The 57,163-nt window shown below is 71.8% G+C and carries 51 protein-coding genes (1 of these 51 cut by a window edge); 25 read left to right on the top strand and 26 right to left on the bottom strand.

Features of this window, described 5'->3' with window-relative positions:
* Positions 1-8, top strand: the final stretch of a protein-coding gene (hisG, locus tag E1292_RS07160) for an ATP phosphoribosyltransferase (RefSeq protein ID WP_132593278.1). The gene continues 838 nt to the left of window position 1, outside the view; only the last 8 of its 846 coding nucleotides appear in the window; the start codon falls outside the window, past its left edge; it ends in the stop codon at positions 6-8.
* A gap of 268 nt (positions 9-276) precedes the next feature.
* Here hisG and E1292_RS07155 read toward each other — a convergent pair whose 3' ends face one another.
* Complete coding sequence (locus tag E1292_RS07155; protein WP_246089972.1) at positions 277-1,302, bottom strand: EAL domain-containing protein; 1,026 nt, start codon at positions 1,300-1,302, stop codon at positions 277-279.
* A 282-nt stretch (positions 1,303-1,584) separates the two neighbouring features.
* Between E1292_RS07155 and E1292_RS07150 the strand changes: the two genes are divergently transcribed.
* Positions 1,585-2,241 (top strand): acVLRF1 family peptidyl-tRNA hydrolase, encoded by a 657-nt coding sequence (locus E1292_RS07150; protein ID WP_132593274.1) that lies wholly within the window; start codon positions 1,585-1,587, stop codon positions 2,239-2,241.
* Between the two features lie 301 nt (positions 2,242-2,542).
* On the opposite strand, the gene E1292_RS07145 is transcribed toward E1292_RS07150, so the two are convergent.
* A complete protein-coding gene (locus E1292_RS07145) occupies positions 2,543-3,400 on the bottom strand; it encodes an NAD(P)H-binding protein (protein ID WP_246089971.1) in 858 nt (285 codons plus the stop codon).
* Between the two features lie 63 nt (positions 3,401-3,463).
* Here E1292_RS07145 and E1292_RS07140 point away from each other — a divergent pair, with 63 nt between their 5' ends.
* The 12 genes from E1292_RS07140 to E1292_RS07080 all read left to right on the top strand — a co-directional run bounded on the left by E1292_RS07140 (position 3,464) and on the right by E1292_RS07080 (position 17,951).
* Entirely contained in the window at positions 3,464-4,045 is a 582-nt protein-coding gene (locus tag E1292_RS07140) for a TetR/AcrR family transcriptional regulator (RefSeq protein WP_132593272.1), read from the top strand.
* 165 nt (positions 4,046-4,210) lie between these two features.
* The gene (locus E1292_RS07135) at positions 4,211-5,233 is read left to right on the top strand and encodes a LacI family DNA-binding transcriptional regulator (RefSeq protein ID WP_132593270.1); all 1,023 of its coding nucleotides are present in this window, start codon (positions 4,211-4,213) and stop codon (positions 5,231-5,233) included.
* Between the two features lie 99 nt (positions 5,234-5,332).
* Positions 5,333-5,989 (top strand): DUF1961 family protein, encoded by a 657-nt coding sequence (locus E1292_RS07130; RefSeq protein WP_132593268.1) that lies wholly within the window; start codon positions 5,333-5,335, stop codon positions 5,987-5,989.
* A gap of 125 nt (positions 5,990-6,114) precedes the next feature.
* A complete protein-coding gene (locus E1292_RS07125) occupies positions 6,115-6,741 on the top strand; it encodes a YesL family protein (protein ID WP_246089970.1) in 627 nt (208 codons plus the stop codon).
* Positions 6,742-6,857: 116 nt separating this feature from the next.
* Positions 6,858-8,291: an extracellular solute-binding protein gene (locus tag E1292_RS07120; protein ID WP_220446710.1), complete on the top strand. Its 1,434-nt coding sequence runs from the start codon at positions 6,858-6,860 to the stop codon at positions 8,289-8,291.
* Between the two features lie 62 nt (positions 8,292-8,353).
* Positions 8,354-9,331, top strand: a complete 978-nt coding sequence (locus E1292_RS07115) for an ABC transporter permease (RefSeq protein WP_132593264.1) — start codon at positions 8,354-8,356, stop codon at positions 9,329-9,331.
* A gap of 11 nt (positions 9,332-9,342) precedes the next feature.
* Positions 9,343-10,251 carry a carbohydrate ABC transporter permease gene (locus E1292_RS07110; protein ID WP_132593262.1) on the top strand — a complete coding sequence of 303 codons (909 nt, stop codon included), beginning with the start codon at positions 9,343-9,345 and terminating at the stop codon, positions 10,249-10,251.
* A 103-nt stretch (positions 10,252-10,354) separates the two neighbouring features.
* Positions 10,355-12,934: an exo-rhamnogalacturonan lyase family protein gene (locus E1292_RS07100; protein WP_132593260.1), complete on the top strand. Its 2,580-nt coding sequence runs from the start codon at positions 10,355-10,357 to the stop codon at positions 12,932-12,934.
* A gap of 111 nt (positions 12,935-13,045) precedes the next feature.
* Positions 13,046-14,644 carry an ABC-F family ATP-binding cassette domain-containing protein gene (locus tag E1292_RS07095; RefSeq protein ID WP_132593258.1) on the top strand — a complete coding sequence of 533 codons (1,599 nt, stop codon included), beginning with the start codon at positions 13,046-13,048 and terminating at the stop codon, positions 14,642-14,644.
* 113 nt (positions 14,645-14,757) lie between these two features.
* Positions 14,758-14,973, top strand: coding sequence for a helix-turn-helix domain-containing protein (locus E1292_RS07090; RefSeq protein ID WP_125642298.1), 216 nt, complete (start codon positions 14,758-14,760; stop codon positions 14,971-14,973).
* 147 nt (positions 14,974-15,120) lie between these two features.
* Entirely contained in the window at positions 15,121-15,942 is an 822-nt protein-coding gene (locus E1292_RS07085; RefSeq protein ID WP_132593256.1) for an enoyl-CoA hydratase/isomerase family protein, read from the top strand.
* A 119-nt stretch (positions 15,943-16,061) separates the two neighbouring features.
* Positions 16,062-17,951, top strand: coding sequence for an ABC transporter ATP-binding protein (locus E1292_RS07080; protein ID WP_132593254.1), 1,890 nt, complete (start codon positions 16,062-16,064; stop codon positions 17,949-17,951).
* Here the strand turns inward: E1292_RS07080 and E1292_RS07075 are convergent.
* Positions 17,920-18,807 carry a sulfotransferase family protein gene (locus E1292_RS07075; protein WP_132593252.1) on the bottom strand — a complete coding sequence of 296 codons (888 nt, stop codon included), beginning with the start codon at positions 18,805-18,807 and terminating at the stop codon, positions 17,920-17,922. The genes E1292_RS07080 and E1292_RS07075 overlap by 32 nt on opposite strands.
* 88 nt (positions 18,808-18,895) lie before the next feature.
* Between E1292_RS07075 and E1292_RS07070 the strand changes: the two genes are divergently transcribed.
* On the top strand, positions 18,896-19,804 hold the full coding sequence (locus tag E1292_RS07070) for a S66 peptidase family protein (RefSeq protein ID WP_132593250.1): 909 nt from the start codon (positions 18,896-18,898) through the stop codon (positions 19,802-19,804).
* A 31-nt stretch (positions 19,805-19,835) separates the two neighbouring features.
* Positions 19,836-20,729 (top strand): hypothetical protein, encoded by an 894-nt coding sequence (locus tag E1292_RS07065; RefSeq protein WP_132593248.1) that lies wholly within the window; start codon positions 19,836-19,838, stop codon positions 20,727-20,729.
* Positions 20,730-20,841: 112 nt separating this feature from the next.
* Here E1292_RS07065 and E1292_RS07060 read toward each other — a convergent pair whose 3' ends face one another.
* The 4 genes from E1292_RS07060 to E1292_RS07045 form a co-directional block, all read right to left on the bottom strand.
* A complete protein-coding gene (locus E1292_RS07060; protein ID WP_132593246.1) occupies positions 20,842-21,507 on the bottom strand; it encodes a hypothetical protein in 666 nt (221 codons plus the stop codon).
* 39 nt (positions 21,508-21,546) lie between these two features.
* Positions 21,547-23,850: an ATP-binding cassette domain-containing protein gene (locus tag E1292_RS07055; protein ID WP_132593244.1), complete on the bottom strand. Its 2,304-nt coding sequence runs from the start codon at positions 23,848-23,850 to the stop codon at positions 21,547-21,549.
* Positions 23,851-23,962: 112 nt separating this feature from the next.
* Positions 23,963-25,126, bottom strand: coding sequence for a pyridoxal phosphate-dependent aminotransferase (locus E1292_RS07050; RefSeq protein WP_220446709.1), 1,164 nt, complete (start codon positions 25,124-25,126; stop codon positions 23,963-23,965).
* Positions 25,127-25,185: 59 nt separating this feature from the next.
* On the bottom strand, positions 25,186-26,358 hold the full coding sequence (locus E1292_RS07045) for a PP2C family protein-serine/threonine phosphatase (RefSeq protein ID WP_246089969.1): 1,173 nt from the start codon (positions 26,356-26,358) through the stop codon (positions 25,186-25,188).
* 279 nt (positions 26,359-26,637) lie between these two features.
* Here E1292_RS07045 and E1292_RS07040 point away from each other — a divergent pair, with 279 nt between their 5' ends.
* The 3 genes from E1292_RS07040 to E1292_RS07030 all read left to right on the top strand — a co-directional run bounded on the left by E1292_RS07040 (position 26,638) and on the right by E1292_RS07030 (position 28,500).
* Positions 26,638-27,501, top strand: a complete 864-nt coding sequence (locus E1292_RS07040) for an NAD-dependent protein deacetylase (RefSeq protein ID WP_132593240.1) — start codon at positions 26,638-26,640, stop codon at positions 27,499-27,501.
* An 82-nt stretch (positions 27,502-27,583) separates the two neighbouring features.
* Entirely contained in the window at positions 27,584-27,961 is a 378-nt protein-coding gene (locus tag E1292_RS07035) for a YchJ family protein (protein WP_132593238.1), read from the top strand.
* A 167-nt stretch (positions 27,962-28,128) separates the two neighbouring features.
* The gene (locus E1292_RS07030; protein ID WP_132593236.1) at positions 28,129-28,500 is read left to right on the top strand and encodes an NUDIX hydrolase; all 372 of its coding nucleotides are present in this window, start codon (positions 28,129-28,131) and stop codon (positions 28,498-28,500) included.
* Positions 28,501-28,522: 22 nt separating this feature from the next.
* Here E1292_RS07030 and E1292_RS07025 read toward each other — a convergent pair whose 3' ends face one another.
* The 5 genes from E1292_RS07025 to E1292_RS07005 all read right to left on the bottom strand — a co-directional run bounded on the left by E1292_RS07025 (position 28,523) and on the right by E1292_RS07005 (position 33,514).
* Positions 28,523-29,353 (bottom strand): SAM-dependent methyltransferase, encoded by an 831-nt coding sequence (locus E1292_RS07025; RefSeq protein WP_132593234.1) that lies wholly within the window; start codon positions 29,351-29,353, stop codon positions 28,523-28,525.
* Between the two features lie 129 nt (positions 29,354-29,482).
* The gene (locus E1292_RS07020; RefSeq protein WP_220446708.1) at positions 29,483-30,478 is read right to left on the bottom strand and encodes a LacI family DNA-binding transcriptional regulator; all 996 of its coding nucleotides are present in this window, start codon (positions 30,476-30,478) and stop codon (positions 29,483-29,485) included.
* Positions 30,475-31,359: a carbohydrate ABC transporter permease gene (locus E1292_RS07015; RefSeq protein WP_132593232.1), complete on the bottom strand. Its 885-nt coding sequence runs from the start codon at positions 31,357-31,359 to the stop codon at positions 30,475-30,477. Before E1292_RS07015 ends, E1292_RS07020 begins: the two co-directional genes overlap by 4 nt.
* Positions 31,359-32,243, bottom strand: coding sequence for a carbohydrate ABC transporter permease (locus tag E1292_RS07010; RefSeq protein WP_132593230.1), 885 nt, complete (start codon positions 32,241-32,243; stop codon positions 31,359-31,361). Before E1292_RS07010 ends, E1292_RS07015 begins: the two co-directional genes overlap by 1 nt.
* Positions 32,240-33,514, bottom strand: a complete 1,275-nt coding sequence (locus tag E1292_RS07005; protein ID WP_246089967.1) for an ABC transporter substrate-binding protein — start codon at positions 33,512-33,514, stop codon at positions 32,240-32,242. Before E1292_RS07005 ends, E1292_RS07010 begins: the two co-directional genes overlap by 4 nt.
* A 244-nt stretch (positions 33,515-33,758) precedes the next feature.
* Between E1292_RS07005 and E1292_RS07000 the strand changes: the two genes are divergently transcribed.
* From E1292_RS07000 to E1292_RS06975, 6 genes are all read left to right on the top strand, one after another.
* On the top strand, positions 33,759-35,798 hold the full coding sequence (locus E1292_RS07000) for a beta-galactosidase (RefSeq protein ID WP_132593226.1): 2,040 nt from the start codon (positions 33,759-33,761) through the stop codon (positions 35,796-35,798).
* An 8-nt stretch (positions 35,799-35,806) separates the two neighbouring features.
* Positions 35,807-36,928, top strand: coding sequence for a glycoside hydrolase family 53 protein (locus tag E1292_RS06995; protein WP_132593224.1), 1,122 nt, complete (start codon positions 35,807-35,809; stop codon positions 36,926-36,928).
* 83 nt (positions 36,929-37,011) lie between these two features.
* A complete protein-coding gene (locus E1292_RS06990) occupies positions 37,012-37,659 on the top strand; it encodes a nitroreductase family protein (protein WP_132593222.1) in 648 nt (215 codons plus the stop codon).
* Positions 37,660-37,713: 54 nt separating this feature from the next.
* Complete coding sequence (locus E1292_RS06985) at positions 37,714-38,754, top strand: uroporphyrinogen decarboxylase family protein (RefSeq protein WP_132593220.1); 1,041 nt, start codon at positions 37,714-37,716, stop codon at positions 38,752-38,754.
* A 43-nt stretch (positions 38,755-38,797) separates the two neighbouring features.
* On the top strand, positions 38,798-39,784 hold the full coding sequence (locus tag E1292_RS06980) for an acetylxylan esterase (RefSeq protein ID WP_132593218.1): 987 nt from the start codon (positions 38,798-38,800) through the stop codon (positions 39,782-39,784).
* 73 nt (positions 39,785-39,857) lie between these two features.
* On the top strand, positions 39,858-40,688 hold the full coding sequence (locus E1292_RS06975) for an SAM-dependent methyltransferase (protein ID WP_132593216.1): 831 nt from the start codon (positions 39,858-39,860) through the stop codon (positions 40,686-40,688).
* A gap of 51 nt (positions 40,689-40,739) precedes the next feature.
* Here the strand turns inward: E1292_RS06975 and E1292_RS06970 are convergent, their stop codons facing one another.
* From E1292_RS06970 to E1292_RS06905, 14 genes are all read right to left on the bottom strand, one after another.
* A complete protein-coding gene (locus E1292_RS06970) occupies positions 40,740-42,131 on the bottom strand; it encodes a GH1 family beta-glucosidase (RefSeq protein WP_132593214.1) in 1,392 nt (463 codons plus the stop codon).
* 8 nt (positions 42,132-42,139) lie between these two features.
* Positions 42,140-44,476: an alpha-xylosidase gene (gene yicI, locus E1292_RS06965; protein ID WP_132593206.1), complete on the bottom strand. Its 2,337-nt coding sequence runs from the start codon at positions 44,474-44,476 to the stop codon at positions 42,140-42,142.
* 91 nt (positions 44,477-44,567) lie between these two features.
* A complete protein-coding gene (locus E1292_RS06960; RefSeq protein WP_132593204.1) occupies positions 44,568-46,577 on the bottom strand; it encodes a beta-galactosidase in 2,010 nt (669 codons plus the stop codon).
* On the bottom strand, positions 46,574-47,614 hold the full coding sequence (locus E1292_RS06955) for a LacI family DNA-binding transcriptional regulator (protein WP_132593202.1): 1,041 nt from the start codon (positions 47,612-47,614) through the stop codon (positions 46,574-46,576). Before E1292_RS06955 ends, E1292_RS06960 begins: the two co-directional genes overlap by 4 nt.
* A gap of 168 nt (positions 47,615-47,782) precedes the next feature.
* A complete protein-coding gene (locus E1292_RS06950; RefSeq protein WP_132593200.1) occupies positions 47,783-48,745 on the bottom strand; it encodes an arabinan endo-1,5-alpha-L-arabinosidase in 963 nt (320 codons plus the stop codon).
* Positions 48,746-49,014: 269 nt separating this feature from the next.
* Positions 49,015-50,019 carry a LacI family DNA-binding transcriptional regulator gene (locus tag E1292_RS06945; protein ID WP_132593198.1) on the bottom strand — a complete coding sequence of 335 codons (1,005 nt, stop codon included), beginning with the start codon at positions 50,017-50,019 and terminating at the stop codon, positions 49,015-49,017.
* Positions 50,016-51,104, bottom strand: coding sequence for a Gfo/Idh/MocA family protein (locus E1292_RS06940; RefSeq protein WP_132593196.1), 1,089 nt, complete (start codon positions 51,102-51,104; stop codon positions 50,016-50,018). Before E1292_RS06940 ends, E1292_RS06945 begins: the two co-directional genes overlap by 4 nt.
* On the bottom strand, positions 51,101-51,949 hold the full coding sequence (locus tag E1292_RS06935) for an amidohydrolase family protein (protein ID WP_132593194.1): 849 nt from the start codon (positions 51,947-51,949) through the stop codon (positions 51,101-51,103). Before E1292_RS06935 ends, E1292_RS06940 begins: the two co-directional genes overlap by 4 nt.
* 64 nt (positions 51,950-52,013) lie before the next feature.
* Positions 52,014-52,475 carry a VOC family protein gene (locus E1292_RS06930; protein ID WP_132593192.1) on the bottom strand — a complete coding sequence of 154 codons (462 nt, stop codon included), beginning with the start codon at positions 52,473-52,475 and terminating at the stop codon, positions 52,014-52,016.
* Positions 52,472-53,464 (bottom strand): alpha-ketoacid dehydrogenase subunit beta, encoded by a 993-nt coding sequence (locus tag E1292_RS06925; RefSeq protein WP_132593190.1) that lies wholly within the window; start codon positions 53,462-53,464, stop codon positions 52,472-52,474. Before E1292_RS06925 ends, E1292_RS06930 begins: the two co-directional genes overlap by 4 nt.
* Positions 53,457-54,404, bottom strand: coding sequence for a thiamine pyrophosphate-dependent dehydrogenase E1 component subunit alpha (locus E1292_RS06920; protein WP_132593188.1), 948 nt, complete (start codon positions 54,402-54,404; stop codon positions 53,457-53,459). The genes E1292_RS06925 and E1292_RS06920 overlap by 8 nt, the downstream gene beginning before the upstream one ends.
* Complete coding sequence (locus E1292_RS06915) at positions 54,397-55,752, bottom strand: class-II fumarase/aspartase family protein (protein ID WP_220446707.1); 1,356 nt, start codon at positions 55,750-55,752, stop codon at positions 54,397-54,399. The genes E1292_RS06920 and E1292_RS06915 overlap by 8 nt, the downstream gene beginning before the upstream one ends.
* A gap of 2 nt (positions 55,753-55,754) precedes the next feature.
* Positions 55,755-56,513: an SDR family NAD(P)-dependent oxidoreductase gene (locus E1292_RS06910; RefSeq protein WP_132593186.1), complete on the bottom strand. Its 759-nt coding sequence runs from the start codon at positions 56,511-56,513 to the stop codon at positions 55,755-55,757.
* An 87-nt stretch (positions 56,514-56,600) separates the two neighbouring features.
* Positions 56,601-57,163: aldehyde ferredoxin oxidoreductase C-terminal domain-containing protein (locus tag E1292_RS06905; RefSeq protein ID WP_132593184.1), on the bottom strand; the 563-nt coding region annotated here is incomplete at its 5' end.

Raw genomic sequence — 57,163 nt, 5'->3', positions numbered from 1 at the left:
GCCTCTGACACTTCTGGCATGGCACGTGCCGCACGCCTGCCGCCTCTGACACTCCCCGGCACGGGACGTGCCGGGGAGACCCTGTCGTGCCCGCTCGGATCCCCAGGAAGGGGACGGCGGGGTTCTGTCGGGGTACGGCGCCCTGGTCGTCGCGGACCGCGAACATCGGTCGGCGGCGAAAGGCCGGCACCGACGTATGATGGCCGGGCGCGGCGTCCGGGAGGGCCGGGGTGCCGCCGGTGAAGGCCGCGTACCAGCCCGACCCGCGGGAGGTCGTCAGCTTCTGGCCGACGTGACCTGCCTGATCAGGTCGGAGACGCGGACGATGCCCAGGCAGCGGTTGAGCTCGTCGGTCACCACCAGGTCGTCGTAGACGCGGGCCGCGTCCCTGCCCGCCGCCTGCATGGCCGCGACCGCAGGGGTCGTCCGCGGGACCGTGCGCGGCGGGTCGGCCAGCCGCCGCGCCGGCTTCGCGCCGTGCAGGGCGTGCCCGTAGCGGGCGGCGAACGACAGCAGGAACCGGCTGCGGTCCAGGCTGCCCATGGGCCGCTGGAACTCGTCCACCAGGATCACGCTGGTGATCGTCGGCTCGTGCCCGAACGCAGCCACCGCCTCCTCCGCCCTCGCCGCCTCCGGCAGCGTCACGGCCGGGATCAGCAGTTCCTGCACGCGCGGGCCGAGCATCACCGTGGCGGGCGACTCGTCGGCGACGGGCAGCGGCACTCGCACCTCGCCGTCGGGGCCGGGGGCGAGCAGGGGCCCGTGCGCGAGGCGCACGCCGAGGCCGCGGACCACCGCCACCTGCGGCTCGCGCTCGACGCCCGGGGCCAGGACGTGCGCGCCGATGCCACGGGCCAGCGACACCACCGCCCGCGCCACCGCGATCGCCCGGTGGTCGGCGGGGATGCGCGCCACCAGCTCGGGACTGAGGGCCAGCAGGTACGGCGACGACTCCGAGACCAGGTCGAGCGCCGCGCCGCCGGTGCCGACGTCCGCGAAGCCGAGCAGGTAACCGATCGTGCGCGTGCCGTCCAGCCCTGCCCTGAGCAGCGGCCGGTCCTGCTCGTGGACCGCTCCGGTGAGCAGCAGGATCGCCTCGCGCGGGTGTCTGCCCGCGCTCCTGAGCGCCTCGTGCAGGGGAGCCAGCGCGCCCGCGCCCGACAGCACCACCCGGATGGGCAGTTCGAGCACCATGGGCAGCGGGGCCGCGCGGAGGACGCCGGCGGAGTCGACGACGGCCGGGTGCGCGATGACGGCCCCGGTGTCGAGATCCACCATGGGGCTGGTGAGCAGGGAGGACACGTACAGATGGTGCTGGAGGCACATCCGCCGCAGAAGTCCCGCGATGCAAAGTTAACCGACATTTCCGCTTGGGTTCTCACCCGTCCTGATCACGATGCCGTCGGCCGGCCTTCCGGCCCCGTGGGCGTGTGTCCGGTGGCGTGGGCTGGCCTTGGGTCCGTGGGCGTGTGTCCGGTGGCGTGGGCTGGCCTTGGGTCCGTGGGCGTGTGTCCGGTGGCGTGGGGTGGCTTTCGGAGCGTGGGCGTGTGTCCCGTCGCGATCGCGTGGGCTAGCCTTCCGACCATGAGCGCGCGTCCGGCCGGTGGCGGCGGCCGGTGGGTGACCGTGCCGCCGGAGCGCCTGCACCCGTGGATCGACGGGTTCGCCGGCCGCCACGGACCCTTCTCCCCCTCGGGGGACGGCCGGGTGGTCCGGCTGCTCGCCGCCGACGGCGCGCTGGCCGAGCTGCACGTGCCCTTCCCGCCCATGTCGCCACCGGGGCCGCCGCACGTCACCCGGCTGGTCGCCCACGCGTCGGCGGAGCGGCGGGTGGGAGTGTTCCTGGTGCGGCTCGGCGGGTACGCCGCCGGTGTCTTCCACGGCTCCGCCCTGGTCGCCTCGAAGGTGGGGTCACGGCTGGTGCAGGGGCGCACGGCGGCAGGGGGATGGTCCCAGCAGCGCTACGCCCGCAGGCGGCGTAAGCAGGCGGCCGAGGCGTTCGACGATGCGGTGGCCACGGCGGTGCGGGTGCTCTCGCCGCACCTGCCGGAGCTGGACGCGGTGGTGCTCGGAGGGGACCGGCGGGCGGGCGGCGCCCTGCGGCACGACCGGCGGCTCGCGCCCCTGCTGGCCCTGGAGACCGAGCCGTTCCTGGTGGTGCCCGACCCCAAGCTGGCGGTGCTGAAGGACACTCCGCCCACGTTCCGCGCGGTCCGTGTCCGCGTGGTCGACCCGCCCTGAGCCGCCACGCTCGACCGTGCGGGTCCGCCGTTCCGGTCCGTGTCCGCGTGGTCGACCCGCCCTGATCCGTCGTGCTCGACCGTGCGGGTCCGCCGTTCCCCGCGGGTGGGCGTCCGCGGGTTCTGCCCGCTCTGACCCACGGCGCGTCCAACCGTGCGGGTACGCCGCTCGGTACGAGGGCGGCGGGGTGTGGTTCGTCGCACCGGCGTCGGGAAGGCGCCGAGCGCAGCGATGCGGCACCGGCGCTGACCGGGTGGTGGGAAGGGGAGGGCGCTGACCGGGTGGTGGGAAGGGGAGGAGGTCAGGCCGTGTCGAAGGCGTGGGCGTGCTCGGAGAGGAAGGTGGACAGGGTGCGGGGCGGGCGGCCGGCGAGGTCCTCGACGGTCGTCGTTGTCGTCGCCCAGCGGCCGTCGCCCGTCTCGGCCATCAGGGCGGCCAGGTCGCCGGCCAGCGGCTGGGTGAGGCCCTGACGCTCCAGATGCGCGGTCATCTCCGGGACCGGCAGATCCACGTAGCGGACCGGGCGCCCGAGGACGGCGCTGATCAGCTCGGCGATCCGGTGGTGCGACAGCGACTCCGGGCCGGTGAGGACGTGGTCGCCGTCCGCCCCCACCGGGCGGGTCAGCAGGGCGGCCGCCACCTCGGCGATGTCCCTCGTGTCGATGTAGTTGACCGGACCGGGTCCGTACGAGCCGTAGAAGCGGCCGTCCCGGACCTCGCGCGGCAGGTTCTGCATGAAGCCGGTCGGCTGGAGGATGGACCAGGGCACGCCCGAGGCCCTCAGGTGGGCGTCGACCTCCCCGTGCATGCCGCCGCCCAGCTTCGCGCCGGGTGCGGCGCCCCGTACGGACACGGTCACCACCTGCGCCACGCCCGCGCGGGCGGCCAGGTCGATCACCGCTCGGTGGGCGCCGGTGAAGCCCGGCCAGAGCGAGCTGTTGAGGAACAGGCGGTCGCCCGGCGAGAGCAGCCGGCCGATCGTCCCCGGCTCGTCGAAGTCGCCGAGCGCGTGGTCGCAGCCCAGGTGGGCGGCGGGCCGCCGGACCACGGCGCGCACGTCGTGCCCGCCCGAGCTCGTCAGCCGCTGGATGAGCGCCCGTCCGATGGAGCCGGTGGCCCCGGTCACCACGATCACCATGTCCTCCGCTAAGTGGAACAAGATATTCCGGTTACGGGGACGGTACACTATGCGGAATCGCATCGTCCACTTAAGGGAGTGCGTGTGCGCGCGGACGCCAGGCGGAACCTGGACAAGCTCGTCGCTGCGGCGGCCGAGGTCATGGCCGAGCGCGGCGTCGGTGTCCCCATGGAGGCCGTGGCCAGGCGCGCGGGGGTCGGCGTCGGCACGCTCTACCGCCGTTTCCCCGATCGCAACGCCCTGATCGTGGCCGTGGGCGATCACTACGTGCACACGATGGCGCAGGCGCTGGACGAGGCCGGGCGGCGCGCACCGGACGCGTGGAGCGCGGTCCGCGCGTTCGTCTCCTGGGCGGCGGAGCCCGGCCGGGCCGCGCTGGCCACGGCGCTGGCCGAGCTGCCTCAGGAGGCGATCGCGGACCGTGCGGAGTTCGCGCGGGCGCGCGAGCAGTGGGTACGGCAACTCGGTGACCTCGTGAGCAGGGCGCAGGCCGAGGGCTCGATGCGTACGGACGTCGGCGTCGACGACCTGATCCAGCTGCTCAACGTCTTCACCTGCCATCCCGGCACGCTGCCGGAGCCGGTCGCCGCCGACCCCGGGAGATACCTGCGCCTGATGCTCGACGGCATGACGGCCGCCGCGGCCACGCATGCCCTGCCCGGTTGAGACGATTCAATTCAATCTTGATTGCCGCTATGATGGCCGGGTTCACGGTGGGCGGCATCTGGCCGTCCCGCCGACAGGCAGCGGTTTCTGCACGGTGGCCGCGTCCGCGGACCACCTCCGAGTAGCGGCTCATGCTCTTACAGCGGCACGGCCTCGTGAGGATCGATGGCGACCAGGAACATCAAGGAGGTCGCGCAGCTGGCGCGCGTCTCGGTGGGCACGGTGAGCAATGTGCTCAACCGCCCGGAGATCGTGTCGCCCGCCACCCGCGAACGCGTCTTCGAAGCGATCAAGAAACTGGGGTTCGTCCGCAACGAGGTGGCCCGCCACCTGCGGGTGGGCCGCAGCCGCACGGTCGGGCTCGTCGTGCTCGACGTGGCCAACCCGTTCTTCGTGGACGTGGCCCAGGGCGCCGAGTCGGTGGCCGACGACCACGACACGATGGTGGTGCTGTGCAACAGCGCCGGTGACGCCGGTCGCGAGCGCCGCCACCTCGACCAGCTCGAACAGCAGCGGGTGATGGGCATCCTGATCACCCCCGTCGAGGCGGAGACGCCCTGGCTGGAGGAGCTGGCCGCCCGGGGCACTCCCGTGGTGCTGGTCGACAGCCCGGCCACCGGGCTGCAGTGCTCGGTGGCGGTCGACGACCGGCTGGGCGGGCAGATCGCCGGCGCGCACCTCATCGAGCGCGGGCACCGGCGCATCATGTTCGTCGGCGGGCCGATGTCGGTCAAACAGGTCGCCGACCGGCACGCGGGCGTGGCCGGGGCGGTGGCCGCCGCCGGCGGCGGCGCCGAGCTGCTCACCGCCACCGCCCCCACGCTGACCGTCGCCGAGGGGCGGGCCATCGGCGAGCGCATGGCGGAGCTGCCGGCCGCCGAGCGGCCCACGGCGGCCTTCTGCGCCAACGACATGATGGCACTCGGCCTGCTCCAGGCGATGGCCACGCACGGCCTGCGCGTGCCCGACGACCTGGCCATCATCGGTTATGACGACATCGATTTCGCCGCCGCGGCCGCGGTGCCGCTGTCCTCGGTGCGGCAGCCGCGCGAGCTGCTGGGGCGCACGGCCATCGACTTACTGCTCGAAGAGGTGGCCGAGCCGGAGCAGCACCGGCACCGGCAGGTCATCTTCCAGCCCGACCTGGTGATCCGCGAGTCCAGCGCGCCCTGTCGCCCTCAGCCCTGAACCGTTTCATCCTGCGGCTGGGCCCTGGCGCCCGCCGCCGCACGGCCCGTACGTCCCGGCACCCGGTACGCGGCGCCGCGACCTCGGAAGGAGCCCTCCTTGACCGAGCTCTACCGTAATGCCCTGGCCTGCCAGGAAGACCTGGCGGGCTTCCGCATGGAGGGTGACGGGGTCACCTCCTTCCCCCGGGGCCGGATGCGTCTGGAGAGCCGCAGGCCGCCGTCCGACGGCCAGGCGGCCAACGTCGTGCTGTGGTGCCCCGCGGACCTGCCCGCCGACGTGCGGATCGAGTGGGACTTCCTGCCGATCAGGGAGCCGGGCCTGGCCATCATGTTCTTCCACGCCAGGGGCAGGAACGGCGCCGACCTCTTCGACCCAGACCTGGCCGCCCGCACCGGACCCTACGAGCAGTACCACCACGGCGACATCGACGCCTATCACGTCTCCTACTTCCGCCGCATGTGGGCGTCGGAGCGCGCCCTGCACACCTGCAACCTGCGGAAGAGCCACGGGTTCCACCTGGTCGCGCAGGGGCCCGACCCGCTGCCCCCGGTGCTCGACGCCGACGGCCCGTACGCGATGCGCATCGACGTGCGCGGCGGCGAGGTCACGTTCTCGGTCAACGATTTGGTCTCGTTCCGCTGGGCGGACGACGGTGCCGTGGGCGGGCCTGCCCTGGCAGGAGGCAAAATCGGGTTCCGGCAGATGGCACCGCTCATCGGCGAGTACGGAAATCTCCGGATTTCGCGTCATTGACTTTGAGTCGATTCAACACTAATTTCGCAACACCACCGGGGTTCACCCTCCCGTAACGGCGGGGGAACCACGGCGCAACACTCCGCCCCCGTGTCCGCGCACACGCCGTCAGAAGGTGCTGCGGGATGAGCCATCCAGCCATGTCAATGAAGGTTCAAGCGGTCTGCTCAGAGATCTTCTGGGCGGCCAGGATCAACCTGATGTGGATCGCCTTCACCCTGCTCGGCGGCGTGGTCCTCGGACTCGGGCCCGCCACCGTGGCCGCTTACACCGTGGCACGTCGCCATGCTCGGGGTGAATCGATTCATTGGGGGGACTTCTGGAACGTCTACCGGCGGGAGTTCGTCCGCGCCTCGTTGCTGATCCTCCCCGTCGCGGTGCTCGCCACCGTGCTGATCGGCAACTACCTGTACCTGTCCGCCGCCGGGCCGAGTATGGGGACGTTGCGGATCGCGACCTTCGTGGCGCTCATCGCGCTGGCCGGTGTGGGGGCTTACGTCGGGCCGCTCTACGTGCACTACGACCTTCCGCTGTGGGCGTACTGGCCCAAAGCGACACAGCTAGCGCTCATGCGTCCGGCTTCGTCCGTGCTGTTGCTGCTAGTGCTCTCGTCCATCGCCTACGCGACCGCGGTGCTGCCCGTCCTGGCGCCGGTGGTCGCCTTCGGCGCGTGGATCTACCTCAACACGTGGCTCTGCCAGCGCTTCTTCGAGGAGAACGAGGCGCGACTGCATTCGAAAGGGAACTCATGAGCGCATCCCGTCGCCGGCGGCTCCTTGCCGGTGTGTTAACGCTAACGGTCGCTCTCACCGCCTCCGCCTGCTCCGGCGGTGACGCGCCCCAGACGGACCCCAACACGATCACCTTCATGTCGAAGCTGTTCGGCACCGCGCCGGATCCCAAGGGCGAGATGCAGCAGGCGATCGAGAAGTTCCTCGGCAAGAAGCTCCAGATCACCTGGGTGCCCAACGCCGAGTACACCGAGAAGCTGAACGTCACGCTCGCCTCGGACGACATCCCGCAGGTCATGGTCGTGGACCCGCACCTGCCGGCGTTCGTCAAGGCCGCCCAGGCCGGAGCGTTCTGGGATCTGACCGACAAGCTGGACAAGTACCCGAACCTCAAGCCCGCCGACGCGCAGACGGCGCTCAACTCCTCCATCAACGGCAAGATCTACGGCCTCTACCGGATGCGGCCGCTGCTGCGCTCCGCGGTCATCATCCGCAAGGACTGGCTGAAGAAGGTCGGCCTCGACGAGCCCGAGACGGTCGACGAGCTCTACGAGATCGCCAAGGCGTTCACCGAGAAGGACCCCGACGGCAACGGCAAGAAGGACACCTACGGCCTCGTCATCCCGAAATGGCCCGGCAACTACGCCAGCGCCAGCCCGTACGACGTGATCGAGACCTGGTTCGGCGCCCCGAACGGCTGGGGCGAGCGCGACGGCAAGATCGTGCCGGGCTTCGACACCCCCGAGTTCATCGAGGCCAACCGGTGGCTGAAGAAGATGGTCGACGGCGGCATGGTCAACCCCGACTTCGCCACCCTCGACGCCGCCAAGTGGAACGACCCGGTCCACCAGAACAGGGGCGGCATCATCATCGACGTCAACATCCGCTCCAGGCAGTGGCTCGACCTGTTCTACGAGGACGACAAGGAGACCTACGGCGACAAGGTCACCATGGTCGGCAACCTCAAGCGCTCCGACGGGAAGAAGTTCTCCTACCCGTTCACCGGCTACGCCGACTCCCTGGCCGTCTCCAAGCAGAGCGTGCGGACCGAGGCGGAGCTCGACAACGTGCTGAAGACCCTCGACAAGCTGGCGACCAAGGAGGGGCAGGTCCTGCTCTCCAACGGCATCGAGGGCCGCAACTTCAAGGTCGAGAACGGCGACACCGCCGCGCTGATCAACGAGGACGACCCCGCGGTCAAGAGGATCCAGAACGACGTGGACGACGCCTTCATCCAGCTCAGCACCAAGGGTGACGTGTCCATCGGCGGGATCGCCTACCAGCGTGTGCCGTCGGGGGAGCCGTACCAGGAGATGCTCAAGCTCCAGAAGGAGCTGGTGGAGGAGGATCTCAAGACGGCCGTGCACAACGTGGCGCTGCCCGTGGTCTCGCCCACCGCCGTCGCGAAGGGCGCGCAGATCGACACGATCATCTCGGACGCCCGGATCAAGTACCTGTCGGGCACCTTCACCGAGGAGCAGCTGAAGGCCGAGATCAAGCGCTGGTACGACAGCGGCGGCACGCAGGTGGCCGCCGAGATCAACGACCTGGTGTCCAAGCTCGGGCAGTAGACGTCGCGCTGAGAGGCCCGGGGCCGGCGCGTCCCGGGCCTCTTACATGAAAGGAGGCCGCTGTGGCCACCGACCTGGCGCCGCCTCCCCCGAAGGCGGCCACCAAGGCGAAGAAGCGGAGGGCCGGCAAGGTGCCGCTCCGCGCGGCGCTGGCGCGCTATCGCTGGCTCTACCTGATGCTCCTCCCGGGTGTCGCCTATTTCGCGATCTTCAAGTATCTGCCGATGTACGGCGTGACGATCGCGTTCCAGGACTTCCTGCCCTTCCTCGGTTACTCGGGCAGCCCCTGGGTCGGCTTCAAGCACTTCGAGGACCTCTTCTCCGGCCCCGACTTCGGCCGACTGATGTTCAACACGCTGTTCCTGGCGTTGCTGCACATCGTCATCGTCTTCCCTGCGCCGATCATCGTCGCGCTGATGCTGAACGAGCTGCGTGTCAGCTTCGTCAAGCGGTCGGTCCAGTCGCTGATCTACATCCCGCACTTCCTGTCCTGGACGATCGTGGCTTCGCTGACGTACCTGCTGTTCGCGGCGGACTTCGGCGTGATCTCGGGATGGATCCGCGACCTGCTGGGCGACACCGCGAAGGTCGACTACATGGCGCAGGAGGAGTGGTTCCGGCCGCTGATCATCCTGCAGCAGCTGTGGAAGCAGACCGGCTGGGGCACGATCATCTACCTCGCCGCGCTGGCGGGCGTTGACCCCAACCTGTACGAAGCCGCCCGCATGGACGGCGCGGGACGCTTCCGCCAGCTCTGGCACGTCACCCTGCCCGCGATCCGCCCGACGGTCGTCGTGATGGCGATCCTCGCGTCGGGCAACCTGCTCGACTCCGGTTTCGAGCAGATCTGGCTCATGACCACCTCGCTGAACCGCTCGGTGGCCGACGTGTTCGACACCTACGTCTACTACGCCGGCATCACCCAGGGCGCCATCAGCTACTCCACCGCCGTCGGCCTGTTCAAGGGCGTGGCAGGCGTCATCCTGATCTTCGGCTCGAACTGGCTGGCCAAGCGCCTCGGCCAGCGTGGACTGTTCTAAGGAGCCCCGGCATGTCGACCATGACCGAGACCAAGGCCACGCAGCCGGTCAACAACAACAGCTCGCTCGGCAGCCGCGCGTTCGACACCCTCAACGTCGTCGTGCTCGTCGGACTGGCGCTGATCACGGTGCTGCCGCTGCTCTACGTGCTGGCCGGATCGTTCGCGGGCGAGGCGGAGATCTCCTCGCGCCCGTTCTTCCTGTGGCCGGAGAAGTTCGTCACCGAGTCGTATGCGTACATCTTCGCCACCGACACGTTCATCCGCGCCCTGCTCACGACCGTCGTCGTGACGGCGGTCGGCACGGTGGTCCAGCTGCTGCTGACCTTCACCATGGCCTACCCGCTGGCCAAGCGGTACCTCCCGGGCAGGACGCTGGTCCTGAACCTGGTCATCTTCACCATGGTCTTCTCCGGCGGCATGATCCCCACCTACCTGGTGGTGCGTGACCTGGGGCTGCTCGACAGCTACTGGGCGCTGATCCTGCCGCTGGCGATCAACCCGTTCTACCTGATCATCGTCAAGAGCTTCTTCCAGGAGCTGCCCCAGGCGCTGGAGGAGGCGGCGCGCATCGACGGCTGCAACGAGATGGGCGTGTTCTTCAAGATCGTCCTGCCGTTGTCCAAGCCGGTCATCGCCACGTTCTCGCTGTTCTACGCGGTGGCCATCTGGAACGACTACATGTCGCCGTTGTTGTACATCACCGATCCGGGCAAGTGGACGCTGCAGATCCTCGTACGCCAGCTGACCAGCACCGACGCCGCCACCGCCCTGTCGCAGATGGACCGGACCTGGGTGCCGCCCGAGCAGGGCCTCAAGTTCGCCGTCGTCGTCATCGCGACCCTGCCGATCCTGTTCTTCTACCCGTTCCTGCAGAAGCACTTCGCCAAGGGCGTGCTGATCGGGTCGGTCAAGGAATGAGCCGCCCGCTCCACCAGCACGGAGCGGCCGACGACGGCCACGTCTGTTTCCGCGGCGCCGACGAGGTGGCCGCGATCGTCGCCGAGCGACCGAAGGAGATCACATGACCGAGCTCCGCTGGCTGGACCGGCCGGGTGAGGAGGGAACGACCTGGGGGGTCCCGTGGCCGCGCGGCACGGTGGCGCGGGACGCGCCGTTCGCCCTGGCCGACGACGCGGGCCGCGAGGTGCCCGTGCAGAGCTGGGTGACCGCCACCTGGCCCGACGGCTCGGTCAAGTGGTCGGCCCACGCCATCGGGGCGCAGCAGGACGTCGCGCGGGCGTACCGGCTCGAACCGGGCCGTGAGCCCGCCGTGCCCGGGACGGCCGTCACGGTCGCCCGCGAGCGCGGCGGGCTGGTCGTGAGCACGGGCGTGGTCACCTGGGAGCTCGGCGGCGGGACGGTCGCCCGCTCGATCTCGCGCGGGAGCCGCGAGATCGCCAGGAACGTCCGCCTGGTCAGCCTCCGGCAGGGTGAGCCCACCCCCGACGAGGACGGCGCCGTGGCCCGCGAGCCGGGCGAGGGCGTCGTGGAGAGCGTCACCGTCGAGCAGGACGGCCCCCTGCGCGCCGTCGTGCGGCTGGAGGGCCGGCACGGCGACTGGCTGCCGTTCACCGTGCGCCTGTACTTCCACGCCGGCGCCGAGCAGGTGCGGATCATGCACACGTTCGTCTACGACGGCGACCCGGAGCGGGACTTCCTGGCCGGGCTCGGCCTGCGCGCCGACGTGGTCATGCGCGATCAGCCGCACGACAGGCACGTACGGCTGGCCGGTGCGGAAGGGTTCCTCACCGAGGCGGTACGCGGCCTGACCGGCCTGCGCCGCGATCCCGGCGAGCACGTACGCCGGGCGCAGGTGGAGGGCAGGCCCGTCGGGGAGATCGCCCCCGAGGTGGCGAGCCGACTGCACCTGATCCCCGCCTGGAACGACTACACCCTCGACCAGACCTCGGCCGACGGCTACACGCTGCGCAAGCGCACCGCGCAGGGCCACGCGTGGGTGACGATCCCCTCGGGGACGCGCTCGGGCGGCTACGGCTACGTCGGCGGCGTCAGCGGCGGCCTCGGGTTCGGCCTGCGCGACTTCTGGCGCCTGCACCCCACCCGCCTCGACGTCGGGAACGCCGCCACCGGCCTGGCCACCGCCACCGTCTGGTTGTGGTCGCCGTCCGCGCCGGCCATGGACCTGCGCTTCTACCACGACGGCATGGGCCAGGACACGTTCGCCGAGCAGCTCGAGGGCCTGGAGATCACGTACGAGGACTACGAGCCGGGCTTCGGCGACGCCCACGGCGTGGCGCGTACGCACGAGCTGACCCTGCGCGCTTACGACGCCACCCCCTCCGCCGCCGACCTGGCCGCGCACGCGGCCGCGATGAACCGGCCTGGCCTGCTGGCCGTGACGCCGGAGCGGGCGCGCGAGGCGGGCGTGTTCGGCGTCTGGGAGCTGCCCGACCGCTCCACGCCCGCGCGCGCCCGGATCGAGGACCGCCTGGACTTCCTGTTCGACCTGTACGTGCGCGAGCGCGAGCAGCGCAGGTGGTACGGGTTCTGGGACTACGGCGACGTCATGCACACCTACGACCCCGACCGGCACACCTGGCGGTACGACGTGGGCGGGTACGCCTGGGACAACTCCGAGCTGTCGCCCGACCTGTGGTTGTGGCTGCAGTATCTGCGCACGGGACGCGCCGACGTCTTCCGCTTCGCCGAGGCCATGACCCGCCACACCGGCGAGGTCGACGTCTACCATCTCGGCAGGTGGAAGGGCCTGGGCAGCCGGCACAACGTGCAGCACTGGGGCTGCAGCTGCAAGCAGTTGCGCATCTCCAACGCCGCCTACCGCCGCTTCTATTACTACCTGACCGCCGACGAGCGCACCGGCGACCTCATGGACGAGCTGAGCACGCCGGAGGAGACGTTCCTGGCGATCGACCCCACGCGCAAGGTCCGCGAGGACGTCTACACCCCCGACCCGGCCGGGTTGTCGGTCGGCCTGGGCACGGACTGGGGGTCGCTGGCGGCGGCGTGGCTGACCCGGTGGGAGCGGCACGGCGACGAGCGGGCCAGGGACCGGCTGCTGGGCACGATGGCCGACATCGGGGCGATGCCGCGCCGGTTCCTGACGGGCGAGGGCCGGCTGAACCTGGAGACGGGCCGCTTCGACACCTCGCGGGACCAGATCTCCGTCTCGCACCTGTCGTCGCTGTTCGGGTTGCCGGAGATGTGCGCGGAGCTCATCGCGCTCGACCTCGGCGTGCCGGGCTTCGAGGAGGCGTGGCTGGAGTACTGCCGCCTCTATCTCGCCACTCCCGAGCAGCAGGAGGCCGAGGTGGGCCGGCGGCTGAGCGGGATCTCGCTGATCCAGGCGCACAGCAGGCTCACCGCGTACGCGGCGGCGCGCACCGGCGACGCCGGGCTGGCCGCGTGGGCGTGGCGCAAGTTCCGCCTCGGCGAGGGTGATCAGCTCAACCGCAACCCGCTGCAGCACCAGGAGAACTGGGAGCTGACGCTGGTCGACGGTCCCGGGGTGCCGTCGCCGGTGCGCGAGGCGCCGTTCGTGTCCACCAACAGCGCGGCGCAGTACGGCCTGGCCGCGATCGGCAACCTGGCCCTGATCGGAGAGCACCTGGCAGAGGGTTAACCAGGGGTGGGGCCCCTGCGGGGGCCCTACACTGATCCGTATGCATACTCCCGATTGATCGGCGTCGCACGCCCCAACCCTCGTTTCCTAGCTCGGGAGTGTTCCGCCATCATGATCATCGCCAGTGATATCGAGCTGCGCGCGGGCGCGCGGCTGCTCATCGAGAAAGCCACGTTCCGGGTCAATCCCGGCGACAAGATCGGGCTCGTCGGCCGCAACGGCGCGGGCAAGACGACCCTGACCAAGGTGCTGGCGGGCGAGGGGTTGCCCGCGTCCGGCGCCGTCACCAGGTCCGGGAGCGTCGGCTACCTCCCTCAGGACCCGCGCACCGGCGATCTGCAGGTGCTGGCCCGCGACCGCATCCTGTCGGCGCGCGGGCTCGACGAGGTGTTCCGCAAGCTGCGTGAGGCCGAGCTCGGCATGTCCTCCGCCGACGACCGCACGCGCGAGCGGGCGGTGAAGCGGTACGGCCGCCTCGAAGATCAGATGCACGTGCTCGGCGGCTACGCGGCCGAGTCGGAGGCCGCCTCCATCGCCTCCAGTCTCGGCCTGCCCGACAGAGTGCTCACGCAGCCTCTGCAAACGCTTTCCGGCGGCCAGCGCAGGCGCGTTGAATTGGCGAGAATTCTTTTCAGCGGAGCGGAAACTCTCCTTCTCGACGAGCCGACAAACCACCTAGATGCTGACTCAATCGGGTGGCTTCGTGATTTTTTGCGATCTCATCAAGGCGGCTTGGTGATCATCAGCCACGACGTCGGGCTTCTTGAAGCCACGGTCAACAAGGTCCTGCACCTCGACGCCAACCGCTCGGTGATCGACCACTACAACGTGGGCTGGACGGCCTACCTCGCCCAGCGCGAGACCGACGAGAAGCGCAGGAAGCGGGAGCGGGCCAACGCGGAGAAGCAGGCGGGCGCGCTGCTGGCGCAGGCCGACAAGATGCGCGCCAAGGCCACCAAGGCCAAGGCCGCCCAGGACATGATGCGGCGCGCGCACCGGCTGCTGGCGGGCACGGAGGAGGAGCGCCAGAGCGACAAGGTGGCCAGGCTGCGCTTCCCCGAGCCGCAGCCGTGCGGGCGCACCCCGCTCACGGCCGAAGGGCTGTCCAAGTCGTACGGCTCGCTCGAGGTCTTCACCGACGTCAACGTGGCCATCGACCGAGGTCACAGGGTCGTCATTCTGGGTCTCAACGGCGCGGGCAAGACCACGCTGCTCCGCCTGCTCGGCGGCATAGAAACGCCCGACACCGGCGAGATCAGGCCCGGTCACGGCCTCAAGATCGGTTATTACGCCCAGGAGCACGAAACCCTCGACAACGACCGCACGCTCCTGGAGAACATGCGCTCGGCCGGTGGCCAGTTCACCGACACCGAGCTGCGCAAGGTGCTCGGCTCGTTCCTGTTCTCGGGAGACGACGCCGACAAGCCGGCCGGGGTGCTCTCCGGCGGCGAGAAGACCCGGCTCGCCCTGGCCATCCTGGTGCTTTCGAGCGCCAATGTGCTGCTTCTCGACGAGCCGACGAACAACCTCGACCCGGTCAGCCGCGAGCAGGTTCTCAACGCTCTAAGGTCATATTCAGGGGCAATCGTCCTAGTCACACATGACGAGGGTGCCGTTGACGCCCTGTCACCGGATAGGGTGATCTTGCTACCTGACGGAACTGAAGACGCATGGAGCGACGAATTTTCCGATCTTGTGGCACTTGCCTGATCTTAATTTGAGTGGGTACGGATCTTTTCCCGTGGAGTAGGTAGCCGATCCCGCTGAAATGACTGATCATGGCGGAGTAACGCTGCGGAAGTCCGGCACTACAGGAGGTACTCGTGGCCGAGACACTGAAGAAGGGCACCCGGGTCACCGGGGCCGACCGGGAAAAACTGGCCGGCGATCTCAAGAAGCGCTACGCCCAGGGCGAGAGCATCCGCGCCCTGGCCGCTTCTACCGGCCGGTCCTACGGGTTCATCCACCGCATCCTTAGCGAGTCCGGCGTGACTCTGCGCGGGCGCGGCGGGGCGACCCGGGGCAAGTCCAAGCGCTGACGGCCGCCTCGGAACGTGCGACCGCAGCCGCTCGTCCCTTGACAGCCGACGTCGCGCCCGGGCCAGAACGACATTCTGTAGGCTCGGGCGCGACGGTCAGCACTCTGCGGCGCACCCTGTGCGCGGCCGGGACACGAGGAGCGGGCGATGGCGGAAGCGCGGGCGCAACAGCGCGGGGGGTATGCGGAGGACGCCTCGGCCGGGAATCCGGCGGACGGCGGGCTCCGATTCGAGGTGGACGGTGAGATAGCGACGATCACGCTGGACCGGCCGGAAAAGCGCAACGCCATGACGTTCGCGACATGGTCGGCGCTGGCTCGCATCGGCGAGAGCCTGCCGGAGCAGGTGCGCGTCGTCGTCGTGAAAGGTGAGGGACCGTCCTTCTCGGCAGGAATCGACCTGCGAATGTTCACACCAGAGGGGGTGCCCGGACAGGGCTCGTTCAGCTCGGCGGCCGCTGCTGACGCCGCCACCTTCGAGCAGCGCTTGCAGCAGGCTCAGGCGGGATACCTGTGGCTGCGCCGCCCGGAGATCGTTTCCATCGCCGCCGTGCGGGGGCACGCGATCGGCGCTGGGTTCCAACTGGCGCTCGCCTGTGATCTGCGGATCGTCGCCGACGACGCCGCGTTCTGCATGAAGGAGGCCGCGCTGGGTCTCGTGCCCGACCTGACCGGCACCAAGCCGCTGGTCGAGCTGGTGGGCCTGGCCAAGGCGAAAGACCTGTGCCTGACGGCCAGGGTGGTGCGCGCGGACGAGGCCGTGCGGATCGGCCTCGCGGAAAAGGTGGTCACGGGGAGCGACCTCGACCAGGCCGTACAGGACAAGATCGCGGAGCTGCTCGCCGTCAACCGGGACGCGGCCGCCGCGACCAAGCGACTCCTCCAGGGGGCGCAGGGCCGTTCCCTGGAGGAGCAGTGCGCGGCCGAGGGGGCCGAGCAGGCGGCCCGGATCAAAGCCCTCTTCGGCTGAGGCGAGGCCACCAGGGCAGGGGTGCCGGACGGACCCTGCGAAGCCCCCGGATTACGCGGTGAGCTGACTCGGGAATCCTCATGCGCCATGGTGGCGCTGTGCCGGGGGGAGGACCCCGAATGGCGATGATGGGCGGGGGCTTCGGCCCCGGTGTGATGGCGTCCCTGCGGCGCGACGACTCGGTGACCAGGCAGCGGCTGCGGCCCGGCACCGTGCGGCGCATCGCGCGCTACGCCGGGCCTTACACCAGGCAGTTCGTGGCGTTCCTCGTGCTCGTCGTGCTGGGCGCGGTGATCGTGATCGCCAACCCGCTGCTGATGAAGGCGATCATCGACGACGGCATCCTGCCCAAGCGGACCGACGTCGTGGTCGGGCTGGCCGTGGCGATCGCCGTGCTGGCGGTGGTCGACGCCGGTCTGACACTGGTGCAACGGTGGTTCTCGGCGCGCATCGGCGAGGGCCTGATCTTCGACCTGCGCACCGAGGTCTTCGACCACGTGCAGCGCATGCCGGTGGCGTTCTTCATGAGGGCCCAGACCGGCGCGCTGGTCAGCAGGCTCAACACCGACGTGATCGGCGCCCAGCGGGCGCTGACGAGCACGTTGTCGTCCGTGGTCTCCAACGTCGTCAGCCTGGTCCTGGTGCTGGGCGCGATGCTGGCCCTGTCGTGGCAGGTCACCCTCGTCGCGCTGGTGCTGCTGCCGATCTTCATCGTCCCCGCCAAGTTCGTGGGCCGCCGCATGTCCGCGCTGACCCGGGAGCAGATGCAGCTCGACGCCGAGATGAGCTCGGTCACCACCGAGCGGTTCAACGTGGCGGGCGCGACGGTCGCCAAGCTCTACGGCCGGCCGGAGGACGACGCCGAGGTGTTCGGCAGCCGGGCCGCCAGGGTCCGCGACGTGGGCGTGACCGTCGGCATGTACGGCACCGTGTTCAGGGTCGCCCTCGGGCTCGTGGCCGCGCTGGCCACCGCCCTCGTCTACGGCATCGGCGGCGTGCTGTCCGTCTCGGATGTGTTCGAGCTGGGCACGCTGGTGGCCCTGGCCGCCCTGCTGATGCGCCTGTACGGCCCCCTGACGTCGCTGTCCAACGTGCACGTGGACGTGATGACGGCCCTCGTGAGCTTCGACCGGGTCTTCGAGATCCTCGACCTCGAGCCCATGGTGGCGCAGCGCCCCGGCGCCGTGCCGGTGCCCGAGGGGCCGGTGACGATCGAGTTCGACGACGTGCGCTTCCGCTATCCGGCCGCCGAGGAGGTCTCGCTGGCCTCGCTGGAGTCGGTGGCCCGGCAGGACACCGGCCCGTCCCACCCGGTGCTGAAGGGCGTCTCGTTCCGGGCCGAGCCGGGGCAGCTGATCGCCCTCGTCGGCCACTCGGGGGCCGGCAAGACGACGATGACCTCGCTGGTCTCCCGCCTCTACGACGTCGACGAGGGCGCGGTCAGGATCAACGGGCTCGACGTGCGCGACGCCACGCTCGACTCCTTGCGCGACACCGTGGGGGTGGTCATGCAGGACGCTCATCTCTTCCATGACACGATCGCGGCCAACCTCCGCTATGCCAGGCCGGGGGCGGGCGACGAGGAGATCTGGGAGGCTCTCAGGGCCGCGCAGATAGGAGACCTCGTGGAGGGCCTGCCCGAAGGGCTGGAGACGGTCGTGGGCGATCGCGGCTACCGGCTGTCCGGCGGCGAGAAGCAGCGCCTCGCGCTGGCCAGGCTGCTGCTCAAGGCGCCGCGCGTGGTCGTGCTCGACGAGGCCACCGCCCACCTCGACTCCGAGTCGGAGGCGGCGGTGCAGGTGGCGCTGAAGACCGCGCTGGAGGGCCGCACCTCGCTGGTCATCGCGCACCGGCTGTCGACGATCAGGGAGGCCGACGAGATCCTCGTCATTCATGACGGCCGCATCGCCGAGCGCGGCCGGCACGACGAGCTGCTGGGGCGCGACGGGTTCTACGCCGAGCTCTACCGCACCCAGTTCACCTCTTCTTCAGGTAGCCCAGCCGCTTGAGCTCCTCGCGGGCGACCTTCTCCACCAGCTTGACGTCGTCGCGTCCGAGCCGGGAGGTGTGGGCGCCCGGCTTGGGGACGCCGGGGTCGTACAGCACGACCTTGGACACCCGCGTCTCCAGGAACTCCGTGAGCGTGGCCACCGACTGCGGCGGCCTGAGCACGAGGTCCTCGTAGCGCAGCGTCAGGAGCTGCTCCTCGGGCAGTGTCCTGCGCAGCTCGGCGCTGACCCGCACGGCGCTGCGCCAGCGCAGCGCGCTCTTGCCCGCGTCCGGCATGTCGCGCCACCGGTCGAGGTGCTCGTCCTTGCTGACGCCGAAGAACGCGTTGGGGAACTCGGTCTGGCCCGTCAGCATCGCCGGCTTGAACCAGGCCAGGCACGCCGGATCGGCCAGCATGCCGGCCACGGCGTCCCTGCCGTCGCGGATGAGCTGCACGAACCGGGCGTCGGGGAACGCCTGGAGCAGCACGGGGACGCTGTAGAGCAGGTCGGGGCTGCCGTCGCCGAACCGGTTGACGTCGCCGGTGCTCACGCAGGGGCCGGTGCCGATGACGCCGCCCGCCTCCCTGCACGGCTCGGCGCACTGGCCGCACGAGCGGGGCAGCACCTGCCACGACTCAGCGAGGGCGTCACGCATGACGCGCACGGCGCCGGACGTGGCGGCGAGCGACGGTTTGCGGGCGAAGGCGTACACCACGTGCGCCACGCTCGCGCGGCCCATCGTCACGTGGAAGCCAGGGGATCGTTTCAGGGCGCGGGCGAGCAGATCCGTACCGGAATGCGGGGCTCCGAGCAGGAAGACCGGCCGGCGGACCTTGATGCCGTTGACCACGAGGATGTGGGGCGGAAGTCGCATACGACAGGTAAGTGTGGCACCGTTTGGCACGTGAACGAGCCAGTGCCGCATCGGTGCTCACCGGAGCAGGCATGTAAGGAGTTGGTCGATGCAGCCAGGTGACACCGTCGCGATCGTCTCGCCGTCAGGCCCGCCCAACGCCGTGATGCTCAGGCGCGGCGTCGAGCGCCTGGAAGCGCTCGGGCTGAAGGTGGTGGTCGGCGCCCACGCGCTCGACCGCCAGGAGCTCGACTACCTCGCGGGCAGCGACGCGGCCAGGGCCGCCGACCTGCAGGCGGCCTGGTGCGACCCGGCCGTCTCCGCGGTGTTCTGCTGCCGGGGCGGCTACGGCGCCGCGCGGCTGCTCGACCGGCTCGACTGGAACGCCATGCGGGCGGCGGGCCGCAAGGTCCTCGTCGGGTCCAGCGACATCACGGCGCTGCACAACGCGTTCGCCGTCGAGCTGGGCGTGCCGACCCTGCACGGGCCGATGCCCGCCTCCCAGATCATGGCCGACGAGAAGCGGCCGGAGCCGCAGAGCTGGGAGAGCCTGCGGGCGGCGCTGTTCGGCGCGGGCGGCCCTGCGCACGACTACCGGGTGCACGGCGACCGGGTGCTGGTGCCGGGGCGGGCCGAGGGCGTGCTGTCCGGCGGTAACCTGTCGCTGCTGGCCTCCATGTGCGGCACCCGGTGGCAGCCGTCGTTCCAGGGCAGAATCGCCTTCCTGGAGGACGTGACCGAGGAGCCCTACCGGATCGACCGCATGCTGACGCAGTTGTCGCAGGCGGGCGTGTTCGAGGGTGTGCGGGGCATCGCGCTCGGCTCGTGGGTCGACTGCGGCGATCCCTATCCGGTGCTGCGCGAACGCCTGGCGCCGCTGGGGGTGCCGGTGGTGGCGGGGTTGCCCGTGGGTCACGGGTCGCCACAGATGAGCGTGTGGCTGGGAGCGCTTGGTGTTATCGATACCGAATCGTGCTCCCTGGCTGGTCGGATCGGCGAGAAGGAGCAGGCAAGGTAGAGGGACGAAACCGACAGAAGGGACACGGCGCGTGAATTTGTTCGGGCGCGACCGCGAACCCTCGCGCCGGCCGGTCGAGGACGTCGACCTCGATTCCCTGCTCGCACTCGTCGCGGAGTCCCTCGGATACTCCTTCGAGTTCGCCCGCGACGGAGGCTCCGTGAGGCTGGCGAGCGCCGCGGGCCCGGGCGCCGGGGGGAGCGGGCAACTGGTCGTCCGGCTCACCGGGCTGCGGCGCGAGGCCGCGCGCAGAGCCAGGGAAGACTGGCCGATGCTGGTCTCCGAGCACCTCGCGCACGCCGTCGCCACCGCCGGCGACCGGCTCGACGTCTGCGACCTGGAGCAGGCCAAGCCGCTGATGCGCACCCGGGTGGAGTCCGTCGACGAGGTGAGCGACCTGACCCGCGTGGTGGGCCGCCACCTCAACGCCGACCTCGTGGAACTGCTCACCATCGGCACGCGGGCCGTGCGCCCCGAGGAGGCGGGCTGCTGGCCAGTCCCGCCGGCGCGGGCCCTCGACCTGGCCGTGGCCAACGTGCGGCGCGAGGAGCGGCTGCTGGTCGAGAGGATCGAGTTGTCGGGCACGCCGGTGACCCGCCTGACCGCGGCCACCCCCGCCGCGGCCACGCATCTGCGGTGGCTGGGCTCCTACCTGCCCGTGCCCGCCGACGGGGCGCTCGTGGTGCTGCCCGACCCGTACACCCTGCTCGTCCATCCGGTCGACGGGATCGGGGTGGTGCGGGCCATCGAGCGGCTGCGGGTGCACGCGGCCCGCACCGACGGGCTCAGCGCGCAGGTCTACTGGTGGCACCGGGGAGCGCTGACGCTCATCAAGGCCGACATCGTGCTGCAGAGCGGCCACGCTCGCCTCGTCGTGGCGCCGCCGCCGGAGTTCGCCGAGGTCCTGGCCCGCCTGGCGGTCTGACCCCTGCTCCGATGCCCTTGGCCGGGCCACCCGCCGCTGAGCCCGAACGCGATCGGAGTCTGGTCGCGCGCCGTTGAGAGCCCGAACGCGAGCGAAGTCTGGTCGCGCGCGTTCAGAGCCCGAACGCCGCCGTCACCCGATCGGCCAGGGCGTCCTCGGTCATCGTGCCGTCGACCTCGACGACGGCCAGCCCCAACCTGTGTGCCTCCCCGGCGAGGCGTTCCGTGAACATCCGGTCGCGTTCGAGCAGGTTGCGCAGCGCCCTTTCCGGATCGCCCGTCCTCCCGGCGGTCTGCCAGAGCGAGCCGCGGCTGTGGAACGCGGCCCGGCGGAACTCCGGCGCCGGGAGCAGCCAGACGGCGTGACGCGCCACGGCCAGCAGGGGCTGCACCAGGTGCGGCAGCAGCCGGAAGCCCTCGGCGACCACGGGAGCTCCGGCGGGCAGCCGCAGGAGGTCCTCGACGATCAGGTCGAAGCCCTCACCCCGGAACCAGTGGAACGTCTCCAGCATGGTCTCGGGTGACCGGTTGACCCACCGCTCGTCCATGTCCATGGCCATGAACGCGTGCAGGTGCGGGCACTCCCCGGGCGTGCTCCTGGCGGCGTGATCCGGCATCACGTCGTCGGTGGCGTACAGGCGCAGGCCGTGCCGGTCCGCGAGGCGGCGGGCGACGGTCGACTTGCCCGCGCCGCTCCCGCCGCCGATCCAGTAGACGTGACGGAGCCGGGCGCGCAGCGCCGCCACGCGGGCGGCGCCGCCGGGCCGTTCAGGTCGCATGCATCCCCCTCCGGGACCGTCCCGTGCAGGCCGGGCGCGCTACGGACGGTCCACGTACTCGCGCAGGTGCAGCGCGGTGAGCGAGGAGCCGGTGGCGACCAGCTCGCCGGGGGTGCCGGAGAACACGACCTGGCCGCCGTCGTGACCGGCTCCCGGGCCCAGGTCGATGATCCAGTCGGCGTGGGCCATGACGGCCTGGTGGTGCTCGATCACGATGACCGTGTTGCCGTCGTCCACCAGGCGGTCGAGCAGGGCGAGCAGCTGGTCCACGTCCGCCAGGTGCAGCCCCGTGGTGGGCTCGTCCAGCACGTACGTGGTGCCGTTCCGCGCCATGTTGATGGCCAGCTTGAGCCGCTGCCGCTCGCCGCCCGACAGCGTGGTCAGCGGCTGCCCGAGCCCGATGTAGCCGAGGCCGACCGAGGCCAGCCGGTCGAGGATCGTGCGGGCCTGGCCGGTGGTGAAGAAGTCGCGGGCCTCGGCCACCGGCATGGCGAGCACCTCGCTGATGTTCTTGCCCCGCAGCGTGTACGTCAGCACCTCCGGCGTGAACCGCCTGCCCTCGCACTCCTCGCACACCGACGCCACCTCGGCCATCATCGCCAGGTCGGTGTAGATGAGCCCGATGCCCTTGCACTTCGGGCAGGCGCCCGCGGAGTTGGCGCTGAACAGGCCCGGCTTGACGCCGTTGGCCTTGGCGAACGCCGCGCGGACGGGGTCGAGCACCCCCGTGTACGTGGCCGGGTTGCTCCTGCGCGAGCCGCGGATCGGTGACTGGTCGGCCACCACCACGCCGTCGCGGCCCGCGACGTAGCCGTGGATCAGCGAGCTCTTGCCCGACCCGGCCACGCCGGTGACCACCGTCAGCACGCCCAGCGGCACGTCCACGCTCACGTCGCGCAGGTTGTGCAGGGTGGCGTTCCTGATCGGCAACTGCCCGGACGGCCTGCGGACCTCCTCGCGCAGGCCGACCCGGTGGCCGAGGTAGCGGCCGGTCAGCGTGCCGGAGGCGCGCAGCCCGTCGAGGTCGCCGTCGTAGCAGAGTTGCCCGCCGGTCGCGCCGGCGCCCGGGCCGAGGTCGACGACGTGGTCGGCGATGGCGATGGTCTCCGGCTTGTGCTCGACGACGAGCACCGTGTTGCCCTTGTCGCGCAGCTGGAGCAGCAGGTTGTTCATCCGCTGGATGTCGTGCGGGTGCAGGCCGGCCGTCGGCTCGTCGAAGACGTAGGTGACGTCGGTCAGGCTGGAGTTGAGGTGGCGCACCATCTTGACCCGCTGCGCCTCGCCGCCCGACAGCGTGGACGACTCGCGGTCGAGGCTGAGATAGCCGAGACCGATCTCGACCAGCGAGTCGAGTGTGGACAGCAGCCCGTCCAGAACCGGGCCGACGGCCTGGTCGCCGATGCCGCGGACGAAGGCGGCCAGGTCGTTGATCTGCATGGCCGAGCACTCGGCGATGTTCCTGCCGTCGATCCGGCAGGAGAGGGCGGCCTCGTTCAGCCGGGAGCCCGCGCAGGACGGGCAGCGGATCAGCTTGACCGCCCGGTCGGCGAACGCCCGCGCCGACGGCTGCATCGACTCGCGGTCCTTGGCGAGATAGGCGCGCCTGACCCGGGTGACGAGACCCTCGTAGGTGAAGTTGCTGGAGCCGTACCTGAGCTTGGTCGGCGGCTTGTGGAGGAGGTCCTCCCACTGCTCGGGGGTGAAGTCTCCCAGCTTGACGGCGGGGTCGAACAGGCCGGATCCGGCCACGACCTGCCACGGCCAGCTGTCGACCGCGTAGCCGGGGACCTTGATGGCGCCGTCGTTCAGCGACAGCTCCCTGTCGACCAGTTCGTCCACGTCGATGTCGGAGGCCTTGCCCAGCCCCTCGCACTCGGGGCACATGCCCTCGGCCATGTTGAAGCTGAAGGCGCTGGCCGAGCCGGCGTGCGGCTCGCCGAGCCGGCTGAAGAGGATGCGCAACATGGTGTGCGCGTCGGTGGCCGTGCCCACGGTCGAGCGGGCGTTGGCGCCCATGCGCTCCTGGTCGACGATGATCGCCGCGCTCAGGTTGTGCAGCGCGTCGACGTCGGGGCGGGCCAGGCTCGGCATGAAGGCCTGGATGAACGCGGTGTACGTCTCGTCGATCAGCCGCCGGGACTCCGCGGCGATCGTGTCGAAGACGAGCGAGGACTTGCCGGAGCCTGACACTCCGGTGAAGACGGTGAGACGCCGCTTGGGGATGTCGAGGGAGACGCCCTTGAGGTTGTTCTCCCTGGCGCCACGGACCTGGATGTGGTCGTGGCTGTCAGCGGCGGAGTGATCGCGATGCTGGACGGCGCTTGCCTGCTGGCTGGAGAGCACGGAACCCTTCCATCGTCGGCCGACTGTTTATGCTGTAAGGGGATAGCTGGGACAGCTTACAACGGTGGCCGGCCGTTCGCGCCCGCCCTAGGGGGCGGGCGCTCCCGGAGCGTCAGGCGGACAGCGGGTTGACGTGCCGGTGGTGGAGCCCGATGACCGGGATCTCGTGCAGGCTGCCCGAGTACAGGAACTGCGTCATGCCGATCAGCAGCCGCCGCACGTCCTCCTGCGGCCGCACGACCAGGCGCAGGAACTGGCTGGTCGTGCCGAGCTTGTTGCCGCACTCCCTGACGTACACGCCGTGCTCGGTGAGCAGGTGGTCGCGCAGCGGCACCCCGTCGTGGCCCGGCGGCAGCTTCACCAGCAGGAAGTTGCCCTGCGACGCGAACACCGACAGCCCCGGCATGGTGCTGAGCTGCTGGAACATCGCCCGCCTGTCGTTGCCGAGCCGCTTGAGGCTGTCCTGGTACTCGGGCCAGAACTGCCGCATCATGAACACCACGACCTCGGCGAACGAGTTGAGGTTCCACTTGGGCAGCGCGTCGCGCACCCGCCCGGCCAGCGCCGGATTGGCGACCATGTAGCCGAAGCGGATCCCGTGCAGGCCGAAGTTCTTGCCCAGGCTGCGCAGCACGATCACGTTCGGGCGGACCGCGGCCTCGGCGGCCACTCCCGGGTACGGCTCTGCGTCCACGAACTCGCCGAACGACTCGTCCACGATCACCAGGTCAAGGTCGATCAGCTCGTCGAGGAGCCGCAGGACCTCGTGCTTGGGCAGGTAGCCGCCGTCGGGGTTGTTGGGGTTGCAGATCACCGCCACCCGGGAGCCGCGCGTACGGATGAACGAGACGTAGTCGTTCACGTCGAGCGCGAAGTTGCGGCTCTCCAGCAGCGGATACATGTCCACCCGCTTGCCCGTCTCCAGCGGCTGGTCCGTCCAGCGGCCGAACGTGGGGATCGGCACGGCCAGGCTCTCGCGGACCAGGAGGTGGTCGATCCAGGTGATCAGCTCCGTCGACCCGTTGCCCATGGCGACCGTCTTGGGGTGGAGGCCGAGGGTGGAGCAGAGCTCCTCGGCGATGGTGTTCGCGTCACTTGGATAGAACTTGAGAATCGTCTCCAGGTTCCTCCCGAGATGCTCGAAGATTTCGGGCGTCGGGAAATACGGGTTGCACGGGATGCAGAAGTCCACCGGCGCGCGCTCTCCGGCCGAGCCGCGCATGAGGGAGAAGTACGACGGGCTGTGCGCCTGTGCCCGCAAGAGGCTGAGCTCCACGACACCTCCATGGAACACGTGTCCGATGTGTGGAGGTACGCGCCGATCGCCGGGCCGGTTCACGCGTCGGCGGACGCCGTGCCCCGCTCGGTCCCGGGCTCGCTTCCGGGCCCGCTTCCGGGCTCGCTTCCGGGCCCGGTCCTGGGCCCGCTTCTGCGCAGGGTGAGGATGGCGACATCGTCGCGCGGCGTTCCGCCGGTGAACTCCCGCAGGTCCGCGCCCACCGCCTGAGCGAGCCTGGCGGGCGGGTCGGCGGCCCACGCGCGCAGGCGGCGCCCGAGCGGGTAGAACGCGCCGCCGGGGTCGCGCGCCTCGGTGACGCCGTCCGTGCACAGCAGCAGCGTCGCGCCCGGCGGGAACGCGAAGCGCGCCACCGTACGCGGCTCGGCCGCCAGCGCGGCCAGGCCGAGGGGTACGGCGGGCTCGCCGAGGGACACCTGGCCGGCGTCGCCGCCGCGGATGACGTATGGTGCCAGGTGCCCGCAGTTGATCGCCTCGACCTCCGCGTCGCGGCCGAAGTCGAGCACCAGCGCGGTGACGAACCGCTCGCGTTCCCCGGTCTGGGTGGCGAACGTGTTCTGCCGGACCACGGACTTCTCCAGCGCGTCCACCACGCCGGCGAGCGTGGCCTCTCGGTAGGCGGCCTCCCTGAACGAGCCGAGCACCACCAGCGCCGTCCCGATCGCCGGCAGGCCCTTGCCCTGCACGTCCGCGATGAGCACCCGCATGCCGTGAGGGGTCGCGGCCACTTCGTACATGTCGCCGCCGACCAGTGTGTCCTCCGTCGCCGGCTGGTAGAGGCCGTCGACCTCCACGTCACCGGTGCGCAGCGGCAGCGGGCGCACGATCAGGCGCTGCAGGGCGCTGGCCGACGAACGCAGCCGGTCGACCTCCTCCTCGCGGCGCACGCGGTAGCGGCAGCCGACCACGCTCAGCACCCCGAACAGCGCCGTGAAACCGCCCGCCATCAGGCTGTCGTCCAGCTCCGCGCCCAGGAAGGAGGTGGTGCCCGCCACCACCAGCAGCACCCACGCCGACGCGCCGATCGTCTGCCGCACCGAGCCGAGCCCCGAGATGATCGCCGGCAGGAAGATCAGCAACGGGAACAGCCGCACCGCCGTTCCGGTGACGACGTCCAGCGCGACGACCGCGGCCGTGACGAGCAGCAGGCCCGCGACGTACGCCGGCGTCGGGAGCCTGGGCCGGCCGCGCCGCCGCCTTTCACGCGCCACGGCCGTCCCTCGTCCGGGACCTGCGGCGTGGGTCATGGCGGGGAGGAAACGCGGAACGGCCAGGCACTGTCGTCTCCCGATGTCGTCGGTGGCGGTCGGTAGCTTACCGTGCGCGACCTGTCACGTTCTGTCGTGGCCGCCCCTCCAGGCCCGTTTCGTGCGGAATCCGGCGGTGGAACGGCCCCGCGCGGGAGGCCGGGCAGGAAGTCCGCGCCCGGGTGCGGCGGGCGGCGCCGCCGGTTGTCCCGGCGGGTGAGGCATGGTGCGGGGTCGGGCACCATGGAGGGTGTGACGACGACCACGAAGCTCGCGGAGCTGGCCGGGCTGGTCTCCCAGGGCGGGGTGGCGGTGCTCAGCGGCGCCGGCCTGTCCACAGAGTCGGGCATCCCCGACTACCGGGGGCCGACGGGCCGCTCCCGCCGCGCCGAGCCGATGACGTACCAGAAGTTCGTCGGCAGCGCGGAGGCGCGGCGGCGCTACTGGGCGCGCAGCCACGTCGGCTGGCGGCAGATCGGCGACGCCCGGCCGAACGCCGGGCACCTGGCGGTGGCCGAGCTGGAGCGGCGCGGCCTGCTGGCCGGCATCGTCACCCAGAACGTCGACGGGCTGCACCAGGCGGCGGGCGCGCTGCGGGTGATCGAGTTGCACGGGGGGCTCGACCGGGTCGTCTGCCTGTCGTGCCGGGAGCGCAGCCCCCGCGCCGAGCTGGAACGCCGGCTGCGCGAGGCCAACGCCGGGTGGGCCGCGTCCGGCGCGATCAACCCCGACGGCGACGCCGTGCTCACCGACGCGCAGGTGGCCGGGTTCCAGGTGGTCGACTGCGCGGGGTGCGGCGGGCTGCTCAAGCCCGACGTGGTGTTCTTCGGCGAGAACGTGCCCCGTCCTCGCGTCGACGAGTGCTTCTCCGTGGTGGCGGGGGCGCGGGCGCTGCTCGTCCTCGGCTCGTCGCTCAAGGTCAGGTCGGGGCTGCGGTTCGTCACCAGGGCGGCCGAGCTCGGCATTCCGATCGCCATCGTCAACCAGGGCCCGACCGGCGGCGACGCCGACGCCGCCCTCACCGTGGACGCCCCGCTGGGCCCGACGTTGTCCGGTCTCACCGCACAACTCGGAGCGGCCCCCCGTGCGGGGGAGCGGCTCGGGTAGGGCACGCGGGGAGGCGGTCCGGCGAGGGCGCGCGGGCGGCGGGGCTGCTCGGGTAGGGCGCGCGGGCGGCACAATAGGGCGCATGGCTCCACGTTCCTGCCTCTGCGGCCTGCCCGCCCCCTACCAGGACTGCTGCGGCAGGCTCCACCGGGGCGAGGCGGCCGCCGCCACCGCCGAGCAGCTCATGAGGTCGCGCTTCACCGCGTTCGGGATGGGGGACGAGGCCTACCTGCTGCGCACCTGGCACCCCTCCGCACGCCCGGCGCGCGCCGGTCTCGACAGGAAGGTGCGCTGGGTGCGGCTGGAGGTGCTGGAGACCACCGGCGGCAGCGTCGTGCACGCCGAGGGCACCGTACGGTTCCGTGCCCACTACGTCGAACGCGGGCGGGCGGGGGAGATGGAGGAGCACAGCAGGTTCGTCCGCCTGGACGGGCGCTGGGTCTACGCGGGCGCGCTCTGATCAGAGGCGGGCCGGCCACCGCGCCGTGTCCTGTTCTGCCGGATGGGCGGCCTCGGTGTGCGGAGGGCGGGCCGCGTACGCGGCGGTAAAGTCGCGAGGGGCGATCTCGTCCCGGGCCGGGTGCCCCGCGAACGCATCGACGACCGTCGAACGAAGGATCCTCCCGCATGGAGACCACGGAACCCGGTGACCCGGCCGGAGCCACCGTCAGGGTCACCGCCGGCATCGTGCTCAGGGACGCCGGCGGCCGCATCCTGCTCATGCGGCGCGCGGAGGACGCCACGTGGGGCGTCCCGGGCGGAGGCCTGGAGCCGGGCGAGTCGTGGAGCGAGGCCGCCCTGCGCGAGTGCAGGGAGGAGACCGGCTGGGAGGCCCGCATCGACGGCCTGCTCGGCATCTCCACGGGCAGCGGCGACGGGGAAGCCGCCGAGCTCCGCTGGTTCGCCCCCGGCTCGCTGCCCGAGCCGCTGTTCGCCCCTGACGTGCCGGTGCTCCGGGACGCGCTGGCCACCGGCCTGAGCCTTCCCGTGATCGACTGAGCCGGCGCCGTGGCGGAGGGCGTCAGGGCTTGCGGGCCACCGCTCCGACGAAGGTGTGGTACGTGATGCCGGGCTCCGCCTGGTCACCGGGGTCCGGCCGCCATTCCGGCAGGGGCACGAGGCCGGGCTCCAGGATGTCCAGCCCGTCGAAGCAGGCGAGAATCTCCTCACGGGTGCGCCACCGCCCGGCGCCCAGGTGCTGGTTGAAGAGCTTCTCCGCCGTGTACGCCTGCCTGGACACCTCGGGGTGCGCCTGGCCGGGGTTGCAGAAGTGGGAGACGGCCAGGAAGCTGCCGGGCGCCAGGCGGGACACCATCCTGGCGGCGATCCCCGCCGGGTTCTCCGCGTCCGTCAGATGGTGCAGGATCGCGAACATGAGCAGCCCCACCGGCTCGCCGAAGTCGATGAGCTTCCTGATCTCGGGGTGGTCGGCGATCCCCTCGGGCTCGCGGATGTCGGCCTCGACCACGGTGGTGGTGTCGTCCACGGCGAGCAGCGCGCGGCCGTGCACCAGGACGATCGGGTCGTGGTCGACGTAGACCACGCGCGTGCCGGGGGCGGAGGCCTGGGCGATCTCGTGCACGTTGCCCCGGGTCGGCAGGCCGGAGCCGAGGTCCAGGAACTGGCGGATGCCGGCTTCGGCGGCCAGATGGCGGACCACCCGCTTGAGGAACTCCCTGTTGGCCTGCGCAGCCTCGGGCGCGTCGGGGGCGACCTCGAGCGCCAGCCGCGCGAGCTCGCGGTCGGCCTCGTAGTTGTCCTTGCCGCCGAGCATGAAGTCGTAGACGCGGGAGACGCTGGGCCTCGTGGTGTCCACGTCCCGCGGCGGGCGTTCCGGCTCGCTCTCGGCCATCGTCGGCTCCTTCGGAAACGTCGCGAAGACGACTGGCGCGATCATACTGCTGTATTGACGATATTTACGGCTTTTCGCCACTTCGGGTACACGTGGGGTAAAGGACAGTCAACAGCATTGTCAGGAGCGTCAGGCGGACTCGCGGATCACGAGTTCGGTGGGCAGGATCACCGGCTCGAGGTGCCCCGCCCCGTCGATGAGCGCCAGCAGCAGGCGGATGGTCTCCTGCGCCATTTCGGTCAGCGGCTGGCGGATCGTGGTCAGCGGCGGATGGGTGGAGACGGCCACCGAGGAGTCGTCGAACCCGCCCACCGCCACGTCCTCCGGCACGCTGCGGCCGGCCGCCCGCAGCGCCGCCAGCGCGCCCGCCGCCATCAAGTCGGAGGCCACGAAGACGGCGTCGATGTCGGGCGTGCGCTCCAGCAGACCGGCCATCGCCCGCTCGCCGCTGGCCTGGGTCCAGTCGCCGTGCGCGATCAGCTTCGAGGTGGCCCTGCGGCCCAGCACCTCGGCGAACCCCTCCAGCCGCTGGATGCCGCCCGGAGTGTCCATCGGCCCGGTGATCATGGCGATGCGCCTGCGGCCCTGGGCGACGAAGTATTCGGTCATCTGGCGGGCGCCGAGCCGCTCGTCGGCGGCCGCGTACGGGATGACGCTCTCGTGGCCGATGACGGCGCCGCAGGAGACGGCGGGCGGCCCGGAGCCGAGCGCCTCCACAAGGGGGTCGCCCGCGTGCGTCGAGACCAGCAGCACGCCGTCGGCGTGGCCGCCGCGCACGAAGCGGACCACCCGCTCGCGCTCGGCCGCGTCGCCGGCCAGCATCATGACCAACGACAGGTCGCGCTCGGCCAGCATCTTGATCGAGACCCGGATGAGCGTGCTGTAGTTGGGGTCCTCGAACAACTTCTCGTACGGCTCCGACAACACCATCACGACCGAGCCGGTGCGCTGCGTGACCAGGCTGCGGGCGGCCCGGTTGACGATGTAGCCGGTCTCCGAGATCGCCCTCTCGATGGCCACGCGCGCCGCCGGGCTCACGTATTTGTCGCCGTTGAGCAGGCGGGACACCGTGCCGCGGGACACGCCCGCGGCGGCGGCGACATCGTGGATCGTAGGGCGTTTCACTTGACGGCTCCGGAGGACAGGTCGGTCTTCCAGTATCGCTGCATCGTGAGGAAGAGCGCGATCAAGGGCACGATCGACAGCAGCGCGCCCGTGAGGATCAGGTTGTAGAGGGCCGGCTGGTTGGCCCCGGCCGCCAGCAGCGTGTAGAGGCCGACGGTGAGCGGGAACTTGCCGTCGTCGCCGAGCATGATGAACGGCAGGAGGAAGTTGTTCCAGATGGCCACGAACTGGAACAGGAAGATCGTCACCATGCCCGGCACCATGAGCGGCAGCGCGACCCGCGACATCAGGTGCCACTCGCCGGCCCCGTCGATCCGCCCGGCCTCCAGCAGCGAGTCGGGGATCGCCGCGGCCGCGTAGACGCGGGCCAGATAGATGCCGTACGGGTGCAGGATCTGCGGCAGCAGCACGGCCCAGTGGCTGTCGGCCAGGCCGATCTCGGAGAACAGCAGATACTGCGGGATGGCCAGCACCACGGCGGGCACGAGGATGCCGCCGATGAGCAGGTTGAAGATCGCGTTCCGGCCGGGGAAGCGGTATTTCGCCAGCGCGTACCCCGAGACGGCCGAGACGGCGGTCGACAGCAGCGCGCCGCCGCCCGCGTAGATCAGCGTGTTGGCCGCCCAGAGCCAGAACACCCCGTCGCGGTAGGCGAACAGCTCCGCGACGTTGTCGAAGAAGCCGGTGCCGAAGGAGAGCGTCGAGGTGCTGAAAAGCTCGCCGGGCGACTTGGTGGCCGCGATCAGCACCCAGAACACGGGGAACAGGCAGTAGATCGCGCCGAGGAGGAGCAGCGCCGTGGGCGCCACCCCCCACGGCCTGCTCGCCGACGCGCCGTGCGCGCGGCGGCGGTGTGCGGTGGCGGCGGTGACCCCGGCCATCAGCCCTCCCTGAAGGCGCGGTCGCGGACCACGCGCAGGAACCCGAACGACAGGACGAGAGAGATCGCCGCGATGACGATCGAGGTGGCGGCGGCCGAGTACAGGTCGCCGGTGACGAACGCGTCGCGGTAGACCTTCATGAGCGGGCTCCACGTGGAGCTGATCGTGTTCGTCAGCGGCCGGAGCGCGGTGGGCTCGGTGAACACCTGGATGGTCGCGATGATCGAGAACACCGTGGTGAGGACGATCGCGGGGGTCAGCATCGGGATCTTGACCCGGAGCGCGATCTGCACCTCGGAGGCGCCGTCGAGCCGCGCGGCCTCGTACAGGTCGCGGGGGATCGCCCGGAGCGCGGTGTAGAGCACGAGCATGTTGAAGCCGACCCCGCCCCACACCGCCACGTTCGCCATGGAGTACGTGACGGTGGTCGCGCCCAGGTAGTCGACGTCCAGGACGGCCCTGATCGGGCTGAGCGAGGGCAGGTAGAGGAAGCCCCACAGCAGGGTGGCGGCCACCCCCGGCACCGCGTACGGCAGGAAGATCGCGATCCGGGAGAAGCGGGCCAGCCGCACCCGCGCGGAGTCCAGCAGCAGGGCGAACAGCAGCGCCAGGCCGAGCATCACGCCCAGCACCAGCGCGCCGTAGCCGAGCACCCGCAGCCAGCCCTGCCACAACTCGGCGTCGGCCAGGGCGGCGGCGAAGTTGTCGAACCCGACGAAGACCTCGCGCCGCGCGCCCTTCCCGAGCCCCAGCCCCGACACCCTGGTCCGGCGCATGGCCAGGTAGACGGTGTAGGCGATGGGCACCGCGAGGAAGAGCGTGAACAACACGATCGCGGGGGTCAGGAACAGGTACGGCCACGCGCCCCTTGCCGACCGCTTCATGACGCGATCTGGAAGCCGGACTTGCGCATGTCGGCGACCGTGGCGTCCTGCATGGCCTGCACGGCCGCGGAGAACGGAGTGCCGTCCTGCAGCGCCTTGTCGAAGCCGTCCTTGAAGGCGTTGTACGTCACGCCGACGTTCGGCCCGAAGGTGAAGCCGCGCGCCCCCGCGGACACGGCGGCGGCCTGCTGCCAGAAGTCGGGCTGGTTGGAGAAGTACTCGGGCGCCTCGCCCAGCGCCGACTGCGCCTTGGTGGTGGCCGGGTAGATCGCGGCCTCCTTGACGAGCAGGTCGATGGCCTTCGGGTCGGTGTTGAGCCACGTGGCGAACTTCGCTGCGGCGGCCTTGTGCGGCGTCCTGGCCGACACGGCGGTGGAGGAGCCGCCCCAGAAGCCGCTGAAGTTCTCGCCGGCGTTCCACTGGGGGAGCGGCGCGACCGCCCACTTGCCCTTGGCCTTGGGCGCGTTGCTCGACAACACGCCCGGCGCCCACACGGCCGACGGCCAGGTCAGCAGCCTGCCGTCGTTGAGCGCCTTGTTCCATTCAGGGGTGAAGTACGGGACGTCGTCGATGGCGTCCTCCTTGACCAGGCCGCCCCAGTAGTCGGCGACCTTCCTGGTGGGCTCGTCGGCGACGTCGACCTTCCACGACTCGCCGCTGATCGACCACCACTGCGCGCCGGCCTGCTGCGCGAGCCCTGTGAACGCTCCCGGATCCTTGCTGGAGAAGGTGCCCAGGTAGGCCTTGGGGTCCTTCTTGCGCACCGTGCGGGCCGCCTCGGCGTACTCCTGCCAGGTCTCCGGGACCTCGATGCCGTGCTTGTCGAAGAGGTCCTTGCGGTAGAAGAGCATCATCGGGCCGCTGTCCTGCGGGATGCCGTACACCGCGTCGGTGCCGAGGGTGACGAGGTTCCACAGGCCCTCGGAGAACTCGCCCTTGATCGGCGCGGTCTCGGTCTTGAGGTCGGCCACGGCGTCGGCGGCGATGAACGACGGCAGGTGCTGGTATTCGGCCTGCACCAGGTCGGGCGGGTTGCCGGCCTTGGCGGCCGTGAGGTATTTCGCGGCCGCGTCGTCGCCGCCGGCCTGCTTGCTGACCGTCACCTGAATGTCGGGGTTGGCGTCGTTCCAGACTTTGACGATCTTGTCCATGTTCGGGGCCCAGGTCCAGTACGTGAGCTTGGCGGGACCCTGGGGAGCGGCCGTGGCCGGCGCCGCCTCGGGGCTCTCGGCGGGCTCGTCGGACCCGCAGCTCACGAGGGCGCCGGACATGCAGGTCACCGTGAGTGCGACGGCCAGGGCTGCTCCAAGGCGGTTGGTGCGCATTGCGTACCTCCAGAATGCTCTGTGAACGTGCACAGAGTGGAGGAGGGCGGAAATCACCGTCAAGGGGTTGTTACGCTCTCGTTAACCTTCGCCATTCGCCGCTGTGTTGCAGGAATTTGCAGGGGACAGTTCCCTTGTTCCGAAGCGTGCCTTACTGTGCACGTTCACAGAATCTTATCGAGGGGGATGGATGTATCCGGAGCGTCCTGCCGGTATCGCCTTTGGCGGGGACTACAACCCAGAGCAGTGGCCGCGTGAGACTCTCGACGAGGACGTGGCCCTGATGCGCGAGGCCGGGGTCAACCTCGTCAGCCTGGGCATGTTCTCGTGGGCGTTGATGGAGCCCGAGGAGGGGCGCTACACGTTCGGCTGGCTGGACGAGGTCATCGACCGGTTGCACGAGGCGGGCGTCGCGGTCGACCTGGCCACGCCGACCGCCGCGCCGCCCGCCTGGTTCGTCGCCCGGCATCCCGACGTGCTGCCGGTGACCAGGGAGGGGACGCGGATCGGGTTCGGCGGCAGGCAGAGCGCCTGCTCCAGCGCCCCGGCCTTCCGCGCGGCGACGGCGCGCCTGGTGCGCGCGCTGGGGGAGCACTACCGCGGCCATCCCGCCGTGGTCATGTGGCACGTGCACAACGAGTACGGGGCGCCGCTCGGCGAGTGTTACTGCGACCACAGCGTGGCGGCCTGGCGCGTCTGGCTCCGCCAGACGTACCGCGACATCCCGGCACTGAACGACGCCTGGGGAGCCACGTTCTGGGGGCAGACGTACACCGACTGGTCCGAGATCGACGCCCCGCGCGCCAACCACACGGTGCTCAACCCGGCCCAGCGGCTCGACTACGCCCGCTTCAGCGACGGCCAGCACCGCGAGCACTACGCGCTCCAGCGCGACATCCTGCGTGAGCTCACCCCGGGCATCCCGGTGACCACGAACTTCGCCGGCACCGTCAACTGCAAGTCCACCGACCTGTGGCGGTGGGCCCGCGAGGTCGACGTGATCGCCAACGACCACTACCTGAAGGCCGAGCTGGCCGACAACCACATCGACCTGGCGATGTCCGCAGACCTGGCGCGCTCGGTGGCCGGCGGCGGGCCGTGGATGCTCATGGAGCACTCGGCGGGCGCGGTCAACTGGCAGCCGCGCAACCTCGCCAAGCGGCCGGGGGAGCTGCGCCGCAACAGCCTCGCGCACGTCGCCCGGGGCTCGGACAGCGTGCTGTTCTTCCAGTGGAGGGCCTCGCGGTTCGGGGCGGAGAAGTTCCACTCCGGCCTGGTCCCGCACGCCGGGACCGACTCCGCGCAGTGGCGCGAGGTGGTGCGGCTGGGCGCCGACCTGCGCGCGCTCGCCGGCGTCAGGGGCGGCCGTGTGCGGGCCGAGGTGGCGATCGTCTGGGACTGGGAGTCGTACTGGGCGCTGGAGCTGGACTGGCGGCCGTCGGTGGACCTGACGTTCCGGGAGCGGATGGACGCCTTCTACGAGGCGTTGTGGCGGGAGCATGTCACGGTGGACTTCGTCCACCCTTCCGCCGATATTTCGGGCTATCGGGTGGTGGTCGCGCCCAGCTCGTACCTCCTCACCGAGGCCTCCGCCAAGAACCTGCACCGGTACGTCGAAGCGGGCGGCAACCTGCTCGTTGCGTACTTCTCCGGCATCGTCGACGAGCACGACACCCTCCACCCGGGCGCCTACCCTGGCGCGCTGCGCGAGCTGCTCGGCCTGTCGATCGAGGAGTTCCACCCGCTGCGCGAGGACGAGACGGTCGAGCTGGGCGGCCGGGAACGCATCACCGCCCGCGTCTGGTCGGAGCGGGTCCGCCCGGCCGGCGCGGTCACCGTGCGCGCCTTCGCCGCCGGGCCCGACGCGGGACACCCCGCGTTCACCCGCCACGACCTCGGCGCCGGCACCGCCTGGTACCTCGCCACCGCTCCCGTCACCGGCCCTGTCAACGGCCCTGTCAACGGCCCTGTCGCCGGGCCCGTCTCCGGCCTGCGCGAGCTGCTCGCGCAGGTGCTCGACCACGCGAACGTGTCCCGGCCGCGCGGCCTGCCCGACACCCTGGAGCTGGTGTGCAGGGGCGGCCACGTGTTCCTGATCAACCACGGCGGCGAGCCCGTGACGGTCGAGGGGGTGAGCGGCGTCAGCGTGTTCGACGGCGTGCGGCACGACGGCGCGGTCACCGTCGCGCCCGGAGCGGTCACCGTCGTCGTGGAAACCCCCCACCCCTAGGAGACCCGATGAAACGGTTACTCGCCGCACTGCTGTTACTCGCCGCCCCCATCATCCAGCTCGCCGTCGCCCAGCCCGCCCTGGCGGCGGGCACGTCCAGGGCCGCGCTGCAGATCAGGGGCGCCGACGTCTCAAGCCTGGCCAAGTCGGAGGCGCTCGGCGGCGTCTACCGCGACGCCCGCGGCCGTAAAGGCGACGCGCTGCGCATCCTGTCGCGGGCCGGGCTCAACTACGTCAGGCTCAAGGTCTGGGTGGACCCGGCCGACGGCTACAACACCACGACCCAGGTGCTCGACCTCGCCAGGCGGGTCAAGGCCCAGGGCATGAAGCTCCTGGTCGACTTCCACTACTCCGACACCTGGGCCGACCCGGGCAAGCAGTTCAAGCCCGCCGCCTGGGAGTCGCTGCCGTTCGACCGGCTCAGGCAGGCCGTGTACGACCACACGTACGACGTGCTCGACGCGCTGCGCCGCCAGGGCACCACGGCGGACATGGTGCAGGTCGGCAACGAGATCAACGGCGGCCTGCTCTGGCCCGACGGCTCCACCTCCACGTGGCCGAACACGGCGGCGCTGCTGAACGCCGGATACGACGCGGTCAAGCGGGTGTCGGGATCGACCAAGGTCGTGCTGCACCTGGCCGACGGCGGCGACAACGGCCTCTACCGGTGGTGGTTCGACAACGCGAACGCGAACGGCGTCCGCTACGACGTGATCGGGATGTCGTACTACGCCTACTGGCACGGCACGCTGGAGACGTTCAGGGCCAACATCAACGACGTGGCCGGCAGGTACGGCAAGCCGGTGGTCGTGGTCGAGACCGCGTACCCGTTCACGACGGCCGACGACGACGGCTGGGCCAACATCATCACCTCCGGCGAGCCGTACCCGGGCTACCGGGCGACCCCGGAGGGGCAGGCGGCGATGCTGGCCGGCGTGGCCGACATCGTCCGCCAGGTGCCGGGCGGCCTCGGCCTCGGCCTGTTCACCTGGGAGGCCACGTGGACCGGCGTGCCCGGCAACGGCTGGGACCCGGCCGACCCGTCGTCGGGCAACGCCTGGGAGAACCAGGCCCTGTTCGGCTACGACGACCGGGCGCTGCCCGCGATGGAGGTGCTCGGCCACCTCTGATGGAGTGGCCGGCGTGATCCGCCGTCCCGGACGAGATCGGAGGGATCCTGTGGATCGCGCGGTCGGGTTGACATGATGGCCGTATGACGATCACACCGCTGGGCCCGGACGAGTTGCTCACCACCACCCGCAGCGTGCGCAAGCGCCTCGACCTGACCCGTCCCGTGCCCACGGACCTGGTGCGCGAGTGCCTGGAGATCGCGCTGCAGGCGCCCAGCGGCAGCAACCGGCAGGGCTGGCACTGGCTGGTGGTGACGGATGCGGAGCTCCGCGGGGCGATCGGCGGCTATTACCGGCGCTCGTTCGGCGCGTACCGGGCCTCGGGTGGCTCGGCCGGGTCGTTGTTCACGGACGATCCGGCGCGGGCCGCCACCCAGCGGCGGGTCTCCGAGAGCGCCGACTACCTGAGCGAGCGCATGGGCGACGTGCCGGTGCTGGTGCTCGGGTGCATCCACGCGCCCGGCGGGCTGCCCGAGGGCAACCAGGCGGGGTTGTGGGGCTCGCTGCTGCCCGCGGCGTGGAGCTACATGCTGGCCGCCCGCGCCCGCGGCCTCGGCACCGCCTGGACCTCCCTGCACCTGGCGTACGAGAGCGAGATCGCCGAGCTGCTCGGCATCCCCGCCGACGTACGCCAGGGCGTGCTCATCCCCACCGCCTACTACACGGGTGAGACGTTCAGGCCCGCGCACCGGCAGCCGCTGGACGAGGTGCTTCACCTCGACCGCTGGTAGGAGCACAGCTGGTAGGAGCACAGTGAAAGGCACCACCAACGTGAAGGAGAGCCCGTGACCCCCCTGCCCACGCTGCCGACGTCGCTGGTCGGAAGCTACGCCCAGCCCGAATGGCTGATCGACCGCGCCAGGCTGGCCGACCGGTTCCCGCCGCGGGTGCGGGCCAGGGAGCTGTGGCGCGTCCCGCCCGAGCTGCTCGCCCAGGCCCAGGACGACGCTACCGAGCTGGCGATCAGGGCCCAGGAGCGCGCCGGGCTGGACATCGTCACCGACGGCGAGATCAGGCGCGAGAGCTACTCCAACCACTTCGCCACCGCCCTCGACGGCATCGACCTCGACAACCCCGGCACGGCGCTCGACCGCAGCGGCCACCCCAACCCGGTGCCGCGCGTCGTCGGCCCGATCCGCCGCGCCCGCCCGATCGAGGTGGACGACCTGCGTTTCCTGCGCGCCCACACCGGCCGCACGATCAAGATGACGGTGCCGGGGCCGTTCACGATGAGCCAGCAGGCCCAGAACGACCACTATCCCGACGCCGAGGCGGCCGCGATGGACTACGCGGCGGCGGTCAACGCCGAGATCCGCGACCTGTTCGCGGCGGGCGCGGACATCGTCCAGATCGACGAGCCGTACATGCAGGCCAGGCCGGATCAGGCGCGCGCCTACGGGCTGGCCGCGCTGAACGCCGCGCTCGACGGCGTCACCGGCACGACGGCGGTGCACATCTGCTTCGGCTACGCGGCGATCATCCACGAGCGGCCCGAGGCGTACTCGTTCCTGCCCGAGCTGGCCGGCTGCCCGGTCGAGCAGGTGTCGATCGAGACCGCCCAGTCGGGGCTGGACCTGGGGGTGCTGTCCGACCTGAAGGGCAAGACGGTCATCCTCGGGGTGATCGACCTGTCCACGCCGGACGTCGAGCCGGTCGAGCTGGTGGCGGACCGGGTGCGCCGGGCGTTCGACCGGGTGCCGCCCGAGCGCGTCGTCATCGCCACGGACTGCGGGATGAAATATCTGCCCAGGGAGTCGGCGGAGGGCAAGATGCGTGCCATGGCGGGCGCGGCCCGCCTGCTGCGCGGCGAGCTCGGCCGTTCATGACCGCCGCCGGCGCGCGGCGGCGGCGCTCCTTCACCATGATCGTATGAACCACGCCGCTCGCATGAGCCGCCGGGGTGCCCGCGTGCAGCACGCCTACCCCTTCGACCCGACCCACGGCTACGACCTGGACGCCCTGCTCGCCGTCCCCGCGCCCGAGGAGCCGGACGGCTTCGCCGCGTTCTGGCAGGGGCTGCGCGCCCGTGCGGCGGCCGTGGACGTTGCCCCTTGGGCAGGGCCGCCGGAGGGGGAGGGCGGCGGCGTGGTCGTGCGTCCCGTGCGTTATACCTCGCTCGGCGGGGTCCGCCTCGGCGGCTGGCTCACCGTGCCCGCGGGCGGCCGGGTCACGCGGGGCTGCGTGGTGGGCCACGGCTACGGCGGCCGCGACGGCGTCGGCCCGCTGCCGCTCAGCCGGGGCACGGCGGCGATCTGGCCGTGCGCGCGCGGCCTTGGCGCCCGCGGCACGCGCCCCGGCATCCCCTCCGACGCCGCGCGGCACGTCCTGCACGGCATCGAGGCCAGGGACACCTACGTGCACGGCGGCTGCGCGGCCGACCTGTGGTGCGCGGCGACCGCCCTGCTGGATCTCGTGCCCGAGGCCGCGGGCAGGCTCGACTACATCGGGGCCAGCTTCGGGGGCGGCATCGGCGCGCTGGCGTTGCCCTGGGACGACCGCTTCACCGCCGCCGCCCTCGTCGTCCCCAGCTTCGGCGCCCATCCGCTGCGCCTCACCCTGCCCTGCACCGGCAGCGGTGAGGCCGTCCGTGTCAGGCACGCGAGCCATCCGGAGACGGCCGAGGTGCTGAGGTACTTCGACGCGGCCACGGCCGCCGCCCGGATCACGATCCCGGTGCACGTGGCCGCCGCGCTCTTCGACCCGGCCGTGCCGCCGCCCGGCCAGTTCGCCGTCCACAACGCGCTGGCCGGACCCAGGGAGTTGCACGTGCTGGAGACCGGCCACCACGACCACCCCGGTGTGCCGGCGGCGGAGAGGCGGCTGGCCGCGTCCCAGCGGGCGTTCCTTTGTTCATGAAATGTCCGCATATACCGGGTTGCCGATTTAGGATCATGGGCCTAGCCCCCCATGACCATCCGAGGAGCCGGCAGTGTCCGAGAGCGAGCAGGAAAGCGCCCCGCCCGGTGTCGACACCACCAAGCCCAGCGTCTCCCGCGTCTACGACTACATGCTCGGCGGCAAGGACAACTACGAGATCGACCGCCAGGTGGCCGCCATGGCGCTCAAGGTCGCGCCGGACGCGCCCGAGTCGGCCCGGGCCAACAGGGAGTTCCTCCGCCGCACCGTGCGCCACCTGGCCGCGCAGGCCGGCATCCGCCAGTTCCTCGACCTCGGCTCGGGCCTGCCGACGCAGGGCAACGTGCACGAGATCGCCCAGGCCGTCGCCCCGCGCTCCCGGGTCGTCTACGTCGACCACGACCCGATCGTGCTCGTGCACGGCCGCGCGCTGCTGGCCGTCGACCAGACCACCACGATCATCGAGGCCGACGCCCGCGACCCGGAGGTCATCCTCGCCGACAGGAAGACGCGCGGCCTCATCGACTTCTCCGAGCCGGTCGGGTTGCTGATGTTCGGGATCCTGCACCACCTCGGCGACGACGAGGACCCGGCCGGCATCGTGGCCCGGCTCCTCCGGCCGCTCGCCCCGGGCAGCCACCTGGTGATCTCGCACTTCTGCAACCCGGGGGAGGCCATGCCCGAGGTCTCGCGGCAGGCGTACGCGGCGGAGAAACTCTTCAACGCGCACCTCGGCACCGGGCGCTGGCGCGCCCGCGAGGACATCCTCGCCCTCTTCGACGGGCTGGAGCTGCTGGAGCCCGGCCTGGTGCCGCTGCCCGAGTGGCGGCCCGGCGCCGACGACCACGCGACGCCGGGCATCACCTACCACACCTTCGTCGGAGGCGTGGCCCGCAAACCCTAGCCCGCGGACCCGAAGTCGCGGACCCGAGCCCGTGAAGCCCGCCCGCGAACCCTAGGACGGCAGCTTGCCGGTGGCGACCACCTCGCGGTACCAGTGGGCGCTGTCCTTCCAGGTGCGCTCCATGGTGTCGCGGTCCACCCGCACGATGCCGAACCGCTTGGCGTACCCGTGCGCCCACTCGAAGTTGTCCATCAGCGACCACACGAAGTAGCCGCGCACGTCCGCCCCGGCCGCGATCGCCTCGGTCACGGCCGTCAGGTGGCGGCGCAGGTAGTCGACGCGGCGCTCGTCACGGACGCGCCCGTCGGCGTCCACGACGTCGGCGAACGCGGCCCCGTTCTCGGTGATCATCAGGGGCAGGCCGGGGTGGTCGCGGTGCAGCCGCAGCAGCAGCTCGGTCAGGCCGGTCTCGTCGATGTTCCAGCCCATCTCGGTGTACGGCCCGGGCTGGCGGACGAACTCGACCTCCTCGCACGCGATCCACGGCGAGGCCGCTCCGTCCTGGTGCCCGTCGGCGGTCTCCCGCCGCGCGGAGCCGTCCCATTGGCGCACCAGGGTGGGGTTGTAGTAATTGACACCGAGCACGTCCAGCGGCTGGCACGCGGCCGCCTCGTCGCCGTCGCGCACGAACGACCAGTCGGTCACCGAGGCGGTGTCGGCGATGAGGTCGCGCGGGTAGGCGCCCTCCAGCATGGGGCCGAGGAACGCCCGGTTGGCCAGCGCGTCCGCGCGCCGCACGGCGTCGGCGTCGCGCTCGGACACGCCGCGCACGTGGTGCAGGTTGAGCGTGACCGACATCTGCGCGGCCGCGGCCGCGGTCGTGCGCAGCGCCTGGACGGCCAGGCCGTGGCCGAGGTTGAGGTGGTGCACGGCCGCCAGCGCCGCGGCGGGCTCGGTCCTGGCCGGTGCGTGCACGCCGGAGGCGTAGCCGAGGTAGGCCGAGCACCACGGTTCGTTCAACGTGATCCAGGTGTGCACGCGGTCGCCGAGCGCGTCGCCCATGTGCCGGGCGTACTCGGCGAAGCGCCGCGCCGTGTCGCGGTGCGGCCAGCCGCCCGCGTCCTCCAACTCCTGCGGCAGGTCCCAGTGGTAGAGCGTGGCCACGGGCGCGATGTCCCTGGCGAGCAGGCCGTCCACCAGCCGGGAGTAGAAGTCCAGTCCCGGCGCGTTGACCGGGCCGCTGCCGCAGGGCTGCACGCGCGGCCAGGAGATGGAGAAACGGTACGCGCCGACGCCGAGCGCGGCCAGGATGTCGAGGTCCTCCTCGAGCCGGTGGTAGTGGTCGCAGGCCACGTCGCCGGTGTCGCCGCCCGCGACGCGCCCGGGGGTGTGGGAGAAGGTGTCCCAGATCGACGGGCCCCTGCCGGCCTCGTTCCAGGCTCCCTCCACCTGGTAGGCGGCGGTGGCGGTGCCCCACAGGAAGTTCTCGGGAAAGGTGGTCATGCTGCTCCTCAGAGGATGATCTCGATGTCGTCGGTGCCGGGGCCGGCGGCCACCCGTACGCCGCCGGGCGTCGTCTCAAGGCCGGGGTGCCGGGCCTCGCGCACCCCGGCGAGCAGCAGGTTCCAGGGCGCGGGCGCGCCCTTGACGCGGCGGGCGCGGACCCGCCCGCCCGCGCGCGAGACCTCGAACACCGCGGCGTCGCCGCCGTCCGCCGCGGGCACGGTGACCGTGCGGCTCCCGCCGTCGGCCAGGTGGACCTGCAGGGTGACGCCGTCGGCGTAGTCGTAGTCGGGCCGGTCGTCGCGGGCCCCGATCGGCAGCACCGCGCCGGGCCGCACCAGCAGCGGCAGGCTGCCGAACCCGTGCCGCTCGGTACGCCAGCCGGGCCCGGTGACGGACTCGGTGACGGACTCGGTGACGGACTCGGTGACGGTCTCGCCGTCGAGCAGCCGGGTCCACACCCCTTCAGGGACGTAATACGAAATGTCGCCATCGGCGGACAGCACCGGCGCCACCAGCAGGTCCGGGCCCAGCATGTACTGGGCATCCAGGTGGTCGCAGCCCCGGTCACCGGGGAACTCCAGCTGCATCGCCCGCATCACCGGCAGGCCCTCCCTGGCAGCCTGTACGGCGGCGCCGTACAGGTAGGGCATCAGCCGCGCCTTCAACCGCGTGAACGCGCGCAGCACGTCGACCGACTCCTCGTCGAACAACCACGGCACCCGGTACGACCCGCTCCCGTGCAGCCGGCTGTGCGACGACAGCAGCCCGAAGGCCACCCACCGCTTGAACACGGCCGGATCGGGCATGCCCTCGAACCCGCCGATGTCGTGGCTCCAGAAGCCGAAACCGGCCAGGCCGAGCGACAGCCCGCCCCGCAGCGACTCGGCCATCGCCTCGAACGTCGACTCGCAGTCGCCGCCCCAGTGCACCGGCATCCGCTGCCCGCCCACGGTGGCCGACCTGGCGAACAGCACGGGCGCGCCCCGCTCGGCCAGCGCCCGGTGCACGGTCTCGTTGTAGACGAGGCTGTAGTAATTGTGCATCCGCTCGGGGTCGGAGCCGTCGGAGTAGACGACGTCGGTCGGGATGCGCTCGCCGAAGTCGGTCTTGAACGCGTCCACCCCCATGTCGAGCAGCCCGCGCAGCCTGCCCGCGTACCATTCCCTGGCGGCGGGGGAGGTGAAGTCCACCAGCGCCCGGCCGGCCTGCCAGTGGTCATCCTGCCAGACGGTCCCGTCGGGACGGCGCAGCAGGTGCCCGGCAGCGGCGCCCTCGTCGAACAACGCCGACGCCTGCCCGATGTACGGGTTGATCCACACGCACACGCGCAGCCCGCGCTCCTTGAGCCGGCGCAGCATGCCCTCGGGGTCGGGGAACACCTCCGGGTCCCACTCGAAGTCGCACCACCGGTAACGGCGCATCCAGAAGCAGTCGAAGTGGAAGACGCTCAGCGGCAGCTCCCGCTCGGCCATCCCGTCCACGAACGACGTCACCGTGGCCTCGTCGTAGTCGGTGGTGAACGACGTCGACAACCAGAGCCCGAACGACCACGCGGGCGGCAGCGCGGGGCGGCCGGTCAGCGCCGTGTAGCGGCGCAGGATGTCGGCCGGCGCCGGCCCGTGGACGATCAGGTATTCCAGGTCGTGGCCCTCGGCGCTGAACTGCACCCGCGACACCGTCTCGGAGCCCACCTCGAACGACACCCGGCCCGGATGGTTGACAAACACCCCGTAGCCGCGGTTGGTGAGGTAGAAGGGCACGTTCTTGTAGGCCATCTCGCTGCTGGTGCCGCCGTCGTCGTTCCAGACGTCCACGGACTGCCCGTTGCGCACCAGGGGGCCGAAGCGCTCGCCGAGCCCGTACACGAGTTCCCCGGCGCTCAGGCGCAGCTGCTCGACCATGAAGTGCCGCTCGCCGGCGTCGCGCATCACGCCCAGGCTCTTGCCGGCGCTGCGGGTCAGCTCGCGGCCGCCGGCGCTGAACGTCATCTCCCACGGCGCGTCCCTGCGCACCCGTACGGTGAGGGCGCCGCTGGTCAGGCTCGCGGTCTCGCCGTCCACGGCGACCCGCACGTCCGGCCGCTCGTCGCGCACCTCGAAGGCCGGCGCGTCCGGCACCGATCCGGCGAAGTGCACCGCACGGACCCTGATCACGTCCGGCATCGGGGACGACAGGTCCAGCCGCAACACCGGGCCGTCGAGGGTGTGGCCGCGGCGGGTGATCTCCCTCGTCGGGGCGAGCACCCGCAGCGAGGCGGCCTCCGCGCTCACGTCGTGGGCCGAGGCGGCGTAGTCGCCCCGCACCCCGGGGCGCATCCGCCAGTAGCCGTCTTTGAACTTCATCGGGATCGTGGCGCGGCGTCCCCCGCCGTGGGGACCGGCGGGAGGCGCCGCCCCTCCTTTCGCAACAGTGGGCCGCAACAGTGAGCAGGGGTTACTCCGCGTGGGGGCGCAGCGCGACGACGTCGCGGGGCGCCAGCGTGACCTCGCCGTCGGCGACGGCTCCGGTCAGCAGATCCTCCGCCTGCTCGGGGATGGGCACGACGGCCGTATCGGCGCCGTGGTTGAGCAGGAACAGCACGTCTCCGCGGCGCACCGCCTCGACTCCCGGCGGCAGCAGCGGCAGCGCGCCGGCCACGGCGGCGTCCGCCAGCGCCCGCTCGATGATCCGGCCGAGCGCGGCGGGCTCGGGCATGGTCGCCACGTACCAGGCGACTCCGCCGCCGGCCGTGTTCCGCAGCACGGCGGGGCTGCCCGCCAGGTCGCCTCCTGCGAACTCGGCCACCGCCTCCGCGCCCTCGGCCGCCACCAGCTCCGTCCAGGTGTGCGCGGTGAAGGCGGCGCCGCCGGCCCACCGGCAGCGCACCGGCACGCCGTCGGGCGCCGGCAGCCACTCCTCCCCGGACGCGCCCAGCACGTCGCGCAGCGGCGCGGGGAACCGTCCGGTACGCACGTGCGACCGCTCGTCCACCACCCCGGAGAACGGCCCGACCACCAGCACGCCGCCGCCGCGCGCGTACGCGGTCAGCGCCGCCGCGTCCCGGTCGCCGACCAGGAACAGGTTCGGCACCACCACCAGCGCGTAGCCGGACAGGTCCGCGGAGGGAGGCACCACGTCCACGCTCACGCCGCGCTCCCACAGCGGCAGGTAGTAGCTGAGCAGCTGGTCGGTAGCGTTGAGCCGGTCGCTCGGCCGGCCGCGCTCCTCCAGCGCCCACCAGCTCGCCCAGTCGAACACCATCGCCACCCGCGCGGGGACCGGCGTGCCCGCCACGGAGGCGAGCCCGCGCAACTCCCGGCCGTGGGCGCGGACCGCGGCGTGCAGCCGCGTGTCCTGCCCGGCGTGCGGCACCATCGCGGCGTGGAAGCGCTCGGCGCCGAACCGGGAGGCCCGCCACTGGAAGTAGCAGAGCCCGTCCGCGCCGCGGGCCAGCGCCTGCAGCGACTCCAGCCGGAACTGGCCGGGCGGTTTGGGCAGGTTGTGCGGCCGCCAGTTGACGGCGCTCGTGGCCTGCTCCATCAGCAGCCACGGCCGTTCCCCCGCGAGGCCGCGCATCAGGTCGTGGGTGAGCGCCGTGCGCGCCGGGGCCAGCGGGTCGCCCGGCTCGGGATACCAGTCGTTGGAGACGACGTCCTCCTCGGCTGCCCACGACCAGTAGTCGACCGGCTTGAACAGTCCCATGAAGTTCGTGGTGACCGGCGTGCCGGGGGTGTGCTGCCGCAGGATGTCGCGCTCGGCCCGGTAGTGCTCGAGCAGCGCGTCGGAGCAGAACCGCCGCCAGTCGAGGCGCTGCGACGGGTTGATGAGGTACGGGGCCGGACGCGGGGGGACGATCTCGGCCCAGTCGCCGTAGCGCTGGCTCCAGAACGTGGTGCCCCACGCCTCGTTGAGGGCCTCCAGGTCGCCGTAGCGCTCGCGCAGCCAGGCGCGGAACGCGGCCGCCGACTCGTCGCAGTGGCAGACCTGGCCGTACTCGTTGCCCACGTGCCACAGGGCGAGCGCCGGGTGGTCCGCGTACCGGGAGGCCAGGGCGGAGACGATCGACAGGGCGCGCTCGCGGTAGACGGGCGACGAGGGGCAGAACTGGTTGCGCGAGCCGTACCAGAGCCGGTGGCCCGACTCGTCGACCGGCAGCGTCCGCGGCCATCGGTGCCCCAGCCACGGCGGCGGCGAGGCGGTGGGGGTCGCCAGGTCCACCGCGACGCCGTACTCGTCCATGAGGTCGAGCACCCGGTCCAGCCAGGCGAAGTCCCGCACGTCCGGCTCGGGTTCGAGCCGGGCCCAGCTGAACACGCCGACGGTGACCAGGTTGACCCCGGCCGCGCGCATCAGCTCGGCGTCCTGCGCCCACACCTCCTCCGGCCACTGCTCAGGGTTGTAGTCGCCGCCGAACAGCAGCCCGCGGCCCGCGGTGAGCGTGTGCATCCCCAGCCGGGAGGTCATGCCCGCCTCCTCCCTTCCCGTCCGGTCGTACGTGGGGGCGCGGAGCTGTCGCCGGCCACCAGCCGGCAGGGCACCAGCCGCTGCTGGGGCGGGCCGTCGCCGCACAGCCGGTCGATGAGCATGCGCGCGCCGAGCCTGCCGAGCTCCGTGCCGGGCGGCTCCAGCGTCGTCAGCCTGGGATGGAACATCTCCGCGACCCGGGCCGACGACAGCACCAGCAGCAGGGTCAGGTCATCGGGAATCCGCCATCCGCGCGCCGCCACGGCCGCGATCACCCCGACCGCCGCGTGGTCGTCCATCACGGCCAGCGCGGTCACGTCGGGATGCGCCTCCATGAGCCGCTCGAACGCCTCCCGGCCCTCCTCCGCCGACCCCGGGCGGTGGCCGTCCACGTAACCGATCCCGGCCGCCCGCGCGGCGGCGGCGAACTCCTCGCCGGCGCGGACCGCGGGGCCGTAGCCGTCGGCGTACGCGCCGGACGAGAGGTTGAAGAAGGCCAGCTCGCGATGGCCGAGTGCGGCCACGTGCGCCACGGCGTCCCTGGCCGTGGCCGCGAAGTCGATGTCGGCGTAGTCGATCGAGCCGGGGTCGCGGGTGCGCCCTATCATGCTGAACGGCACGCCCGCCGCCGTCAGGAAGGCCGCACGCTCGTCGTCGAGGCCGACCTCCATGAGCAGCACCCCGTCGACCAGCCCGAGGCCGGTGAGGTGGCGCAGCTCCTCGATCGGGTCGGCGTGCTCGGGGGAGAGCAGCAGGTGGTGGCCCAGCTCGCGGGCCGCCTCGGCGGCGCCGGTGGCGAACTGCATCTCCGTCAGGCCGAAGCCGCTGCGGGGGGCGGGGTACAGCAGCGCCAGGATGCGGGTCCGCTTGCTCTGCAGACCCCTGGCCAGCAGGTTGGGGCGGTAGCCGAGCTCGGCCGCGGCCTGCTCGATGCGCCGCTTGGTGCCGGCCGCGACCGGCCGGGTGCCGTTGAGCGCGGCCGACACGGTGCTGATCGCGACCTGTGCGCGCTCGGCCACGTCGCGTAATGAGGGCATCCTGCTCCCGACCCTGGGGCACGCTCGGCCGGAGGGGGCCGATACGGTAGTCGAAACGTTTCGCACAACCTAGGGTCCGTTTTGTGGGGATGTCAATGGCGTTGATTCGGATGTCCAGAAAGGCGGCCCCGGCCGTGCCGGTGTGACCGGGGCGCGCTCCCAGGCCCCCTAGTACACGTACGGCCAGCCGTCGGAATCCCAGCCGAGGAGGTTGATCCCGAGCTTCGGCGTGCCGTTGTCCGCGCCGTCGTAGTAGTGGTAGACGAGCAGGTCGCCGTCGACGTCCCGCATGATGCTCTGCCCGCCGGGGCCGATGACCCGGCCGTGCGTCTCCAGGACCGGCGTGCCGCCGCCGTTCAGCATGGACCGCCCCGAGCGGTCGGTGTACGGGCCGGTCGGGCTGGTGGAGCGGCCGACCTTGACCTTGTACGTGCTGCTCGTGCCGGCGCAGCACCGGTCGTAGGAGGCGAACAGGTAGTAGTGATCGCCGTGCCTGACGATGTGGGGCGCCTCGACGGCGCGGGGCGCGTCGGGGCGGGTGGCGAGGTGGTGGAGCGTGCCGTCGCCGGGGAGCCGCTTGCCCGTCGAGGGGTCCAGCCGGATCATCCGGATGCCGGTCCAGTGGGAGCCGAAGCTCAGCCACCACCGGCCGGAGGAGTCCACGAGCAGGTTCGGGTCGATGGCGTTGTGGTCGGAGCTCGTCGTGGTCGAATAGACGACGCCCTGGTCGGTCCACGAGCCGGGCTGCCCGGTCGAGCTGGTGGCCAGGCCGATGGCGGAGTGGTTGGAGCCGAAGCTGGAGACCGCGTAATAGAGCAGGTAGCGCCCGCCGTGCTGGGAGATGTCGGGCGCCCACGGATCGTTGCCGGAGGAGTAGGCACGCCACCACGACGGCGGCGTGCGGAAGGCGGAGCCGGCGCGGGAGAAGGCGATGCGGTCGGTGGAGGTGCGCGCCTCCAGATAGCCGTGGGTGGAATAGAGCACGTATCCGGTCGAGGTGCGGATCATCGTGGGGTCGTGGACGACGACGTCTCCGGTGACGTGGCCGGGGTCGGGGTAAGCGAAGGCCGTGCTCGCGAGGAGCGCGAGCGCGGCGGACGTGGTGCCGATGAGGCGTGACAGGCGACGCACAGGGGTCCTCCTTCGGGGATGGGCGAAGGCGGCGGGTGCCGCCGTTCGTCGTTCGCCTGCCTGACGCTGCGCCGGACGACATGTAAACCCGGCTTCTGACGGACGTCAACCACCAGGTGAAACTTTCACGGCCGACCGGGTGTCCCCGCGGGGGGCCGGTGCGAGGCCTTGACAGAGGTCGCCGGGCGTGCCTACGTTCGAGCCGCTTTCGTCTCTGATGTTAACGCTAACAGTGCCTGCGCTGCGCCACAGCGACACCGGGCACGGCGTCACCCGGGCGGCGGCGCGGTGGACCGGCGTTGGATGAGCTCTATGGGCCCGGCCAGCACCTCGGCCACCTTGTCGTCGGGCTTGAGCCCGGCGAGCAGGGTGACGCCGCGACGGCCGAGCTCCGCCAGCGGCATCCGCACCGTGGTCAGGGCCGGGAACAGGTAACTGGCCAGCTCCAGGTCGTGCACGGCCACGATCGAGACGTCACGCGGGATCTCGAGTCCGGCCGAGCGCGCGCCCTCCATCGCGCCGATCGCCGAGGCCACGTTCGCCACGAACACCGCCGTCGGCCGCTCGGGGCCGTCGAGCAGGCGGGCCATCGCCGCCGCGCCGCCGGCCGGCGTGTATCCGGCCGCCACGATCGGGCCCTCCGGCAGCCGGGCCTCGCGCATCGCCGCCGAGTAGCCCGCCGACCTGCGACCGGCCGTGTCGGCGCCGGCCGGTCCCGCCAGATGGGCGATGCGGCGGTGGCCGAGGCGTACGAGGTGCTCCACCGCGAGCGCGGCGGCCCGCTCGTCGTCGAGGATGACGTACCGCTCGACGCTCCTGCTGCGGTTGTTGAGCATGATCCACGGGATGGCGGCCCGGTCGAGGTGCTCGACGAGCCCGGCCTCGTCGCCCGCCCCGGCCAGCAGCAGGCCGTCGATGCGGCCCTGCCCGATCCGGTCCATGTACTCGCCGAGCCCGGCGCCGATGGCGCTGCCGGTGACCAGGACGTACCCCTGCGAGGCCGCCTCCGACTCCGCGCCCTTGATGATCTCCGCGTAGACGGGGTTGGCGAAGTCGGGGATGAACAGCCCGAACATGTGCGCCCGCGCGGTGCGCAGGCTCCGCGCGGCCACGTTGGGCCGGTAGCCGAGCCTGTCGATCGCGGTGAGCACCCGCTCCCGCGTCTCCTGGCGGATGTTGAGCGTGGGGTCCTTGTTGATGACGCGGGAGACGACGGCCCTGTCGACCCTCGCCATCGCGGCGACGTCGGCGAGCGTGACCCGTGAGCGCTTCATGCCGACGATCCTGGACGCACGCTCTCGCCCGTGTCCATCGAGCGGTAGAGGGCGTGGATCAGGCGCAGCGTGCCGAGGTTGTCGGCCCCGGACGTCTCCGGCTCGCCGCCCTCGGCGATCGCCCGAAGCAGCGAACCCATGGGCCCGGCCACCGCGTCGGGCAGCCACCGCGTGGTCACCGGGTAGGGCAGCCACCCGTCGGTCGGCAACGAGAGGCTGTTGACGGCCAGGGTGTCGGGGCGGCCGTGCGGATAGTCATAGAGCAGGCCCAGCGTGCCCTTGATCGCGCCCGCCGTCCCGTCGATGCGGAACGACGCCTCCTGGTCGCCGGTGCTGTTCTCGTGCGTGGCGTGGACCAGCGCCCGCACGTCGCCCGGGTAGACCAGCGTGCTCATCGTCCTGGTCTCGCCCTCGGCGACCTGGCCGGGGGTGCGGCTGCCGGTGCAGAAGACGAGCTCGGGGTCGCCGAGGACCGAGCGGATCGCGTCGAGATAGTGGATGGAGTGGTAGACGATCTCCAGCCGCTCGGCGCTGACGAGCCAGTCCCAGGCGCTCCAGTCGGTGTGGATGTTCACGGTGAACGTCATGGCCGTCGGCTCGCCGATCCAGCCCGCCCGGACCATGGCGCGGGCGGCGGCGACGCCCTCGTCGAAGCGGAGCTGCTGGTTGACCGCGACCTTCAGCCCGCGGGCCGCCGCCAGCTCGACGATCTCCTGCCCGGTCGCGACGTCGGGCGCGAACGGCTTCTGGCACAGCAGGTGCTTGCCGGCCGCCAGCGCCGCTCGCGCGATGCCGGGCTGCGCGCCCGGCGCGACCGCGATGTCGACCACGGCGGCCCGCTCGTCGGCCAGCAGCTCCTCCAGCGACCCGTACGTCCTGGGCACCCCGTGGCGGCCGGCCACCTCGGCGGCCCGCCCCGCGTCGAGGTCGAACAGCCCGGTCACCTCCAGCCCGGCCTGCCGGTAGGCGGGCAGGTGGGCGACGTCGACGATCGCCCCGGCGCCGACCACCGCGACCGGCAGCCGGTGCTCCGCGGGGACGCCCAGGCCGGCCGCGGCGGCGATGGGCGCGAAAACGTCGATCATGCGGGCTCCTCGATGCCGTAGAAGCGGGTCGCGGTGCCGCCCAGCACGGCCGCGCGATCGGCCGGCGGCAGCCCGGACAGCGCCGTGCCCGTCTCCCGCCACACCTTCGCGTAGTCGCCGGCCAGCAGCGCCACCGGCCAGTCGCTGCCGAACATGAGCCGCTCGGGCCCGAACAGCTCCAGCGCGTGCTCCACGTACGGCCGCAGGTCGGCGGCCGTCCAGGTCGCGGCGTCGGCCGCGGTGTTCAGCCCGGACACCTTGGCGTACACCTCCGGGCACTCGGCCGCGCGGGCGAGCAGCGACGCCCACGGCTCCCAGCCCTGCTCCTTGATCGGCGGCTTGGCGAGGTGGTCGATGACCATCCGCAGGCCCGGCACCCGCTCGGCCAGCACCGGCACGTGCTCCAGGTGCCGGGGCAGCACGGCGACCACGTCGAACGGCAGCCCGGCCGCCGCCAGCAGCCGCAGTCCCTCGATCACGGAGTCCTGCAGCACCCAGTCGGGGTCGGGCTCGTCGTGGATGAGGTGGCGTACCCCGGCGAACTTCGGATGCCGCCGGTAGCGCTCGAGCGCCTCGGCCGCCTCGTCCGGCCGCCGCAGCGGCACCCAGCCCACCACCGCGCCGATCACGTCGTGGGCGTCGGCCTGCGCGAGCATGGCGTCGGTGTCGGCGTAGGAGTCCATCGCCTGCACCAGGACCGTGCGTTCGACTCCCGCGGCGGCGAGCTGGGGGAGGAGCTCGGCCGGCTCGAACGTGCGGAAGATCGGCCCGGCCTCGGAGGTCAGCCACGGGTAGGAGCCCGTCTCCAGGTTCCAGAAGTGCTGGTGGGCGTCGACGACGGCCATCCGGCCTCCTCACATGATCAATCGTTTGAGCGTACACAACGTAGCCGGTGAGCCCGCTGTCCGGCTAAGCGTTCGCGGGAGGTTGGACGAGCTCCAGCGTGATCGCGTCGGGGTCGAGGAAGTAGCAGGCGTAGCCGCCCCTGTTGACGCCCGCGGTGATCTCGGCGGGCGGGTTGACGAAGGTCACGCCGGCCGCCGACAGCCGGGCGTGCTGCGCGCGGGCGTCCTCGACCGTGAGCGCCAGATGGGCGGCGCCGGGCAGGTGGCGGGCGGGGTCGCGCGGCGCGCCGCGGGGCCGTACGTACTCGACCAGCTCCAGGTCGTGGGTGGAGACGCCGCGGGGCTGGCCGGGCACGGCGAGCTGGGCGACGCGCAGCACCGCGTCGGGGTAGCCGACGAGCCTGCGGGTGTAGGCGTTGTCCTGCTCCTGCCGGTGCACGACGGTGAATCCGAGCAGGTCGCGGTAGAACGCCACGGACCTGTCGAGGTCGGCGACCGTGAACGAGAAGTGCCAGACGCCTCTCATCGCGGCGCCTCCCGCCCGGTCAGGGCGCGTAGCTCGTCCGCGACGCGATCGGCGCCGGGCACCAGGGCCTGCGCCAGCGTCTGCGCGGCCGGCATCCGCACGTCGGGCGTGCCGATCCGGACGGGCGGCGCGAGCAGCGGCACCCCGGCGCCGGCCACGCGGGCGACGACCTCCGCGCCGAAGCCGCCGGTGACGTTCGCCTCGTGGACGACCGCCAGCCTGCGGGTGCGGCGGGCGCTCTCCAGCACCGCCCCGGTGTCGAACGGGTTGAGCCACGGCGTCTCCAGCACCTCGGCGTCGATTCCCTCGCCGGCCAGCACCTCGGCCGCCTCCAGCACCCGGTGCGTCATCGCGCCCCAGGTGACGACCGTGACGTCGGAGCCCGCACGGCGGGTGCGCGCCCCTCCCATGGGCCGGACCGGGCCGCCGACCTGGACCTGCTCCTTCGCGCCGAAGTACAGCGTGCGGTTCTCGATCACCAGCACCGGGTCGTCGCCGTGCACGGCCGTCACCAGCAGGTCGTACGCGTCCTGCGGCGTGCTCGGCATGCACACCCGCAGCCCCGGCACGTGCAGGAACAGCGCCTCCAGGCACTGCGAGTGCTGGGCGCACGCGCCCGGCGCGTTGCCCTGCTGGGTGCGGATCGTCAGCGGGGCGCTCAGCCGCCCGCCGGAGACGTAGCGCACGTTGGCCGCCTGGTTGACGATCTGGTCGAGCGCCACCAGGGAGAAGTCGGCCCACATGATCTCGACGATCGGGCGGCGGCCCATCATCGCCGCGCCCACCGCGCTGCCGAGGATGGCCGACTCGCTGATCGGCGTGTCGAACGCCCGGTCGCCGTGCTGCTTGCGCAGGCCCCTGGTCACGCCGAACACGCCGCCTGGCACGGCGACGTCCTCGCCGTAGACCAGCGTCTCCGGCAGCTCCTCCATGAGCCGGTGCAGGGCCGCGTTCACGGCCTCGCCGTAGGTGAGATCGCGCTCAGGCATACAGGTGCTCCCTCGCGGTCGCGGGGTCGGCGAACGGCGCGTCGAGCGCCGCGGCGGCGGCGGACTCCATCTCCGCCCGCGCCCGGTGCTCCACCGCGTCGACGTCGGCGGCGGGCACCCCGTCGGCGAGCAGGCCCTCGCGCAGCCGGGCGATCGGCTCCCTGCGCCTGATCCGCTCCAGCTCGCCGGGCTGACGGTACGCCTCCGCGTCGCCGATGTAGTGGCCCACCAGCCGTTCGGTCATGCACTCCAGCAGCGTCGGCCCGCCGCCCTCGCGGGCGACCTCCAGGGCGTCGCGCATGTGGAAGCGCACGGCCTCGGCGTCGTTGCCGTCGATCCGGTGCCCGGGCATCCCGTACGCGGCCGCGCGGTCGGCCAGGCGCGGCGCGCGCACCATGTCGGCGATCGGCGTCAGCTCCGAGTAGCGGTTGTTCTCGCAGACGAAGACGACCGGCAGGGAGAAGGCGGCGGCGAAGTTCATCGCCTCGTGCACCGCGCCCTGGTTCATCGCGCCGTCGCCGAAGACGCTCACGGCGGCCCGGCCCGAGCCGTCGAACCTGCCCGCCAGCGCGGCCCCGCACGCGATCGGCGCGCCGGCGCCCACGATCGAGTTCTCGCCGTGGAAGCCGTGCTCGGCGGCCGTGAAGTACGCCGAGCCGCCCCGGCCGCCGTTCACCCCCGTCGCCCGGCCCATCAGCTCGGCGAACAGCGGCTCCGCCGGCACGCCCCTGGCCAGCGCCCAGCCGTGACCGCGGTAGGTCGCGAACAGCGCGTCCCGCGGCTCCAGCACGTCGCACGCGCCTGCCGGGATGGCCTCCTGGCCGACGCACAGGTGCACCGACCCCACGATCGGGCCCTCGGCCCGCAGGTCGCGCACCTTCTCCTCGAACGCGCGGATCCGCCACATGGCCAGCAGGTCCGCGAGCCGTCTCTCACTCATCGCTCTTTCTCCAGGCGTCGAGGGCCGCGGCGCAGATCGCCCCGGCGTCGCCGATGTAGGACTCGGGCGGGATGGGCAGCGGGCCCAGGCTCGCCAGGTCGTCGGGGCCGGCGACGTCGCGCAGGGCCTCGGCCAGCCCGCGCCCGCGCTCGCGCGCCTCGTGGGCCGCCCGGTAGACCAGGTCGTGCGCCTTCTCCCGGCCCAGCACGGGGGCCAGGCGCATCATGTACGCCTCCGCCATGATCAGGCCGCCCTCGGCGCCCAGGTTGGCCCGCATGACGGCGGGGTAGACGCGCAGCCCGGCGGCGACGTCGGCGGCCGTGGCCAGCGCGCCCGCGGCCAGCTCGGCCAGCAGCGGCACGACGTACCACTCGACCTGCCACTCGCCGGCCGCCCGCTCGTGGCCGGCCTCCATCGCGCGGAACAGGCCGGAGCTGAGCGCCCCCGCCGTGCCGGACATGCCGATGACGGCTTCGCAGCCGATGGGGTTGGCCTTCTGCGGCATCGTGGAGGACGCCCCCCGGTGGTGGCCGCCCGCCTCGCGCACCTCGCCGACCTCGGTCCTGGACAGGTCCACGACCTCGCGGGCGAAGCGGGCGGCCGTGGCCGCCAGGCTCGCGCAGGTCACGCCGAACTCGGCGACGCCGTCCCTGGCCACGTGCCACGGCACGTCCGTGGTGCGCAGGCCGAGCCGCCCGGCCACGCCCTCGCGCACCTCGCGGGCGTGCCCGCCCATCGCCGCGGACGTGCCGCCGGCGCCGAACAGCGACACGACCCGCACCTGGCGGGAGGCGGCGGTGACCCGCTCGCGCTGCCGCGCCGCCTCCGCCAGCAGCACCGCCATCTTCGCGCCGAACGTCGTGGGCACCGCCTGCTGGGCGTGCGTGCGCGCGGCGACGACGGTGCCCGCGTGCCCGGCCACGAGACGGGCGATCGCCTCGCCGAAGGTGCCGAGCAGCGTGGCCAGGTGGTCGAGGGCCTCGCCCATCTGCAGGGCGAGGCCGGTGTCCATGATGTCCTGCGTGGTGGCGCCGTAGTGGACGCGGCCGTCGGGCCCGTCCGGGAGGGCCGTCGCGATCATCCGGACGAGGGGGAGGATCGGATAGCCCACGTTCGCCGCCTCCTCCCAGAGGCGGTCGAGGTCGATGTTCCGCGGGACGCAGGCCGCGGCGATGGCCTCGGCGTCGGCCTCGCCGATGATCCCCGCCTCGGCCTGGGCGCGGGAGAGCGCGGCCTCGGCGCGCAGCCAGGCGAGCACGGTGCGCTCGGCGGAGAAGATCCCGGCCATCGCGCGGTCGCCGAACAGTTCGGGCAGCAATTTGAACGTCTGCGCGGAGTCGGCGGCCACGGTCAGTTCATCTCCAGTCCGCCGTCGACGTTCAGGGCCTGGCCCGTGACGAACGAGGCCAGATCGCTGGCCAGGAACAACACCGCGGAGGCGACCTCCTCGGGCCGGCCGGGGCGGCCCAGCGGCGTACGCTCGCCGACCTCCTTGAGGTACCCGGCGCCCGCGCCGGGGCCGAAGCGCCGGTCGCGGTCGCCGATGATCTCGTCCCACATGGGTGTGAGGAAGACGCCGGGGCAGACCGCGTTGACCCGCACCGGGGCGAGCGCCTCGGCCGCGGACTTCGTCAGGGAGAGCAGCGCCGTCTTGGTGGCCGAGTAGTGGGCCGCGTTCGGGCGGCCCGAGCGGGCGGCGACGGAGGCGAGGGTGATGATCGAGCCGCCGCCCTGCTCGGCCATCCGCCGGCCGACGGCCTGGGTGAGCCAGAAGGCGGCGTTGAGGTTGGTGTCCACGATCCGCAGCCATTCGTCCGGCTCGATGTCCAGCAGCGGTGTGGTGCGCATGATCCCGGCGCAGTTCACCAGCACGTCGATCCGGCCGGGACCGGCGGCCAGCGCCTGCACCTGGGACCGGTCGGTGAGGTCGGCCGGCCGCGCGATGACGCCCAGCGTGGCCGCCGCCTCGGCGAGCCGCGGGCCCTCCAGGTCGGAGAGCACGACGTCCGCTCCGGCCTCGGCCAGCGCTCGGGCGCACGCCGGTCCGAGACCGCCCGCACCGCCCGTGACGAGCGCCGTGCGCCCGCTCAGGTCGATCGTGACAGCCATCCCCGATGCGCTCCCTCTCGTCGGTCAAACGATTGACCTGACCCTAACAGCGGCCTCACAAACCGGACAAGAGGGAGATCACTTGTTCTATCGGGAAATGTCTGGCCAGCCGAGTTCCGCGTGGAACGCCGCGCTCGCCCGCGCGAACGCGGCCCGGTCGAGCACCGCACCCCTGTGGCGGCCCTCCGTGATCGGCTCGTCGTGCATCCGCGCGGGCAGCACGCCGGGGCCGCCGCCCTCCCTGGCCGCGTACGCGCGCATCTCGTCGAGCCGGAGCTGCCCGGCCGCCAGCAGGTCCTCCAGCGTGAACGCAGCGCCGAGCACGGCGGTCACCAACGCCGTCAGGCGGTCGATGGTCAGCGGGCGCGTGGGGGAGGAGGCGAAGACGCACAGGTTGAGCGCGTCGAGCCCGCTCCAGAGCCGGAGCAGCCGGGCGGTGCGCCTCCCGCGCTCCTCGTCCAGCACCCCGGCCGGGGCGGGCTCGGCGCCGATCCGCCGCGCCTCGGGGAAGCTGTAGCCCAGCCCCGCGACGGGATCGAAGTCGAGGTCGTGCTCCAGGGCGTCATAGCGCGGGCCGCCCGGCGCGAGCGCGTACCCGAGCCCGACACCGGGCTGGATCCGGGGATCGAAACACGGCAGCTCCGGTCTCT

Source organism: Nonomuraea deserti, from assembly GCF_004348685.1.
Lineage (GTDB): Bacteria > Actinomycetota > Actinomycetes > Streptosporangiales > Streptosporangiaceae > Nonomuraea > Nonomuraea deserti.
Note: the sequence above shows the minus strand (reverse complement) of the source record. Positions and strands in the feature narration are given on the sequence as shown.

Bases quoted from the DNA above. Each gene is read 5' to 3' on its own strand.
- E1292_RS07150 (WP_132593274.1), top strand. From the start codon at position 1,585: ATGAGCGCGCGTCCGGCCGGTGGCGGCGGCCGGTGGGTGACCGTGCCG.
- E1292_RS07135 (WP_132593270.1), top strand. From the start codon at position 4,211: ATGGCGACCAGGAACATCAAGGAGGTCGCGCAGCTGGCGCGCGTCTCG.
- E1292_RS07125 (WP_246089970.1), top strand. From the start codon at position 6,115: ATGAGCCATCCAGCCATGTCAATGAAGGTTCAAGCGGTCTGCTCAGAG.
- E1292_RS07120 (WP_220446710.1), top strand. From the start codon at position 6,858: ATGTCGAAGCTGTTCGGCACCGCGCCGGATCCCAAGGGCGAGATGCAG.
- E1292_RS07110 (WP_132593262.1), top strand. From the start codon at position 9,343: ATGTCGACCATGACCGAGACCAAGGCCACGCAGCCGGTCAACAACAAC.
- E1292_RS07100 (WP_132593260.1), top strand. From the start codon at position 10,355: ATGACCGAGCTCCGCTGGCTGGACCGGCCGGGTGAGGAGGGAACGACC.
- E1292_RS07095 (WP_132593258.1), top strand. From the start codon at position 13,046: ATGATCATCGCCAGTGATATCGAGCTGCGCGCGGGCGCGCGGCTGCTC.
- E1292_RS07085 (WP_132593256.1), top strand. From the start codon at position 15,121: ATGGCGGAAGCGCGGGCGCAACAGCGCGGGGGGTATGCGGAGGACGCC.
- E1292_RS07080 (WP_132593254.1), top strand. From the start codon at position 16,062: ATGGCGATGATGGGCGGGGGCTTCGGCCCCGGTGTGATGGCGTCCCTG.
- E1292_RS07075 (WP_132593252.1), bottom strand. From the start codon at position 18,807: ATGCGACTTCCGCCCCACATCCTCGTGGTCAACGGCATCAAGGTCCGC.
- E1292_RS07070 (WP_132593250.1), top strand. From the start codon at position 18,896: ATGCAGCCAGGTGACACCGTCGCGATCGTCTCGCCGTCAGGCCCGCCC.
- E1292_RS07060 (WP_132593246.1), bottom strand. From the start codon at position 21,507: ATGCGACCTGAACGGCCCGGCGGCGCCGCCCGCGTGGCGGCGCTGCGC.
- E1292_RS07040 (WP_132593240.1), top strand. From the start codon at position 26,638: ATGGAGGGTGTGACGACGACCACGAAGCTCGCGGAGCTGGCCGGGCTG.
- E1292_RS07035 (WP_132593238.1), top strand. From the start codon at position 27,584: ATGGCTCCACGTTCCTGCCTCTGCGGCCTGCCCGCCCCCTACCAGGAC.
- E1292_RS07030 (WP_132593236.1), top strand. From the start codon at position 28,129: ATGGAGACCACGGAACCCGGTGACCCGGCCGGAGCCACCGTCAGGGTC.
- E1292_RS07025 (WP_132593234.1), bottom strand. From the start codon at position 29,353: ATGGCCGAGAGCGAGCCGGAACGCCCGCCGCGGGACGTGGACACCACG.
- E1292_RS07015 (WP_132593232.1), bottom strand. From the start codon at position 31,359: ATGGCCGGGGTCACCGCCGCCACCGCACACCGCCGCCGCGCGCACGGC.
- E1292_RS07010 (WP_132593230.1), bottom strand. From the start codon at position 32,243: ATGAAGCGGTCGGCAAGGGGCGCGTGGCCGTACCTGTTCCTGACCCCC.
- E1292_RS07005 (WP_246089967.1), bottom strand. From the start codon at position 33,514: ATGTCCGGCGCCCTCGTGAGCTGCGGGTCCGACGAGCCCGCCGAGAGC.
- E1292_RS07000 (WP_132593226.1), top strand. From the start codon at position 33,759: ATGTATCCGGAGCGTCCTGCCGGTATCGCCTTTGGCGGGGACTACAAC.
- E1292_RS06995 (WP_132593224.1), top strand. From the start codon at position 35,807: ATGAAACGGTTACTCGCCGCACTGCTGTTACTCGCCGCCCCCATCATC.
- E1292_RS06990 (WP_132593222.1), top strand. From the start codon at position 37,012: ATGACGATCACACCGCTGGGCCCGGACGAGTTGCTCACCACCACCCGC.
- E1292_RS06980 (WP_132593218.1), top strand. From the start codon at position 38,798: ATGAACCACGCCGCTCGCATGAGCCGCCGGGGTGCCCGCGTGCAGCAC.
- E1292_RS06970 (WP_132593214.1), bottom strand. From the start codon at position 42,131: ATGACCACCTTTCCCGAGAACTTCCTGTGGGGCACCGCCACCGCCGCC.
- yicI (WP_132593206.1), bottom strand. From the start codon at position 44,476: ATGAAGTTCAAAGACGGCTACTGGCGGATGCGCCCCGGGGTGCGGGGC.
- E1292_RS06960 (WP_132593204.1), bottom strand. From the start codon at position 46,577: ATGACCTCCCGGCTGGGGATGCACACGCTCACCGCGGGCCGCGGGCTG.
- E1292_RS06955 (WP_132593202.1), bottom strand. From the start codon at position 47,614: ATGCCCTCATTACGCGACGTGGCCGAGCGCGCACAGGTCGCGATCAGC.
- E1292_RS06945 (WP_132593198.1), bottom strand. From the start codon at position 50,019: ATGAAGCGCTCACGGGTCACGCTCGCCGACGTCGCCGCGATGGCGAGG.
- E1292_RS06940 (WP_132593196.1), bottom strand. From the start codon at position 51,104: ATGATCGACGTTTTCGCGCCCATCGCCGCCGCGGCCGGCCTGGGCGTC.
- E1292_RS06935 (WP_132593194.1), bottom strand. From the start codon at position 51,949: ATGGCCGTCGTCGACGCCCACCAGCACTTCTGGAACCTGGAGACGGGC.
- E1292_RS06930 (WP_132593192.1), bottom strand. From the start codon at position 52,475: ATGAGAGGCGTCTGGCACTTCTCGTTCACGGTCGCCGACCTCGACAGG.
- E1292_RS06925 (WP_132593190.1), bottom strand. From the start codon at position 53,464: ATGCCTGAGCGCGATCTCACCTACGGCGAGGCCGTGAACGCGGCCCTG.
- E1292_RS06920 (WP_132593188.1), bottom strand. From the start codon at position 54,404: ATGAGTGAGAGACGGCTCGCGGACCTGCTGGCCATGTGGCGGATCCGC.
- E1292_RS06910 (WP_132593186.1), bottom strand. From the start codon at position 56,513: ATGGCTGTCACGATCGACCTGAGCGGGCGCACGGCGCTCGTCACGGGC.